This is a genomic window from Streptomyces sp. HUAS 15-9, from assembly GCF_025642155.1.
Classification (GTDB): domain Bacteria; phylum Actinomycetota; class Actinomycetes; order Streptomycetales; family Streptomycetaceae; genus Streptomyces.
The window spans coordinates 167,729-225,399 of record NZ_CP106798.1 but is presented as its reverse complement, the minus strand read 5'-3'; the positions used below and the strand labels follow the sequence as shown (position 1 = coordinate 225,399).

Below are 57,671 nucleotides of genomic sequence, written 5' to 3'. Positions count from 1 at the left end.
CGAGGAGCCGCAGGCGGCACTGCGCGGCGACGCGCTCCTGCTGCCCCGGCTCGCCAGGGCCGCCGCCGACGCCCCGCGCGCCACCCCTGACTTCGGGACGGGCACAGTGCTCCTGACCGGCGCGTCCGGCGCCCTGGGCGGACTCGTCGCCCGGCACCTGGTCGCCGAGCACGGCGTGCGCAGCCTGCTGCTGATGAGCCGGCGCGGTGCGGACGCCGAGGGTGCGGCGGAGCTCGGGGCGGAACTGACCGCCGCGGGTGCCGAAGTGCACTGGGCCGCCTGCAGCGTGGCCGACCGGGACGCCCTCGCCGAGGTGCTGTCCGGCACGCCGGTGACGGCCGTGGTGCACACCGCCGGCGTCCTCGACGACGGCGTGATCGGCTCGCTCACGCCGGACCGCGTGGAGACGGTGCTGCGTCCCAAGGTCGACGCGGTGCTGAACCTGCACCAACTCGCGGGCGACGTGTCGGCGTTCGTTCTCTTCTCCTCGCTCGCGGGCACGCTCGGCACCCCCGGCCAGGCCAACTACGCCGCGGCCAATGCCTTCCTGGACGCCTTCGCCGGGTGGCGCCGGGCCCAGGGGCTGCCCGTGGTGTCGCTGCCGTGGGGCCTGTGGCAGCGCACCGGCACCATGACCGAGGACCTCGGCGGAGCCGACCGGACCCGGCTCGCCCGCGGTGGCGTGCTGCCGCTGTCCGACGAGGACGGCCTGGAACTCCTCGACGCCGCGCTCGCGCTGCGGGACCCCGTGGTGGTGGCGGCACGGCTGGACCTCGCCGCCCTGCGGAACGCGACCGCCCCGGTGCCGCCGCTGCTCAGGGCGCTCGTCGGCGGCCGGCCGCGGCGCACGGACCGGGCGGCTTCCGTACCGCTGGCGCAGCGGATCGCGGGCCTGCCCGAGGGCGAGCGCGAAGAGGCCGTGCTGGACCTCGTCCGGTCCGAGGTCGCCGCCGTCCTCGGACACAGCTCGGCCAAGGCCGTCCAGCCCGACCAGGCCTTCGGCGACCTGGGCTTCGACTCGCTGACCGCGGTGGAGCTCCGCAACCGGATGAACCAGGCCACCGGCCTGCGGCTGCCCGCCACGCTCGTCTTCGACCACCCGACGCCCGCGGTGCTCGCGCAGCGGGTGCTGAAGGACCTCCCCGGCGGCACGGCCCAGGCGGCGCCGGTCTTCGACGAGCTCGACCGCCTCGCCGCCGCCCTCGACGGCGCCGGAGCGGACGACGTCGACAACGTCACCCGAACCAGGATCAACATGCGTCTCCAGGCGCTGCTCGCCCGCTGGAGCGGGAACGAGCCGGCCGATCCGGGAGGCGCCGGCGGAGCCGAGGACGAAGACGACCTCAGCTCGGCGAGCGACGAAGAGCTGTACGAGCTCCTCGACGACGAACTCGGCATCTCCTGAACTGCGCAGGCCGACAGCAGGCCAAAAGGGGTGGGCAACACCGATGATGAACGAAGACAAGCTCCGGGACTACCTCAAGCGGGCCACCACCGACCTGCGCCAGGCCCGGCGGCGCGTGCGCGAGCTGGAGGCCCGCGACCAGGAACCGATCGCCATCGTGGGCATGAGCTGCCGGTTCCCCGGCGGCGTCGGTTCCCCCGAGGAGCTGTGGCGGCTGCTGGCCGAGGGCAAGGACGCCATCTCGCAGTTCCCCGAGGACCGCGGCTGGGACGTCGACGCGCTCTACGACCCCGACCCCGAGCAGCCCGGCAAGGTCTACACCCGGCAGGGCGGCTTCCTGCGCGACGCGGCGGACTTCGACGCGGACTTCTTCGGGATCTCGCCGCGCGAGGCGCTGGCCATGGACCCGCAGCAGCGGCTGCTGCTGGAGACCGCCTGGGAGGCCTTCGAGCACGCGGGCATCGACCCCGCCGGCCTCAAGGGCAGCCGTACCGGTGTCTTCGCCGGCCTGATGTACCACGACTACGGCTTCACGCCCGGCGTCCTCCCCGAAGGGGTCGAGGGGCTGATGAGCACCGGCAACTCCGGCAGCGTCGCCTCCGGGCGCATCGCCTACACCTTCGGCTTCGAGGGCCCCGCGGTCACCGTCGACACCGCCTGCTCGTCCTCGCTGGTCGCCCTGCACCTCGCCGTGCGGGCTTTGCGGGGAGGCGAGTGCTCCATGGCGCTCGCCGGCGGCGTGACGGTCATGGCGGGCCCCAGCGCCTTCGTCGAGTTCAGCCGCCAGCGCGGACTCGCCCCCGACGGCCGCTGCAAGTCCTTCGCCGCGGCGGCGGACGGTGCGTCCTGGTCCGAAGGCGCCGGCCTGCTGCTCGTGGAGCGGCTGCGGGACGCCCGCCGCCTCGGCCACAAGGTGCTCGCGGTCGTCCGGAGCAGCGCCGTCAACCAGGACGGCGCGTCCAACGGCCTGACCTCGCCCAACGGCCCCTCGCAGCAGCGCGTGATCCTCGAAGCGCTGGCCGGCGCCGGGCTGTCCGCCGAGGAGGTCGACGCCGTCGAGGCACACGGCACGGGCACCGGCCTCGGCGACCCGATCGAGGCACAGGCGCTGCTGGAGACCTATGGACAAGAGCGCGAACAGCCCCTCCTGCTCGGCTCGCTGAAGTCCAACATCGGCCACACGCAGGCCGCGGCGGGCGTCGCCGGCGTGATGAAGATGGTGCTGGCGATGCGGCACGGCGTGCTGCCGAAGACGCTTCACGTGGACCGGCCGACCCCGCAGGTCGACTGGTCGGCCGGCTCGGTCGAGCTACTGACCGAGGCGATCGCGTGGCCGAAGACGGACCACCCTCGCCGGGCCGGGATCTCGTCGTTCGGGATCAGCGGCACCAATGCGCACATCATCCTCGAGCAGGCGCCCGAACCGGAGGCGGAGGACCCGGCCGACGACACGACTGAAGGCAAGGGTGTGGCCGAGGAGCCGATGCCGCCCCGGACCACGGTGGTGCCGTGGGTACTCTCCGCGAAGACCGGGGAGGCGCTGCGGGAGCAGGCGCAACGACTGCTGTCGTCCGTGGACCTCGCCGCCGCGTCACCGGCCGACGTGGGGTTCTCGCTGGCGGCCACCCGCTCGGCGCTGGAGCACCGGGCGGCGGTTGTCGGCACCGACCGGGAAGAACTGCGCGCGGGTCTGACCGCCCTCGCGGCGGGCGAGCCCGCGGCACAGATGGTGACGGGGCGCGCCGAGGCCGACCGGGGCAAGGTCGGGTTCTTGTTCTCGGGTCAGGGGTCGCAGCGGCTGGGGATGGGGCGTGAGTTGTACGCGTCCTGTCCGGTGTTTGCTGCGGTGTACGACGAGGTGTGTGCGCTTCTGGATGGGCCGGTCGATGTCGACTCGGAGACGTTGAACCAGACGGGTTCGACGCAGCCCTCGCTCTTTGCTGTTGAGGTCGCCCTGTTCCGCCTTCTCGAATCGTGGGGCATCCGGCCGGACTACGTGGCCGGTCACTCGGTGGGTGAGATCGCGGCCGCGCATGTGGCGGGTGTGTTGTCGCTCGAGGATGCGGCGAAGCTGGTGTCGGCGCGCGCCGCGTTGATGCAGGCCCTGCCGACCGGCGGCGCCATGGTCGCGGTCCAGGCGGCCGAGGGTGAGGTGCTGCCGTACCTGACCGACGGCGTGGGCATCGCGGCGGTCAACGGCCCTCAGTCCGTCGTGATCTCCGGAGCCGAGGATGCCGTACTGGGGATCGCCGAGGTCTTCACCCAACAGGGCCGTAGGACTTCCCGGTTGAAGGTCAGTCACGCGTTCCATTCGCCGCTGATGGACCCCATGCTGGAGGCGTTCGCCGAGGTCGTCCGCGGTCTGACGTTCAGTGAGCCGCGGATCCCGGTGGTCTCGAACCTCACCGGCCGCCTGGCCGAGCCGTACACCCCCGAGTACTGGGTCCAACATGTCCGTGAGGCGGTGCGCTTCGCCGACGGTGTGCGGACCCTGCACGAGCTGGGTGTGACCACGTTCGTGGAGATCGGTCCCGGCGGTGTGCTGAGCGCCCTCGCCCATGGCTGCCTCGACGACGCGGACATCGTCACCGTTCCCGCTCTGCGTACCGACCACCCCGAACCCCAGGCGCTCGCTCTCGCCCTCGGGCAGTTGTACGTGCACGGTGTCTGCCCGGACTGGCAGGTGCTGTTCCCCGGCGCCCAGCGTGTCGATCTGCCCACGTACGCCTTCCAGCGTGAGCGCTACTGGCTCGAAGGTACGGCCGCGCCCGACGTCTCCTCGGCGGGCCTGGACTCCTCCGGCCACGCGCTGCTCGGCGCGGTGGTGGAGACCGCCGGGGCGCAGGACGTGCTTTTCACCGGTCGGCTGTCCCCGGCCGACATGCCCTGGATCGCGGAACACACGGTCGGTGGCGTGCCGGTGCTCCCGGTCGCCGCGTTCGTGGAGCTCGCCCTGTCCGCGGGACGGCAGGCCGGGTTCCCGCACCTGGAACAGCTGGACGTCGACGCCCCGCTGGTTCTGGTCGAACAGGGTGCCGTCCGCATCCAGGTGCAGGTCGGTGCAGGCGACGACCCTGACCGGCGCTCGGTGCGCGTCTTCAGTCGGACCGCTGCGGGCGGCTCCGGCAAGCCGTGGGTCCGCCACGTCACCGGAGAGCTCACCCGGAACGCTCCGACGGCGGAGTTCGACACGACGGTATGGCCGCCGACGGGTGCCGAACCCATGGACGTCGAGGGCCGTCCGGGCCTGCGTGCCGCCTGGCGCGTCGGGGATGAGCTGTACGGCGAGGCCGCACTGCCTGTCATGGAGCGAGGCCGGGCGGACCGCTACGGCCTGCACCCCGTACTGCTGGACGCTGCCCTCGGCATGCTGGCGTCGGACCGCGCCGAAGACCCCGGCGAGGTGCTCCTGCCCCACGCGTGGAGCGGCATGTCCGTGCACACTCCGGGGCCCGGGGCCGTACGCATACGTGTCCGGCCCGTCGACGGCGACGGGGTGGCGATCGAACTGTCCGACGCCGACGGCTCTCCCGTCGCCTCGGTCGAGTCCGTCCGGACGCGGACGATGTCCTCGCAGCAGGTGCTGGCCTCGCACGTGGCGCACCAGGACTGGATGTTCGAGGTCGACTGGGTCGAGCGCACCGGGGTTTCTGCTCCCGAAGCCGAGTGGGCGGTCCTCGGCGACGAAGGTTCCCACTCCGACATCGACGAACTCCGCAAGGCGGTCGACGGCGGTGCGGCCACGCCTGCCCACGTCCTCCTGCCGTGCGCCCCGAGCGAGGGCGATGCCGCCGCGGCGACGCGCGGGCTGCTGGCCGGTGTGCTGTCGGCCGTCCAGCAGTGGGTCGCCGACGAGCGGTTCTCCGACGCGCGGCTCGTGGTGATGACGCGCGGAGCCGTCGAGTTGGACGGTACGGCTCTGGACCTCGCGCACGTCGCGGTCTCCGGTCTCGTGAAATCGGCCCAGAGCGAGCACCCGGACCGGTTCCTGCTCGTCGACGCGGACGACTCGGTCACGAACGGCGGCATGGCCACGAACGGCGGCCTCGCCGCGGCGCTCGCCGCTCTGGACGAGCCGCAGGCCGCGGTGCGCGACGGAAAGCTGTACGTGCCGCGCCTCGCCCGGATCGCCCCGCCCGAGGAGCCCACCGCTCACGAGTGGGGACCCGAGGGGACCGTGCTGCTCACCGGCGCGACCGGTGGCCTCGGACGGTCGCTCGCGCGGCACCTCGTCGCCGAACGCGGCGCACGGAGGCTGCTGTTGACAAGCCGCCGCGGCCCCGCGTCCGAAGGCATCGGTGAACTCGTCGCCACCCTCTCCGAGCTGGGCGCGCACGTCGACGTGGCCGCCTGTGACATCGCGGACCGGGACGCCCTCGCGGAACTGCTGGCCTCTGTACCGGCCGAGCACCCGCTCGTGGCCGTGGTGCACGCGGCGGCGGCCCTGGACGACGGCGTGGTCACCGCCCTGACCCCGGAGCGCCTGGACACCGTGTTGCGGCCGAAGGCCGACGGGGCACTGCACCTGCACGAGCTGACCCGGGATCTGAACCTCTCCGCGTTCGTGCTCTTCTCCTCCCTGGCCGGAGTCCTGGGCAGCGCCGGCGCGGCGAGCTACGCCGCCGCGAACGCCTTCCTGGACGGGCTGGCACGGCAGCGCCGGGCCGCGGGCCTGCCCGGCACTTCGCTGGCGTGGGGCCTGTGGACGGACAACGGCGGCATGGGCGACCGGATCACCGACGCCGACCGCAACCGGATGGGGCGCGCCGGAGTCGTATCGTTCACCCCGGCGGAAGGGCTGGCCCTGTTCGACGCCGCCCTCACCGTGGACCGGCCGGTGATCGTGCCGGTCCGGCTGGACGTTCCAGGACTGCGCGGCATGGCCCGCGCCGGCATGCTGCCCGCCGTCCTCCGCGGCCTCGTGGGCGACACCGGCGCAGCCGTCGGCGAGGCCGCGGCCGCCCAGACCCCCGCCCTGGCCCGCCGCCTCGCGGGGATACCGGAGGCCGACCAGGAGAAGGTCCTGCTGGACCTGGTGCGCCATCAGGCGGCAGCCGCCCTCGGCCACGCCACCGCTGCCCGCATCGAGCCCACCACGGCCTTCCGGGACATCGGCTTCGACTCCCTGACCGCCGTGGAACTGCGCAACCGGCTCAACGCCGCGACCGGGCTCCGGCTCAAGCCCACCCTCGTCTTCGACCACCCCAACCCCGTCGCGATCGCCCGGCTCCTGCACAAGGACCTGGTGCACGACCTCACCGCCGAGGCCCCGCCCTTGCTCGGCGAACTGGAACGGCTGGAGGCGCAGTTCGCCGCGCTCGCCCCGGGGGACGCGGTGCGCGACAAGGTCACCGCCCGGCTCAAGGCGCTGCTCTGGAAGTGGACCGACACCCACCAGGACGCCGCGGCGACCGCAGCCGACGCCGACCCCGGAACCGACCGCGACTTCGACCGGATCGACGCCGCCACCGACGACGAGATGTTCGACCTCATCGACCAAGAGCTCGGGTCTCACTGACTCATCCCACGCACTGCTACCGAGGACGTAAAACATGTCGAACGACGACAAGCTCAGGGATTACCTCAAGCGCGTGACGGTGGACCTGCGCCAGACCCGCAGGCAACTGGGTGAGCTGGAGGCGAAGGACACCGAGCCCATCGCCATCGTCGGGATGGCCTGCCGCTACCCGGGCGGGGTCGGCTCGCCCGAGGACCTGTGGCACCTGGTCGCCTCGGGCGCCGACGGCGTGTCCGGGTTCCCCGCCGACCGTGGCTGGGACCTGGACACGGTCTACGACCCCGAGCCCGGGCGGACGGGCCGCACGTATGTGCGCGAGGGCGGCTTCCTCTACGACGCCGGCGAGTTCGACCCCGCGTTCTTCGGGATCTCCCCCCGCGAGGCCCTGGTCATGGACCCGCAGCAGCGGCTGCTCCTGCAGACCTCCTGGGAGGCCATCGAACGCGCGGGCATCGACCCCGTCACCGCACGCGGCACCCGGGCCGGCGTGTTCATCGGCACCAACGGCCAGGACCACGCCTACCTCCAGCGGCAGGGCGACAGCGACATCGATGCCCACCTCGTCACCGCGAACACCGCCGCCGTGGTGTCCGGCCGTATCTCCTACGCCTTCGGTCTCGAAGGCCCGGCGGTCACCGTCGACACGGCCTGCTCGTCCTCGCTGGTGGCGCTCCACCTGGCCGCCCAGGCGCTGCGCCGCGGCGAGTGCTCGCTCGCCCTGGCCGGCGGCGTGACCGTGATGGCCACGCCGAACACCTTCATCGCGTTCAGCGCGCAGCGCGGCCTGTCGCCCGACGGCCGCTGCCGCGCGTTCTCCTCGACCGCCGACGGCACCGGCATGTCCGAAGGCGTCGGTGTGCTCCTGCTGGAGCGGCTGTCCGACGCCCGCCGGCTCGGCCATGACGTGCTCGCCGTCATCCGCGGCAGCGCCGTCAACCAGGACGGCGCCTCCAACGGCCTCACGGCCCCGAACGGCCCGTCGCAGGAACGCGTGATCAGGCAGGCCCTGGACAACGCACGCCTGACCGCCTCCCAGATCGACGCCGTCGAGGCGCACGGCACGGCCACCACCCTCGGCGACCCGATCGAGGCGGAGGCACTGCTCGCCACGTACGGCCAGGAGCACTCGGGTGACCGGCCGCTGTGGCTGGGTTCCATCAAGTCCAACATCGGTCACACGCAGGCGGCTTCCGGGGTCGCCGGTGTGATCAAGATGGTGATGGCCATCCGCAACGGAGTCCTTCCGCAGACGCTGCACGTGGACGAGCCGACCACTCAGGTCGACTGGTCGGCGGGCGGCGTCAAGCTCCTGACCGAGGCCGTCCAGTGGCCCGAGTCGGACCACCCCCGCCGCGCCGCCGTCTCGTCCTTCGGTGTCAGCGGCACCAACGCGCACACGATCATCGAGCAGGCCCCGGCCCTCGACGGTGGGCCCGCAGCCGAACCGGCCGGGGACCCGGCCGCCGGCGCGCTGCCGTGGGTGCTCTCGGCGAAGAGCGACGCGGCGCTGCGCGCCCAGGCAGAGCGCCTGCTCTCCTTCCTGGAGGACGGCCGGAACTGCGCGAACGGCCCCGGCCGCACGCCGGCCGACATCGGCTTTTCCCTCGCCACGACGCGCACCGCCTGGGACCGCCGGGCGGCGATCGTCGGTGAGAGCTTGGAGGAACTCACCCAAGGCGTACGGGCACTGGCGTCCGGCACCCCGTCCGCGGCCGTCGTCCAGAACGCGGCCCGCCTCGGGGACAAGACCGGGTTCCTGTTCTCCGGCCAGGGCTCGCAGCGGGCCGGCATGGGGCGCGAACTCTACGACGCCTTCCCGGCGTTCGCCGCCGCCTATGACGAGATCCGCGCCCACCTCGACGTCACGCTCGACGCGGACACGGAGCAGCTCGACCGGACCGGTTGCACCCAGCCGGCGTTGTTCGCCGTCGAGGTGGCGCTGTTCCGCCTGCTGGAGTCGTGGGGCATCCGGCCGGACTACGTGGCCGGTCACTCGGTGGGTGAGATCGCGGCCGCGCATGTGGCGGGTGTGTTGTCGCTCGAGGATGCGGCGAAGCTGGTGTCTGCGCGTGCCGCGTCGATGCAGGCCCTGCCGACCGGCGGTGCCATGGTGGCGGTCCAGGCGGCCGAGGGCGAGGTGCTGCCGTACCTGACCGACGGCGTGGGCATCGCGGCGGTCAACGGCCCTCAGGCCGTCGTGATCTCCGGAGCCGAGGATGCCGTACTGGGGATCGCCGAGGTCTTCACCCAACAGGGCCGTAGGACTTTTCGGTTGAAGGTCAGTCACGCGTTCCATTCGCCGCTGATGGACCCCATGCTGAAGGAGTTCGGGGACGTCGTGCGCGGTCTGACGTTCAGTGAGCCGCGGATCCCGGTGGTCTCCAACCTCACCGGCCGCCTGGCCGAGCCGTACACGCCCGAGTACTGGGTTCAACATGTCCGTGAGGCGGTGCGCTTCGCCGACGGCATCGAGACCCTGCACGGCCTGGGTGTGACCACGTTCGTGGAGATCGGCCCCGGTGGCGTCCTCAGCGGCATGGCACAGGGCTGTGCGGACGACATCGTCACCATCCCCGTACTCCGGACCGACCACCCCGAGCGGCAGGCCGTCGTCACCGCGCTCGCCGAACTGCACGTGCACGGCGTCTCCCCTGACTGGCAGGCACTCTTCCCGGGCGCCCGGCGCGTCGACCTGCCCACCTACGCCTTCCAGCAGCAGCGCTACTGGCTGGCGGCCCCCGAGGCCGAGCCTGCCGCCGTGGACGCGGTCGACGCCGAGTTCTGGGCGAGCGTCGAGCGCGAGGACGCCCAGTCACTCGCCGCCACGCTGGGGCTGAGCCCCGTGGAACTGGACGTCGTGGTCCCGAAGTTGTCCGCCTGGCGGCGCCGGAGGCGCGAGCAGTCGGTCGTGGACGGCTGGCGCTACCAGCTGGTCTGGCAGCCGCTGAACGGCCTGTCCGTCGGCGACCTCTCCGGCAGTACATGGCTGTTCGCCGCGCCCGAGGGCGACGAGTGGGCCGGGACGATCCGCGCGGCCCTCGCCGGACGCGGCGCGCACCTGATACCGCTGACCGTTGGCGCCGACGCCGACCGCGCCTCCCTGGCCGGTGAGTTGACCCGGGCCGCGGCCGAAGCCGGATCGCTCGACGGTGTCCTGTCACTGCTCGCGACCGACGAGTCCGCCTCGCCCGAACACCCCGCGCTCTCCCAGGGCCTCGCGCAGACCGTGGCCCTGGCCCAGGCGCTGGGCGACGCGGGCGTCGACGCGCCGCTGTGGTGCGCCACCCGCGGCGCGGCCGCCACCGGCCGCTCCGACGACGCACCGCTCAGCGCGGTGCAGAACCAGGTGTGGGGCCTCGGCCGCGCCCTGGCCCTGGAGCACGCCCGGCGCTGGGGCGGCCTGATCGACCTGCCCGCGGCCGTCGACGAGCGTGCCGCCGGCCGTATCGCCGCCGTACTGAGCCAGGGACGTGATGCCGCGGATGGTCAGGAGGACCAGGTCGCCGTCCGCGCCTCCGGCGTGTTCACCGCCCGGCTCACCCACGCCCGCAGCGGTGCCGGCCGGCCGTGGTCGCCGCGCGGCACCGTACTGATCACCGGTGGTACGGGCGCGCTGGGCGGGCACGTCGCCCGCTGGCTCGCCGGTGCCGGTGCCGAACAGCTGGTGCTCGCGGGCCGCCGAGGCGCCGACGCGCCCGGCGCGACCACGCTCAAGGCCGAACTGGAGGAGCTGGGAGCGCGCGTCACCCTCGCCGTGTGCGATGTCGCCGACCGTGACGCGGTGGCGGCGCTGCTCGCCGAGCACAGCTTCACCTCCGTCTTCCATGCCGCGGGCGTGGAGCAGTTCGCCCCCTTCGACGAGCTGACGCCGACCGACTTCGCCCGCACGATGGCGGCGAAGGCCCACGGCGCCGCGCACCTGGACGAACTGCTCGGCGACCGCGAGCTGGACGCCTTCGTCCTGTTCTCCTCGATCGCCGGCGTGTGGGGCAGCGGACTGCAGACCGCCTACGCGGCCGGCAACGCCTTCCTCGACGGGCTCGCCGCCCGGCGGAGGGCCCGGGGCCTGACCGCCACCGCGATCGCCTGGGGTCCCTGGGCCGACGGCGGCATGGTCACCGACGCCGACGAGGAGCACCTGCGCCGCCGCGGCGTCCTCACCCTGCCCGCCGCACTCGCCGTGACCGCGGTCCAGCGCGCCCTGGACTGCGACGACACGGCGGTCGTCGTGGCCGACATCGACTGGGGACGGTTCATCGGACCGTTCACCCTCGCCCGCCCGAGCGCCCTGCTGTCCGAGCTGCCCGACGTGCGCCGCGCCGGCACCGCCGCACCGGCCGACGCCACCACCGGCGCCGCGCCCTGGCGGCCCGACTCGCCGGACTGCCGGAGGCCCAGCGCACTCAGACCCTGATCGACCTGGTCCGCGCGCATGTCGCGGCCGTCCTGGGCCACTCCTCGGCGGCGGAGGTCGAGCCCGACCGCGCCTTCAAGGACCTCGGCTTCGACTCCCTGACCGCAGTCGAACTCCGCAACAAGGTCAACACGGCGACCGGCCTCGCGCTGCCGCCCACGCTGGTCTTCGACTACCCCAACGCCACGGCGCTCGCCCGCTTCCTGCACAGCGAGCTGCTCGGATCGCAGGCCACCGCGCCACAGGACCAGCACGCGACCGCCGCCGACGACGAACCCATCGCCATCGTGGCGATGAGCTGCCACCTGCCCGGCGGCGTCGACTCGCCCGAGACCCTGTGGGACCTGGTGACGTCCGGCGGCGACGCCATCTCCGAGTTCCCGTCGAACCGCGGCTGGGACGTCGGGGCCCTCTACGACCCCGACCCCGATCGCCCCGGCAAGACGTACGCGCGCGACGGCGGATTCCTCTACGGCGCCACCGACTTCGACGCCGGCTTCTTCGGTATCTCGCCGCGCGAGGCCCTGGCGATGGACCCGCAGCAGCGCCTCCTGCTGGAGACCTCGTGGGAGGCCTTCGAGCGGGCCGGGATCACCCCCGCCCAGCTGCGCGGCAGCAGGACCGGCGTCTTCGTCGGCATGGCCTACCAGGGCTACGGAGCCGATGTGCGCCGCACGCCGGAAGGCGTCGAAGGACACCGGCTCGTCGGCGGCGCGTCCAGCGTCGTCTCCGGCCGGGTCGCCTACACCTTCGGCCTCGAAGGCCCCGCCCTCACGATCGACACGGCCTGCTCGTCGTCCCTGGTCGCCCTCCACCTGGCCATGCAGTCGCTGCGCAACGGCGAGTGCACGATGGCCCTGGCCGGCGGTGTCACCGTCATGGCCGGCCCGAACGTCTTCGTCGAGTTCAGCCGCCAGCGCGGACTGTCGCCCGACGGCCGCTGCAGGGCGTTCGGCGCCGGCGCGGACGGCACCGGCTGGTCCGAGGGCGTGGGTGTGGTGCTCGTGGAGCGGCTGTCGGACGCCGTGCGCAACGGCCACGAGGTCCTGGCGGTGGTACGGGGGAGCGCCGTCAACCAGGACGGCGCGTCCAACGGCCTGACCGCACCGAACGGTCCGGCGCAGCAGCGGGTCATCCGCCAGGCGCTGGCCTCGGCCGGACTCGCTCCGGGCGACGTGGACGCCGTCGAGGCGCACGGTACGGGGACGACGCTGGGTGACCCGATCGAGGCGCAGGCACTGCTCGCCACGTACGGGCAGGAGCGGCCGGAGGACCGGCCGTTGTGGCTGGGCTCGCTGAAGTCCAACATCGGCCACACACAGGCAGCCGCAGGCGTGGCAGGCGTGATCAAGATGGTCATGGCCATGCGCCACGGAGTGCTCCCGAAGACCCTGCACGTGGACGAGCCGACGCCGCACGTGGACTGGTCGGCCGGTGACGTCCGGCTCCTGACCGAGGCCGTCGCATGGCCCGAGTCGGACCACCCGCGTCGTGCCGCGGTCTCGTCCTTCGGTGTCAGCGGCACCAACGCCCACACCATCATCGAGCAGGCCCCCGCCACGGCGGAGCTGCCCCCCACGCCCGACTCCGGCGCGCTCGTGCCGTGGGTGCTGTCGGGAAAGGGCGAGCCGGCGCTGCGCGCCCAGGCGGCCCGGCTGGCCGGTCACCTCGACGCGAACGACGACTGGACGGCCTTCGACATCGGCCTCTCCCTGGCCTCCCGCGAGACGTTCGAGCACCGCGCGGTGCTCCTGGCACAGGGCTCGGACGAGCTCCGGCAAGCCCTCACCACTCTTGCCACCGGCGAACCGGCGGCGAACGTGACGCTGGGACGTGCCCGCACCGAGGGCAAGGTCGGCTTCCTGTTCTCGGGTCAGGGTTCGCAGCGGATCGGTATGGGGCGTGAGTTGTACGAGGTGTTCCCGGTCTTCGCCGATGTGTACGACGAGGTGTGTGCGCGTCTGGACGTGCCGGTGGACGTCGATGCCGAGACCCTGCACGAGACCGGGTGTGCCCAGCCCGCGCTGTTCGCGGTCGAGGTGGCGCTGTTCCGGCTCCTCGGATCGTGGGGTGTGCGGCCGGATTACGTGGCGGGTCACTCGGTGGGTGAGATCGCGGCCGCGCATGTGGCCGGGGTGCTGTCGCTGGACGATGCGGTGAAGCTGGTGTCGGCGCGTGCCGCGCTGATGCAGGCCCTGCCCACTGGTGGCGCGATGGTTGCTGTGCAGGCGGCCGAGGACGAGGTGCTGCCGCACCTGACGGACGAGGTCGGTATAGCGGCGGTCAACGGTCCTCGGTCCGTGGTGCTATCCGGAGCCGAGGACGCCGTGCTGGGGATCGCCGAGGTCTTCACTCAACAGGGCCGTAAGACCTCCCGGTTGAAGGTCAGTCATGCGTTCCACTCGCCGTTGATGGAGCCGATGCTGGAGGAGTTCGCCGAGGTCGTCCGTGGTCTGGTCTTCAACGAGCCGCGGATTCCCGTCGTTTCGAACCTCACCGGCCGCCTGGCCGAGCCGTACACCCCCGAGTACTGGGTCCAGCACGTGCGCGAAGCGGTGCGCTTCGCCGACAGTATCGAGACCCTCGGCGACCTGGGTGTGACCACCTTCGTCGAGATCGGTCCCGGCGGTGTCCTCAGCGCTCTGGCACAGGCCTGCGCGGACGACGTGGTTGCCGTGCCTGTGCTGCGCGCTGACCGGCCCGAGCGGCACGCCCTCGTCAGCGCGCTCGCCGAACTGCACGTGCACGGCGTCTCCCCGGACTGGCAGGCGCTCTTCGCCGGCGCGCACCGCGTCACCCTGCCCACCTACGCCTTCCAGCGCGAGCGGTTCTGGCTGGAGGGGGATGAGGACCTGGCCGCCACCGGCACCCCGGCCGACGCGGCGGACTCCGGCTTCTGGGACAGCGTGGAGCGCGAGGACGCGGAGTCCCTCGCCGCGACCCTGGGCGTCAGCACGGACGCCTCGCTGAGCGCGATCCTGCCCCGGCTGTCCGCGTGGCGCCGACAGCGCCGCGAGCAGTCCGTGGTCGACGGCTGGCGCTACCGCGTCACGTGGAAGCCGCTCGGCACGCTCCCGCAGCCCGGCGCGTCCGGGACCTGGCTGCTCGTCGTGGCCGGGGAGAGCGAGTGGACCGAATCGGTCCGCACCGCGCTGGGCGAGCACGGCCTGGAACTGGTGACGCTCGTCGCCGGACCCGCCACCGACCGCGGGACGCTGGCCCGCGAGCTGGCCGGCGTCGGCCCGGTGGCCGGCGTGCTGTCCCTGCTCGCCGAGGACGAGAGCGCCTCGGCCGGCCACCCCGGTCTGTCGCACGGCCTCGCCGCGACCCTCTGCCTGGTGCAGGCGCTCGGCGACGCCAGCGTCGACGCCCCACTGTGGTGCGCCACACGCGGCGCGGTGGCCACCGGCCGCTCCGACCGAGTGGACCACCCGCTGCAGTCGCAGGTGTGGGGCTTCGGCCGCGCGGCGGCGCTGGAACACCCGTGGCGCTGGGGCGGACTGCTCGACCTTCCCGATCTGCTGGATGCCCGTACGGCGGCCCGTGTGGCCGCCGTTCTCGGCCAGACGGCCGAGGACCAGGTGGCGGTCCGTGCCTCGGGAGTCTTCGGGCGCCGGTTCGTCCGGGCCACCCGTGCCACCGGCCCCGCCCAGGGGTGGTCGCCGCGCGGCACGGTGCTGATCACCGGTGGTACGGGTGCGCTGGGTGGGCACGTCGCCCGCTGGCTCGCCGGTGCGGGTGCCGAGCACCTGGTGCTCACCAGCCGCCGCGGCCTCGACGCGCCTGGAGCCGCGGAACTCGTCGCGGAGTTGGCAAAGCTCGGCGCGGCCGCGACCGTCGTGGCCTGTGACGTGGCCGACCGCGACGCCCTGCGGGTGCTGCTGGCCGAGCACCCCGTCAACGCCGTCGTCCACGCCGCGGGCGTCGGTGACCACGTCATGATCGAGGACTCCGACCCGGCCGGGTTCGCCGGCACGGTGGCGGCCAAGGCCGCGGGTGCCACCCACCTGGACGAACTGCTGGCCGGTCAGGAGCTCGACGCGTTCGTCATGTTCTCCTCGGGCGCCGGCATCTGGGGCGGCGCGAGCCAGGGCGCCTACTCGGCGGCCAACGCCTATCTGGATGCCCTCGCCGAGTACCGGCGGGCACGCGGGCGCACCGCGCTCGCCGTCTCCTGGGGCGGCTGGGCCGAGGGCGGCATGGCCGGCGTCGGCGACGGAGAGGAGATGCTGCGCCGCCGCGGCCTACCACCCATGCGGCCCGCCCTCGCGATCTCCGCGCTCCAGCAGGCGCTGGCCGACGGCGAGACCACCCTCACCGTCGCGGAATTCGACTGGGAGCGGTTCATCGGCCCGTTCACCGTCACCCGCCCCAGCGCCCTGTTCTCCGACGTGCCCGACGTACGCCGCGCCCTGGAGGCCCCGGCCTCCGGCGGCGCCGAAGCCGGCAACGCGCTCGCCGCGAAGCTGACCGGGCTGCCGGCCGGCGAGCAGGACCGCACGCTGGTGGACCTCGTCCGCACGCACGCGGCCGCCGTGCTCGGCCACGACGGCGCCGCGGCGGTGGAACCCGGCCGGGCGTTCAACGACCTCGGCTTCGACTCGCTCACCGCCGTCGAACTGCGCAACAAGCTCACGGCCGACACCGGCCTGAAGCTGCCCACCACGCTGGTCTTCGACTACCCGAACGCCACGGCCCTGGCCCGTTTCCTGCGCGCCGAACTGCTCGGTTCGCAGGGCGCCGCGCAGCAGGAGCAGCGCACTGCCGCCGCCGACGACGAACCCGTCGCGATCGTGGCCATGAGCTGCCGCCTCCCCGGCGGCGTCGGCTCGCCCGAGGACCTGTGGCAGCTCGTGACGTCCGGCGTCGACGTGATCTCCGGCTTCCCCGAGGACCGCGGCTGGGACGTCGAGGACCTCTACGACCCCGACCCGGGCACCCCGGGCAAGACGTACGCGCGCGACGGCGGCTTCCTGTATGACGCGGGCGACTTCGACGCCGCGCTGTTCGGGATCTCGCCGCGCGAGGCGCTCGCGATGGACCCCCAGCAGCGCCTGCTGCTGGAGGCCTCGTGGGAGGCGTTCGAGCGGGCCGGCATCGACCCGGCCTCCCTGAAGGGCAGCCGCACCGGCGTGTTCGTCGGCATGTCCTACCAGGGCTACGGCGCGGGCCTCCCGCAGATCCCCGAGGGCGTCGAGGGCCACTTGCTCACCGGCAGCGCCGCGAGCGTCGTCTCCGGGCGCGTGGCCTACTCGTTCGGCCTGGAGGGCCCGGCCGTCACCGTCGACACGGCGTGCTCGTCGTCGCTGGTCGCCCTGCACCTGGCCATCCAGTCGCTGCGGGGCGGCGAGAGCACGATGGCCGTCGCGGGCGGTGTGAACGTCATGGCCGTACCGGCCGCGTTCGTGGAGTTCAGCCGCCAGCGAGGGCTGGCCGCCGACGGCCGCTGCAAGGCGTTCGGCGCCGGTGCGGACGGCACCGGCTGGGCGGAGGGCGTGGGCGTGGTGCTCGTGGAGCGCCTCAGCGACGCCGTGCGCAACGGTCACGAGGTCCTCGCGGTCGTGCGGGGCAGTGCGGTGAACCAGGACGGCGCGTCCAACGGCCTGACCGCGCCCAACGGCCCCGCGCAGCAGCGGGTGATCCGCCAGGCCCTGGCCTCCGCCGGGCTCACCGAGGCCGACATCGACGCGGTGGAGGCCCACGGTACGGGTACGACGCTGGGTGACCCGATCGAGGCGCAGGCGCTGCTCGCCACGTACGGCCAGGAGCGCCCGGAGGACCGGCCGCTGTGGCTGGGTTCGCTGAAGTCCAACATCGGTCACGCCCAGGCGGCCTCCGGCGTGGCCGGTGTGATCAAGATGGTGATGGCGATGCGCCACGGCGTCCTTCCGCGGACGCTGCACGCCGATGAGCCGACGCCGCACGTGGACTGGTCGGCGGGCGCGGTGCGGCTGTTGACCGAGGCCGTGGAGTGGCCGGAGACGGACCGCCCGCGCCGGGCCGCCGTGTCGTCCTTCGGCGTCAGCGGCACCAACGCCCACACGATCATCGAGCAGGCCCCGGTGGCCGAACCGGTCCCCGTCGCACCGGTCGAGGTCGCCTCGGCGACCGTGCCGTGGGTACTGTCCGGCAAGTCCGAGGCCGCACTGCGCGCCCAGGCCGAGCGCCTGCTGTCCCTCACCGCTGACCGCGCCGAACCGTCCCTCACCGACGTCGCCTTCTCGCTGGCCACCACCCGGGCCGCCCTGGAGCACCGCGCCGCCGTGGTCGGTACCGACCGCGGCCGGATCGCCGAGGGCCTTCGGGCCCTGGCCGCGGGGGCGCCCGCTCCCGGCGTCGTACTCGGCCGCGCCGACGCCGGCCAGGTCGGCTTCCTGTTCTCCGGGCAGGGCTCCCAGCACATCGGCATGGGGCGGCAACTGTACGAGGCCTTCCCGGTGTTCGCGGAGGCCTACGACGAGGTCTGCGCCCACCTCGACCGGCACCTCGAGCGGCCACTGCGGGACGTGGCCTTCGGCGACAACGGCCACGAGGACGGCGAGGAACTGAACCGCACCGCCTTCACGCAGCCAGCGCTGTTCGCCCACGAGGTCGCCGTCCACCGGCTGCTGGAGTCGTGGGGCGTGCGGCCGGACTACCTGGCCGGGCACTCCGTGGGCGAGATCGCGGCCGCGCACGTGGCCGGGGCCCTGTCGCTGGAGGACGCGGCCGCACTGGTCACGGCTCGTGCCGCGCTGATGCAGGCCCTGCCCGCCGGCGGGGCGATGATCGCCGTCCAGGCCACCGAGGACGAGGTGCTGCCGCACCTCACGGACGACGCCGACATCGCGGCGGTCAACGGCCCCCGGTCCGTCGTGGTCTCCGGAACCGAGGACGCCGTAACGGCCGTCGCGGACTTCTTCGCCCGGGAGGGCCGCAAGACCTCCCGGCTCACCGTGAGCCACGCGTTCCACTCGCCGCTGATGGACCCCGTGCTCGAGGACTTCGCCCGCGTCGTCGGCGGTCTGCGCTTCGAGCCGCCCCGCATACCGGTCGTCTCGAACCTCACCGGTGAGCTCGTCGACGCGTACACGGCGGACTACTGGGTCCGGCACGTCCGCGAGGCCGTGCGCTTCGCCGACGGCATCCGGACCCTGGGCGAGCTGGGCGTGACCACGTTCGTGGAGACCGGCCCCGGGGCGGTGCTGAGCGCCATGGCCCAGGGCTGCCTGGACGGTGCGGTCACCATTCCCTCCGCACGGTCCGGCGACCCCGAGCCCGAGGCGATCACCGGCGCCGTCGCGCAACTCCATGTGCACGGCGTCCCCGTCGACTGGCAGGCGTATTTCGCCGGCCGCGGCGCCCGGCGCGCCGACCTGCCCACCTACGCCTTCCAGCACCAGCGGTACTGGCTGGAGACCACCGCGCCCACGGCCGCCGCCGTCGCGGGGGCCGACGCCGTGGAGGCCGGGTTCTGGGAGACGGTGGAGCGCGAGGACGCCCAATCCCTCGCCGCCACCCTCGACCTGCCTGCCGAGCAGTTGGATGCGGTGCTGCCCCGGCTGTCCGCGTGGCGCCGGCAGCAGCGCCGGGACTCCGCCGTGGAAGGCCGGTCCTACCGCACGGGCTGGAAGCCGCTCAGCGGCCTCCGGGCGCACGAACTGCCGGGCGACTGGCTGTTCCTGGTCACCGAGGACACTGAGGACACCGGGGACACCCCGGCCGTCGAGTGGACCGCTGCCGTCGCCGACGGGCTCATTGCCCGCGGGGCCCGGCTGGTCCGGGTGACGGTCGACCCGGCCGCCGACCGCGGCACACTGCTGCGGCAGCTCGGCGACGCCGTGCGGGGGACCCCGGTCGACGGTGTGATCTCCCTGCTCGGCACCGACGAGCGGCCCCACGCCGGACACCCGGCCCTCTCCGTCGGCACCGCGCTGTCCCTCGCGCTCGTCCAGGCGCTGGGCGACGCGGGCATCGACGCCCCGCTGTGGGTGCTGACCAGGTCCGCCATGTCCACCGGCCGGGCGGACGCGGTGCCGAGCGTCGCCCAGAACGCCGTCTGGGGTCTCGGCCGGGTCGCCGCGCTGGAGCACGCGCCGCGCTGGGGCGGTCTGATCGACCTCCCGGACACGGTCGACGACCGGGTCGCAGGACGCCTCGCCGCCGTGCTCGGCCAGTCGACCGAGGACCAGGTCGCGATCCGCGCCCGCGGCGTGTTCGGCCGCAGGCTGTCCCACACCGGCGCCCGCCGGAACACCCGGGCCGGACAACGGTGGTCGCCGCGCGGCACGGTGCTGATCACCGGTGGTACGGGTGCGCTGGGCGGGCATGTCGCCCGCTGGCTCGCCGGTGGGGGCGCCGAGCACCTGGTGCTCACCAGCCGCCGCGGTGCCGACGCGCCGGGCGCGGCGGGTCTCGCCGCGGAACTGGAGGCGACGGGTGTCCGTGTCACCGTCGCCGCGTGCGACGTCGCCGACCGTGAGGCGCTCGCCGCGCTGCTCGCCGAGCACCCGGTGAACGCCGTTGTCCATACGGCGGGCGTGGACCACCTGGAGCCGCTGGAAGCCATGACGCCAGGCGCCTTCGCCGATGTGCTGTCCGCCAAGGCAACCGGCGCCCTGCACCTAGACGCGCTCCTCGCCGACGGGGAACTCGACGCCTTCGTCCTCTTCTCGTCCATCGCCGGTGTGTGGGGCAGCGGCTACCAGGCCGCCTACGCGGCGGCCAACGCCCTGCTCGACGGGCTCGCCGAACGCCGCAGGGCCCAAGGCCTGCCGACGACCGCCGTGGCCTGGGGCCCGTGGGCCGACGGCGGCATGGCCGAGGCCGAGGGCGCGGACGAACGACTGCGCCGCCGCGGCCTGATCCCGATGCCCGCCGCGCTCGCCCTGGCCGGGCTCCGGCAGGCGCTGGACTCCGGCGAGGCGACCGCCACGGTGGCCGACGTCGACTGGGAGCGGTTCCTGCCCCCGTTCACCGTGGGCCGCACGAGCGCCCTGCTCGGCGACCTCCCGGAGGCCGAGCGCATCCTCACCGGGGGCAGCACCGCCGGCGGGCCCGGCACGGCCGCCGCCTCACCCCTGGCCGAGCGCCTCACCGGGATGCCCGAGACCGAGCAGCACGCACTGCTGGTCGACCTCGTCCGCACACATGCGGCGGCCGTCCTCGGCCATGACGGCGCCGGTGAGATCGAGGCCGACCGGGCCTTCAAGGATCTGGGTTTCGACTCCCTGACCGCCGTCGAACTGCGCAACAGGCTCAACGCCGAGACCGGGCTCGCACTGCCCGCCACGTTGGTCTTCGACCACCCCAACGCCCAGGCACTCGCCCGGCAGTTGCGCACCGAGCTCATCGGCCTCACCACCGCGGCCGTACCGGAAGTGGCCGCCGCGCCCGGCGAGGACGACGACCCCATCGTGATCGTCGGCATGGCGTGCCGCTACCCGGGCGGGGTGCGCTCGCCCGAGGACCTGTGGCAGCTGGTGGTCTCCGGCGGTGACGCCGTCGGCGACTTCCCGGCGGACCGCGGCTGGGACGTGGACGGCATCTACGACCCGGACCCGGAGGCGTCCGGCAAGACGTACACGCGCCGCGGTGGATTCCTTTACGAGGCGGGGGAGTTCGACCCGGGGTTCTTCGGGATCAGCCCGCGTGAGGCCGTGGCGATGGATCCGCAGCAGCGCCTGCTGCTGGAGACCACGTGGGAGACGTTCGAGCGGGCAGGCATCGACGCGGAGTCGGTGCGCGGCAGTCGTACCGGCGTGTTCGTCGGCTCCGGCTACCAGGACTACGCCGCCCAGGCCTTCCATGCGATCGACGATTCCGAGGGCTTCTTCGGTACGGGCAACTCGGCGAGCATCATGTCGGGCCGTATCGCCTACACCCTCGGCCTGGAAGGACCGGCCGTCACCGTCGACACGGCGTGCTCGTCATCACTCGTGGCCCTGCACTGGGCGGCCCAGGCCCTCCGTAACGGCGAGTGCTCCATGGCGCTGGCCGGCGGCGTGATGGTCATGTCCACCCCGCGGGCCTTCGTGGAGTTCAGCCGCCAGCGCGGCCTGTCGCCCGACGGCCGCTGCAGGGCGTTCGGCGCCGGCGCCGACGGCACGGGCTGGGCCGAGGGCGTAGGCATGCTCCTGGTGGAGCGGCTGTCCGACGCCCGCCGTAACGGCCACGAGGTCCTGGCGGTGGTACGGGGGAGCGCCGTCAACCAGGACGGCGCGTCCAACGGCCTGACCGCACCGAACGGTCCGGCGCAGCAGCGGGTCATCCGCCAGGCACTCACCTCCGCGGGCCTCACCGCAGCCGACATCGACGCCGTGGAGGCCCACGGTACGGGTACGACGCTGGGTGACCCGATCGAGGCGCAGGCGCTGCTCGCCACGTACGGCCGGGAGCGGCCTGGAGACCGGCCGTTGTGGCTGGGCTCGCTGAAGTCCAACATCGGTCACGCCCAGGCGGCCGCGGGTGTCGGCGGCATCATCAAGATGGTCATGGCCATGCGCCACGGCGTGCTCCCGAAGACCCTGCACGTGGACGAGGCGACGCCACACGTGGACTGGTCGTCCGGAGACGTCCGGCTGTTGACCGAGGCTGTGGAGTGGCCGGAGACGGACCACCCGCGCCGCGCCGCGATCTCGTCCTTCGGCGTCAGCGGTACCAACGCCCACACGATCATCGAACAGGCCCCGCCGGCCCCGGCCGAAGAGGCCACCACCGCTCCGGCGCCGGCCCTCCTGCCGTGGGTGCTCTCCGCCAGGAGCAGCGCTGCGCTGCGCGACCAGGCACGACGACTGCTGGCCTTCGTGGAGGACGGCACGTCACTGGCCGATGTCGGCTTCTCGCTGGCCACCACCCGGAGCGCCCTGCGCCACAGGGCGGCCGTCATCGGCGAGAGCACTGACGACTTCCGCCGCGGACTGGGCTACCTGGCCGCCGGAATGCCGTCACCCGGAGTTGTCCAGGGCCGGCCGGGAGGCAAGGTCGGCTTCCTGTTCTCGGGTCAGGGTTCGCAGCGGATCGGTATGGGGCGTGAGTTGTACGAGGTGTTCCCGGTCTTCGCCGATGCGTACGACGAGGTGTGTGCGCGTCTGGACGTGCCGGTGGACGTCGATGCCGAGACCCTGCACGAGACCGGGTGTGCCCAGCCCGCGCTGTTCGCGGTCGAGGTGGCGCTGTTCCGGCTCCTCGGATCGTGGGGTGTGCGGCCGGATTACGTGGCGGGTCACTCGGTGGGTGAGATCGCGGCCGCGCATGTGGCCGGGGTGCTGTCGCTGGACGATGCGGTGAAGCTGGTGTCGGCGCGTGCCGCGTCGATGCAGGCCCTGCCCACTGGTGGCGCGATGGTTGCTGTGCAGGCGGCCGAGGACGAGGTGCTGCCGCACCTGACGGACGAGGTCGGTATAGCGGCGGTCAACGGTCCTCGGTCCGTGGTGCTATCCGGAGCCGAGGACGCCGTGCTGGGGATCGCCGAGGTCTTCACTCAACAGGGCCGTAAGACCTCCCGGTTGAAGGTCAGTCATGCGTTCCACTCGCCGTTGATGGAGCCGATGCTGGAGGAGTTCGCCGAGGTCGTCCGTGGTCTGGTCTTCAACGAGCCGCGGATTCCCGTCGTTTCGAACCTCACCGGCCGCCTGGCCGAGCCGTACACCCCCGAGTACTGGGTCCAGCACGTGCGCGAAGCGGTGCGCTTCGCCGACAGTATCGAGACCCTCGGCGACCTGGGTGTGACCACCTTCGTCGAGATCGGTCCCGGCGGTGTCCTCAGCGCTCTGGCACAGGCCTGCGCGGACGAGGCCGTCACCGTGCCCGTCCTGCGTGCCGACCGCCCCGAGGGGCAGGCACTCGTGACGGCCCTGGCCCATCTGCACACGCACGGCGTGTCCGTGGACTGGAACGTGTTCTTCGCCGGTGCGCGGAAGACCGACCTGCCGACCTACGCCTTCCAGCACGAGCGGTACTGGGTCGACGCCCCGCGAACCGCTGCCGCCGCGCTGGCGGACCCGCTGGACGCGGAGTTCTGGGAGACCGTGGAGCGTGGGGACCTGCAGGCCCTCGCCGAGAGCCTGGGCATCGGGGCAGGGGATGCTTTCAGCGACGTACTGCCGCGGCTGTCGTCGTGGCGGCGGCAGCGCAAGGAGCAGTCAGCCGTGGACGGTTGGTGCTACGACGTCACCTGGAAAGGGATACCCGATCCCGCCCCGCAGAGCCCTGCCCGGATCGGTGTATGGCTGGTTCCGGTCAGCGTTGCGCACCTCGGCGACGACTGGGTCACCGCCTGCCTCCGCGGGCTGACCGAGCGGGGCCTGGCTCCGCTGCCGGTCCCGGTCGAGCCGGCCACCGACCGTGAGGACCTGACCGCGCAGCTCGCCCGGGCGGCCGGTGACGAGCCCGTGGCGGGCGTCCTGTCGCTGCTCGCCGTCGACGGCGAGGCCGCCCCGGCGGCCGCCGCACTGACCGCCGGCGTCGCGCTGTCCGTTCTGCTCGTCCAGGCCCTGGGTGACGCGGGCATCGACGCCCCGCTGTGGTGCGCGACCCGGAACGCGGTGGGCGTGAGCCCCGCCGAGGAGGTGGCGGATCCGTACCAGTCCCAGGTCTGGGGTCTGGGCCGGGTGGCGGCGCTGGAGCACGCGCCGCGCTGGGGCGGTCTGATCGACCTCCCGGACACGGTCGACGCCCGGGTCGTCGGCCGACTCGCCACGGTGCTCGGCCAGTCGGCCGAGGACCAGGTCGCGATCCGCGACCGCGGGCTGTTCGTACGGCGCCTGTCGCGGCTGCCCGCAGCCCGGAGCGACCGCTCGTGGTCGCCGCGCGGCACGGTGCTGATCACGGGTGGTACGGGTGCGCTGGGCGGGCACGTCGCCCGCTGGCTCGCCGGTGCGGGTGCCGAGCACCTGGTGCTCACCAGCCGCCGCGGCCCCGCGGCACCCGGCGCCGCCGGCCTCGAGGCCGAGCTGGAGGAGGCGGGCGTACGCGTGACCGTCGCCGCCTGTGACGTGGCCGACCGCGAGGCACTGGCCGCGCTGCTCGCCGAGCACCCGGTGAACGCCGTCGTCCACACGGCCGGCACCGCCGAGGCGGGCATGCTCGCCGAGACGAGCATCGGCGACTTCGCGGCGACGGTCGCCGCGAAGGCCCTCGGGGCCGTGCACCTCCACGAACTGCTCGGCGATCAGGAGCTGGACGCCTTCGTCCTCTTCTCCTCCGTCTCCGGCGTGTGGGGAGGCGGCGGGCAGGCCGCGTACTCGGCCGCGAACGCCTTCCTCGACGGCCTGGCGCAGCACCGGCGGGCCCGGGGCCTCACCGCGACCGCGATCGCCTGGGGCCCTTGGGGCGAGGGCGGCATGGTCGCCGACGCCGGTGACGAGGAGCGGTTGCGACAGCGTGGCCTGACCGTGCTGCGGCCGGACCGGGCGATCTCCGCGCTGCACGGTGCGCTGAGCGGCGGGGACGGCACCCTCACCGTGGCCGACGTGGACTGGCGGCGGTTCGTCGTGCCGTTCACCGTCAGCAGGCCGAGCGCGCTGCTGAGCGACCTGCCCGAGGTCAGGGACGCCCTCGCGGAGGAGCCCGCCGAGCGGGCCGCGGAGCCGTCCGCGCTCAAGGAGAAGCTGTCGACGCTGTCCGAGGGCGAACAGCAACGCCTGCTCGTGGACACGGTGTGCGCGCACGCGGCGGCCGTACTCGGCCACAACGGCTCCGTGGCTGTGGAACCGGACCTGGCGTTCCGGGACCTCGGCTTCGACTCCCTCACCGCGGTGGAGCTGCGCAACCTGCTCATCGCCGACACCGGCCTGACCCTGCCCGCGACGCTCGTCTTCGACCACCCGACGCCCGAGGCGATCGCCCGCTACCTGCAGAGCGAACTCGTCGGCGAGACGGGCCCGGACGAGGTGTCGGTCTTCGGCGAGCTCGACCGGCTGGAGTCGGTGATCTCGACGGCCGCCTCCACCGAGGAGACGGTCCGGTCGGGGATGCGAAGGCGGCTGCAGGAGCTGCTGTCCCTGGTGAACTCCGCCGGAGAGCAAGGTGCGGAATCGGCCGATGCGCAGCGGCAGCTCCAGGACGCGACGGTCGACGACATCTTCGATCTGATCGATCAAGATCTAGAAAATTCCTAGTTCTTGGCGCCCTACCTTTAACGACAGCCGAGGACGGATGAGGCGGATGAGCAGCAACGAAGACAGGCTTCTCGAGTATCTCAAGCGCGTCACCGGAGACCTTCGTCAGGTCCGGGAGCGCCTTCGCGAGGTCCAGGAGAAGGACCAGGAACCCATCGCGATCGTCGGCATGGCGTGCCGGTATCCGGGCGGGGTGCGTTCGCCGGAGGACCTGTGGCAGCTGGTGGTCTCCGGTGGTGACGCGGTCGGCGAGTTCCCGGCGGACCGGGGCTGGGACGTGGACGGCATCTACGACCCGGACCCGGAGGCGACGGGGAAGACGTACGCACGGCACGGTGGATTCCTTTACGAGGCGGGGGAGTTCGACCCGGGGTTCTTCGGGATCAGCCCGCGTGAGGCCGTGGCGATGGATCCGCAGCAGCGCCTGCTGCTGGAGACCACGTGGGAGACGTTCGAGCGGGCAGGCATCGACGCGGAGTCGGTGCGTGGCAGCCGCACCGGAGTCTTCGTCGGCTCCGGCTACCAGGACTACGTCAACCTCCTGGTCGGGGTGGGCGGCGAGTCCGACGGCCATCTCGGGACCGGCAACTCCGCCAGTGTGATGTCCGGCCGTATCGCCTACACGTTCGGACTGGAGGGCCCGGCGGTCACCGTCGACACGGCGTGTTCGTCGTCGCTGGTGGCGCTGCACTGGGCGATCCAGGCGCTGCGCGGCGGCGAGTGCTCCATGGCGCTGGCAGGCGGCGTGCAGGTGATGACCACGCCTACCGCGTTCGTGGAGTTCAGCCGCCAGCGCGGGCTCGCCCCTGACGGACGGTGCAAGGCGTTCGGCGCCGGCGCCGACGGCACCGGCTGGGCCGAGGGCGTGGGCATGCTCCTGGTGGAGCGGCTGTCCGACGCCCGCCGCAACGGGCACCGGGTCCTGGCCGTGGTGCGGGGCAGCGCCGTGAACCAGGACGGCGCGTCCAACGGCCTGACCGCGCCGAACGGTCCGGCGCAGCAGCGGGTCATCCGCCAGGCCCTGGCATCGGCCGGGCTGTCTCCCGCCCAGATCGACGTCGTCGAGGCGCACGGTACGGGTACGACGCTGGGTGACCCGATCGAGGCGCAGGCGCTGCTCGCCACGTACGGCCGGGAGCGGCCTGGAGACCGGCCATTGTGGCTGGGCTCGCTGAAGTCCAACATCGGTCACTCGCAGGCGGCCGCGGGTGTCGGCGGCATCATCAAGATGGTCATGGCCATGCGCCACGGCGTGCTCCCGCGGACCCTGCACGTGGACGAGCCGACGCCGCACGTGGACTGGTCGGCGGGTGCGGTGCGGCTGCTGGCACAGGCCGTGGAGTGGCCGGAGACCGATCATCCGCGCCGAGCCGCCGTGTCGTCCTTCGGCGTCAGCGGCACCAACGCCCACACCATCATCGAGCAGGCGCCGGCCCAGGACGAGGAGCCCGCAGAGGCTCTGGCCGACGGCCCGCTGGCGTGGGTGCTCTCCGCCAGGAGCGACGCGGCGCTCAAGGCCCAGGCGGCCCGGCTGCTGCCCTTGGCACGGGGCGAGGTCCGGCCGCAGGACGTCGGGCTGTCGCTGGCCACGACCCGCACGGCCATGCGTCACCGGGCCGCCGTCGTCGGGGAGAGCCGTGAGGAACTCCTCCTCGGGCTGGAGGAGTTGGCCAGCGGGACCCCTTCGTCCCGTGTACTGCTGGGGCGCCCGGCCGGCGGCAAGACCGGCTTCCTCTTCTCGGGGCAGGGCTCGCAGCGCATCGGCATGGGGCGCGAACTGTATGCGGCGTTCCCCGTCTTCGCCACGGCCTACGACGAGGTGTGCGCGCACCTGGACGCCCCGGTCGACGTCGATACCGAAACACTGCACCGGACCGGGTGCACCCAGCCCGCGCTCTTCGCGGTCGAGGTGGCCCTGTTCCGGCTCCTCGAATCATTGGGCGTCCGGCCCGACTTCGTCGTGGGCCACTCCGTGGGCGAGATCGCGGCCGCGCACGTGGCCGGTGCGCTGTCCCTCGACGACGCGGCGAAGCTGGTGTCCGCGCGCGCCGCGCTGATGCAGGCGCTGCCCGCGGGCGGCGCGATGGTCGCCGTACAGGCCACCGAGGAGGAAGTCCTGCCCCACCTCACCGACGGGGTGAGCATCGCCGCGGTCAACGGCCCCTCGTCGGTGGTGGTTTCCGGTGACGAGACGGCGGCCCTGGCGATTGCCGCGGGCTTCGCCGAGCAGGGCCGCAAGACGTCCCGGCTGAAGGTCAGTCACGCCTTCCACTCGCCGTTGATGGACCCGATGCTGGAGGAGTTCGCCGGGGTCGTGCGCGGCCTGGCCTTCGAGAAGCCCCGACTCCCCGTCGTCTCCGACCTCACGGGTCGGCTCGTCGAGGCCTACACGCCCGAGTACTGGGTCCGGCACGTCCGCGAGGCCGTCCGCTTCGCCGACGGCGTGCGGACCCTGCACGAGCTGGGCGTGAAGACCTTCGTCGAGATCGGCCCGGGCGGTGTCCTCAGCGCCATGGCGCAGGGCTGTGTGGACGAGGCGGTCACCGTGCCCGTCCTGCGCGGTGACCGCCCCGAGCGGCAGGCACTCGTGACGGCCCTGGCCCATCTGCACACGCACGGCGTCGCGGTGGACTGGAGCGTCCTCTTCGCCGGTGCGCGGAAGACCGACCTGCCGACGTACGCGTTTCAGCACGAGCGGTACTGGGTGCAGACGCGGGAGCCCGCCGCTGCCGCCGCGGCGGTGGACCCGGTGGACGTGGAGTTCTGGGAGACCGTCGAGCGCGAGGACCTGCAGGCCCTCGCCGCGACCCTGGACATCGGCGCGGGGGACGCGTTCAGCGATGTGCTGCCGAGGCTGTCGTCATGGCGGCGGCAGCGCAAGGAGCAGTCGGCCGTCGACGACCGGCGCTACCGCGAGTCGTGGAAGCGGCTGGGCGAGCTCGCTCCGGCCGGTATCGGCGGCACCTGGCTGTTGGCCGTGCCGGAGGAGGAGACCGAGCAGACCGCCGTGGTCCGCACCGCGCTCACCGCTCGCGGCGCCACTGTGAAGACGCTGGTCGTCGGCGCGGCGAGCGACCGCGCCGGTCTGGCCGGGGAGCTGGCCGGGATCGGGCCGGTCGACGGCGTGCTGTCCCTGCTCGTCACCGGCGACCCCGTGCTGCCCACCCTGCTGCTCGTCCAGGCGCTGGGCGACGCGGACGTCGACGCCCCGCTGTGGTGCGCCACCTCGGGCGCGGTGGCCGTGAGCGGTTCCGACGTCTTACGCGACGCCCGGCACGCCCAGGTCTGGGGCCTGGGCCGCACCGTCGCCCTGGAGCTGCCCCGGCGCTGGGGCGGGCTGATCGACCTGCCGGAGACCGTCGACGAGCAAGCCGCCGCACGCCTGGCCGACGTGCTGGGACAGGCGCTGACGGGCCCCTGGAAGGAGGACCAGCTCGCCGTCCGCGCCTCCGGCGTCTTCGCCCGGCGGCTCGCCCATGCACCGGCACGCGCGGCCACCCACCGCTGGCAACCCCGCGGCACCGTCCTCGTCACCGGTGGTACGGGCGCGCTGGGCGGCCACGTCGCCCGCTGGCTGGCGCGCGGCGGCGCCGAACACCTCGTCCTCACCAGCCGCCGGGGCGCGGACGCCCCGGCGCCGCCACCCTGCGTGATGAGTTGGAGGACCTCGGCGCCCGCGTCACGCTCGCCGCCTGCGACATGGCCGACCGCGACGCCGTGGCGGCACTGCTCGCCGAGCACGCCTTCACCGCCGTCGTGCACGCCGCCGGAGTCGCCGACGCCGGCATGGTGGACGCCACCACCCCGGCCGCCTTCGCCGCCGCGCTCGCCGCCAAGGCCGGCGGCGCGGCGCACCTGGACGAACTGCTGGGCGACCAGGAACTCGACGCCTTCATCCTCTTCTCCTCCATCTCCGGCGTCTGGGGCAGCGGCGGCCAGGCCGCCTACGCCGCCGGCAACGCCTTCCTCGACGCTCTCGCCCGGCACCGCCGCGACCGCGGCCTCACCGCGACCGCCCTCTCCTGGGGCCCCTGGGCCGACGGCGGCATGGTCGAGGACGGCGACGACGAGGAGCGGCTGCGCCGCCGCGGCCTTCGCGCGATGACCCCCGCGTCGGCGATCACCTCCCTGCAGCGCGCGCTCGACCACGACGAGACCCTGCTGACCGTGGCCGACGTGGACTGGTCGCGCTTCATCGTGCCGTTCACCCTCGGCCGTCCCAGCCCGCTGCTCGGCGACCTCCCCGAGGTGCGCGCGACGCTCGCGCAGGACGCCCCCGAGGCGGGCCACGGCTCCGGGGCGCTCGCCGAGAGCCTGGCCGGGCTGTCGCCCGAAGACGGCGCTCGCGCCCTCGTGGACCTCGTGCGCACGCACGCCGCCGCCGTCCTCGGCCACCGCGAAGTGGGCGCCGTCGAGGCCGACCGGCCCTTCAGGGACCTCGGCTTCGACTCCCTGACCGCGGTGGAACTGCGCAACCGCATCAACGAGGCCACCGGCCTCGCCCTGCCCACGACGCTGGTCTTCGACCACCCCACGGCCGCGGACCTCGCCGCCCACCTGCTCGCCGAACTCACCGGCGGCCAGAACGCGAACGCCCCGGCCACGGCGGCCGCCGCGGTGCTGGACGAGCCGATCGCCATCATCGCGATGGCCTGCCGCTACCCCGGCGGCGTGCGCTCGCCCGAGGACCTGTGGGAGCTGGTCGCCTCCGGCCGCGACGCGGTCTCCCGCTTCCCCGGCAACCGCGGCTGGGACGTCGAGGCGCTCTACCACCCGGACCCCGACCACCCCGGCACCACGTACACCACCCAGGGCGGATTCCTGCACGACGCGGACGAGTTCGACCCCGCGGTCTTCGGCATCAGCCCGCGCGAGGCCGTCGCCATGGACCCGCAGCAGCGCCTGCTGCTGGAGACCGCCTGGGAGGCCTTCGAACGCGCCCGGATCGCCCCCGACGCGATGCGCTCCACCGCCACAGGCGTCTTCGTCGGCTCCGGCTACCAGGACTACACCGGCCGCCCGCTCAAGGTGCCCGACGGCGTCGAGGGCTACCTCCCCAGTGGCAACGCGGCCAGCGTGATCTCCGGTCGGCTCTCCTACGCCTTCGGACTGCAAGGCCCGTCGGTCACCGTCGACACCGCGTGCTCGTCCTCGCTGACCGCCCTCCACCTCGCCGTGCAGGCGCTGCGGGGCGGCGAGTGCTCCATGGCCCTGGCCGGCGGCGTGATGGTGATGGCCGGACCGTCCGCGTTCACGATGTCGAGCCGGCAGCGCGCGCTGTCCGCCGACGGCCGCTGCAAGGCGTTCTCCTCGTCCGCCGACGGCACCGGCTTCGCCGAGGGCGTGGGCCTGGTCCTGGTGGAGCGGCTGTCCGACGCCCGCCGCAACGGGCACGAGGTCCTGGCCGTCGTGCGGGGCAGCGCGGTCAACCAGGACGGCGCCTCCAACGGCCTGACCGCGCCCAGCGGCAAGGCCCAGCAGCAGGTCATCCGGCAGGCGCTGGCCAACGCCCGGCTCACCCCGGACGAGGTGGACGCCGTGGAGGCCCACGGCACCGGAACCCGGCTCGGCGACCCGATCGAGGCGCAGGCGCTGCTGGCCACGTACGGCAAGGAGCGCTCCGAGGACCGGCCGCTGTGGCTCGGCTCGCTGAAGTCCAACATCGGCCACGCGCAGGCGGCCGCGGGCGTCGGCGGCGTCATCAAGATGGTGATGGCCATTCGCAACGGCATCCTGCCGCGGACGTTGCACGTCGACGAGCCGACCCCGGACGTCGACTGGGCCGGCGGGAACGTGCGCCTGCTCACCGAGCAGACCACCTGGCCCGACCTGGACAGGCCACGGCGTGCGGCCGTGTCCTCGTTCGGGCTGAGCGGCACCAACGTGCACACCGTCATCGAGCAGGCTCCGCGGACCGCGCCCGCCGCCGAGGGCGAGCAGTCCCCCGTAGTGCGGGACGCGACCGCCGCCCGGCCCCTGGACGTGGTCCCGTGGGCGCTGTCCGCGAAGACCGCCCGGTCCCTGCGCGAGCAGGCCCGCCGGCTGCTGAACCACCTCGACCGCACCGAAGGGCTGTCCCTGCCCGACGTCGGCCGCGCCCTCGTCACCACGCGGACGCGGCTGGAGCAGCGGGCCGTGGTCGTCGGCCACGACCGGCACGAGCTGCGGTCCGGGCTCGCGGCGCTCGCCGACGGCGCACCCGCGGACACCGTGGTCCAGGGCACCGCCGCGGCCGTTGGCAGGGTCGCCTTCGTCTTCCCCGGTCACGGCTCGCAGTGGACCGAGATGGCCCGCGAACTGCTGGACACCTCCCCGGTCTTCGCCGAGCAGGCGAGGGCCTGCGCCGGGGCGTTCGCCCCCTACCTCGACTGGCCGCTGCTCGACGTCCTGCGCGCCGAACCCGATGCGCCGGACGTGGCCGAGGTGGAGGTCGCCCAGCCCGCGCTGTTCACGGTGATGGTGTCCCTGGCCGCCCTGTGGCGCTCCTACGGTGTGACGCCTGGCGCCGTCGTCGGCCATTCGCAGGGCGAGGTCGCCGCCGCGTACGTCGCGGGCGCGCTGACGCTGGACGACGCGGCCCGGATCGTGGCCCTGCGCAGCCGGACGCTGACCAAGCTCATCGGCAAGGGCGCCATGCTCGCGGTCGCCATGCCCGCCGACCAGGTTCGTGCGCGGCTGGAGAAGTACGGGGACCGGCTGTCGGTCGCCGCCGTGAACGGGCCCGCCGCCCTGACCGTCTCCGGACAGCCCGATGCGGTCGACGAACTCCTGGCGGAACTTCAGGGCGAGGGCGTGCGTGTGCGCAAGGTCCGCGGCGCCACCGGTGCCGGGCACTCCGCCCAGGTCGAGAGCCTGCGCCCCGAACTCCTGGAGCAGTTGGCCCCGGTCGCGCCGGGCGCGGCGGACATCCCCTTCTACTCCACGGTGACCGGCACGGTGCTGAACACCACCGCCCTGGACGCCGGGTACTGGTACCGCAACGCGCGGCACACGGTGGAGTTCGAGCGGTCCGTACGGACGCTGCTGGCGGACGGGCACACGGTGTTCGTCGAGTGCAGCCCGCATCCGCTGCTGGCCGGCGCGGTGCAGGAGATCGCGGAGGAGGCCGGTGCCGACGCCGTGACCGGCGCCTCGCTGCGCAGAGGCGAGGGCGGCATGGACCGCTTCCTGCGCTCCGTGTCCGAACTGCACGTGAGCGGCGTACCCGTGGACCTGACGGTCCCCTTCGCCGGGCATCCGGTACGGTGCGTGGACCTGCCGACGTACGCGTTCCAGCGACAGCGGTACTGGCTGGAGAGCGCCGACCCGGCGCCCGCGGGCGCCGATCCGGTCGAGGCAGGGTTCTGGGAGCTGGTGGAGAACACGGACCTGTCCGGGCTCGCCGAGGAACTCGGGGCGGACGACGCCGCCCTCGTCGGCCCGGCGCTGCCGGTGCTGTCCGCGTGGCGTCGGCGCGGCCGGGAGAAGTCCACGGTGGACGGCTGGCGCTACCGCGTCTCCTTCCGGCGGCTGACCGACCACCCGGCCCCCGGCCTGCACGGCCTGTGGCTCGCCGTCCTGCCCGCCGGGCTGGCGGACGAGCAGTGGGCACCCTGCGTCGTCGGCGTGCTCGGCGCCCACGGCGCCAAGGTGCGGGTCGTCGAACTCCCCGTCGACTGCGACCGCGCGCAGGCCACGCAGCGGCTCGCCGAGGAGCTCGGCGGCGAACAGCCCACCGGTGTCCTGTCGATGCTCGGCCTCGCCCCCGGCACCCACCCGCTCCACCCGACGTTGTCGGCGAGCCTCGCCACGACCGTCACCCTGGTGCAGGCGCTCGGCGACGTGGACGTCCAGGCACCGCTGTGGTGCGCGACCAGCGGAGCCGTGTCCACCGGAGCCGGCGACCCGCTGCGCGACGCGGGCCAGGCACAGCTCTGGGGCCTGGGCGTCGTCGCCGCACTGGAACTGCCCCGGCGCTGGGGCGGTCTCGTCGACCTGCCCGAGAAGCTGGACGAGCACGCGCTGCGCCGACTGGCCGGAGTGCTGGCCCAGCACGACGAGGATCAGCTCGCCGTACGTGCCGACGGCGTGTTCGGCCGGCGCATGCTCCGGGCGCGGCCCGCCGACGCGGAGCCCGTGACCCCGTGGCAGCCCCGTGGCACCGTCCTGGTCACCGGCGGAACCGGCGGCGTGGGCCGGCACCTGGCCAGCTGGCTGGCGGGCGCGGGCGCGCAGCACCTGGTGCTCACCAGCAGGAGCGGGCCCGACGCCCCCGGTGCGCCGGAACTGCGCGCGGAGCTGACCGCCCTGGGCGCCGAAGTGACCATCGCCGCCTGCGACATCGCCGACCGCGACGCCCTCGCGCGGCTGCTCGCCGGCATCGAGTCCCGGCACCCGCTCACCGCGGTGCTGCACGCCGCCGGCACGGCACGGTCGTCCATGCTGGCCGACGCCGGTCTCGACGAGTTCGCCGAAGCCGCGGCCGCCAAGGTCACCGGCGCCGTCCACCTCGACGAGTTGCTCGACGGCCGTGAGCTGGACGCGTTCGTCCTCTTCGCCTCCGGTGCCGGCGTCTGGGGCAGCGGTGGCCAGGCCTCCTACGCCTGTGCCAACGCCTTCCTCGACGCCCTGGCGCTGCGGCGGCGGGCCCGCGGCCTGACCGCGACCTCGGTCGCCTGGGGCGGCTGGGCGGGCGGCGGCATGGTCGACGACGCGATCCAGGAGCGTGGCGAGCGGCGGGGCCTGGGCGTCATGGCCCCCGAACTCGCGATCTCCGCCCTGCGCCAGGCCGTCGAGCACGACGAGGCGGCCCTCACCGTCGCCCCGATCGACTGGGAGAAGTTCCTGCCCGTCTTCACCGTGGCACGGCCCAGCCCGCTACTGGCCGATCTGCCCGACGTACAGCGGCTCCTGGAGGCAGAGCGGGCCGCCGACGAGGAGACCGGCGACGGAGCGACGCTGGCGACCGAACTCGCCGCACTCGCCCCGGCCGAGCGGGAGGAGCGGCTGCTGGAGCACATCCGCGCCCAGAGCGCCGTGGTCCTCGGTCACGCGTCGGCCGAGGACGTGCTGCCCACCGCGCACTTCCTGGAGCTCGGCTTCGACTCGCTCACCGCGATCGACCTGCGCCGGCGCCTGTCGGCGGCGACCGGTCTCCACCTGCCCGCCGGACTGGCCTTCGACCATCCCACGCCCGCCAGGCTCGCCAAGCACCTGCTGACGCGGCTCCAGGGCGCCGGCCGCGGTGCGGCGCAGGAGCGGCCCGCCGACATGCTGGTGCAGCTCTACCGGCACGCGAGCGAGAACGGGACGGCCGCCGAGGCCATGGGGATGCTGATGGAGGCGGCCCGCTTTCGGCCTTCGTTCGAGCGGCCCGAGGAACTGGCCCAGCGGCCCGCCCCGGTACGGCTGTCGCAGGGCGACCGTCCCCTGGCGCTGATGTGCTTCTCGCCGTACGTCGTACCGGCCGGAGCGCACCAGTACGCGCGGCTCGCCGCACCCTTCCGCGACCGACTGGACGTGTGGGCGCTGCTCAACCCCGGCTACGAGAAGGGCGAGCCGCTTCCGTCCGACCCGGACGCTGTGCTCCGGCTGCACGCCCAGACCGTACGGGAGTGCGCCGGCGGAAAGCCGGTCGTCCTGCTCGGCTACTCCTCCGGCGGCTGGATCGCCCACGGCGTGGCGGCACATCTGGAGGCCATGGGCGAGCAGCCGGCGGCCGTGGTGATGGTCGACAGCTTCAGCCGCGAGATCCCCTTCGACCACCAGGTGCTCAACGCCATGGCCCAGGCACAGTCGCAGCGCCTGGACTTCATGAGGTCCGGCGGCGAACAGCTCACCGCGATGGGCCGCTATATGCGCCTGTTCGACGACTGGGCCGCGCCGCGGATCGCCGCGCCGACCCTGCTCGTACGGGCGAGCGAGCCCGTGCCGGCCGGTGCCGCGGACGGCGACGGGCGCGCGGCACCGCCCGAGCACGTGGACACGATCGTCGAAGTGACCGGAAACCACTACTCGATGGTGGAGGACCACGCCGGCACCACCGCGGCGGCGGTGGATTCCTGGCTGGCGGACACCGTCACCGATGCATCCGGCGCCGCAGCACCTCCGGACGCCACGACCGCATGACCGGCCCGCGACCACCGCGGGCCCGCCAGACCGGACAGAGCAGATGTGGGAGAGAAATCATGACGAAGGCTCTCTACGAGATAGCCGAGACCCCGCCCCTCGGTGAGGTCCCGCGGCAGATGTACGCGTCGGTGATCCGCCAGAACCGCTTCGGAGAACCGAAGCAGGCGTTCCGCACCGAGGTCGTCGACACCCCCGAGGTGGGCCGCGGCCAGGTGCTGGTCTACGTGATGGCCGCCGGCATCAACTACAACAACGTGTGGTCCTCGCTGGGCGAGCCGGTCGACGTCATCGGGATGCGGCAGCGCCAGGGCCAGTCCGAGGACTTCCACATCGGAGGCTCGGAGGCCTCCGGTGTGGTGTGGGCCGTCGGCGAAGGCGTCCGCAACGTCAAGGTGGGTGAGCACGTGCTGCTCACCAGCGGCCAGTGGGACGAGACCGCCGAGGACATCCGGATGGGCACGGACCCTCTGGTCTCGGAGAGCATCAAGGCCTGGGGGTACGAGACCAACTACGGCTCCTTCGCCCAGTTCTGCCGCGTCGACGAGTACCAGTGCCACCCCAAGCCCGCCCATCTGTCGTGGGAGGAGTCGGCGGCCTTCCTGCTCACCGGGCCCACCGCCTACCGGCAGCTGTTCGGCTGGCAGGGCAACACGGTCCGCCCCGGCGACCCCGTCCTGATCTGGGGCGGTGCGGGCGGCCTCGGCTCGATGGCCATCCAGCTCGTCAGGCTGGCCGGCGGCATCCCGATCGCCGTGGTCTCCAGCGAGGACCGTGCCGAGTACTGCCGCCGCCTCGGGGCGCAGGGCACCATCAACCGCCGTGACTTCGACCATTGGGGCCGGCTGCCCGATGTCGGGGACGCCGAGGCGTCGACGCGGTTCCTGCGCGGCGCTCGCGGGGTCGGAAAGAAGATCTGGGAGATCCTCGGTGAGCGCAGGTCCCCGCGGATCGTGCTGGAGCACAGCGGCCAGGACACCCTTCCGACCTCGATGTACCTGTGCGACAACGCCGGCATGGTGGTGATCTGCGGTGGCACCTCCGGCTACAACGGAGACGTCGACCTGCGCCACCTGTGGATGCGCTCCAAGCGCCTCCAGGGCTCGCACTACGCCGACACACGCCAGTGCCGCGAGGTCATCACCCTCGTCGGCGCCGGCATGCTCGACCCCTGTCTGTCCGTCTGCGACGGCTTCCAGGACATCGGGCGCATGCACCAGATGATGTACGACAACGTGCACCCCTCCGGGAACATGGCCGTCCTCGTGAACGCGGCCCGGCGCGGCGAGACCGCGCTCGAACTCGCCGCCGCCTGACCGTCCCCGGCGCACGAACCCCGCCACCTCCCACAAGCGCAAGGAGAACCATGTCCGAGCCCACCGCCGACGCGCCCGCCGTCCCCAAGGCCCGCAGCTGCCCGTTCCTCCCGCCGGACGGCCTCGCCGACATCCGGGCGGCCGCCCCGGTGACCCGCGCCACCTTCACCAGCGGCCACGAGGCATGGCTGGCGACCGGCTACGAGGAGGTGCGCGCCCTGCTGCGCGACCCCTCGTTCAGCGTCCAGGTGCCCTATGCCCTGCACACCCAGGACGGCGTCGTCACCCAGAAGCCCGGCCGCGGCAGCCTGCTGTGGCAGGACGAGCCGGAGCACACCTCGGACCGCAAGCTGCTCGCCAAGGAGTTCACCGTCCGGCGCATGCAGGCGCTCAGGCCGAACATCCAGCGCATCGTCGACGAGCACCTCGATGCCATCGAGGCGCGGGGCGGCCCGGTCGACCTGGTGAAGACCTTCGCCAACCCGGTGCCGTCCATGGTCATTTCCGACCTGTTCGGCGTCCCGGTCGAGCGCCGCGCGGAGTTCCAGGACATTGCCGAGGCGATGATGCGGGTCGACCAGGACGCCGCCGCCACCGAGGCCGCCGGCATGCGCCTGGGCGGGCTGCTCTACCAGCTCGTCCAGGAGCGCCGGGCCGATCCCGGCGACGACCTGATCTCGGCGCTGATCACCACCGAGGACCCCGATGGCGTGGTCGACGACATGTTCCTCATGAACGCGGCCGGCACCCTGCTGATCGCGGCCCACGACACCACCGCCTGCATGATCGGCCTCGGCGCGGTGCTGCTCCTCGACCGCCCCGACCAGCTGGCCCTGCTTCGCGAGGACCCGTCGTTGATCGGCAATGCGGTCGAGGAGCTGCTGCGCTACCTGACCATCGGCCAGTTCGGCGGCGAGCGCGTCGCCACCCGGGACGTGGAGCTCGGTGGCGTGCGCATCACCGAGGGCGAGCAGGTCGTCGCGCATGTCCTCGCCGCCGACTTCGACCCCGCCTTCGTGGAGGAGCCCGAGCGCTTCGACATCACGCGCCGCCCCGCCCCGCATCTGGCCTTCGGTTTCGGCGCACACCAGTGCATCGGCCAGCAACTCGCCCGGATCGAGCTGCAGATCGTCTTCGAGACCCTGTTCCGTCGCTTTCCGACCCTGCGCCTGGCCAAGCCCGTCGAGGAGCTCCGCTTCCGCACCGACATGGTCTTCTACGGCGTGCACGAGCTGCCCGTCACCTGGTGACCTCCGCACCACGGCCCACTGGCACAGGTGATCAGCGCCCGCGGACCGCGTGCGCTGATCACCCCTTCCGGCCGGTGACCGAGGGTCCGGGGCCGGACGACCGGGTGCTGTGACCGGACTGCCCCAGGCGCCCTGCTGACGGACTGAAACCTGATTCCCGTAGCCCTTCACATTTCGATGGACGACCGCACTTGCCGGTTGTTCGAAAGGCACGACATGACCGAGACCGAAATCCGCTTCACCGGGGCGTCGGCTCCGTCCTTCCCCCAGGACCGGACCTGCCCGTACCAGCCGCCGAAGGAGTACGCCCAGTGGCGGGGCGAGAGCCCGCTGACGCGGGTCACGCTGTTCGACGGCCGACCGGCATGGCTGATCACCGGGCATGCCGAGGGACGGGCGCTGCTCGTCGATCCCCGGCTGTCCTCCGACTGGGGCCACCCGGACTTCCCCGTCGTCGTCCAGCGCACCGAGGACCGCGGCGGGCTCGCCTTCCCGCTGATCGGCGTCGACGACCCCCTGCACGCCCGGCAGCGGCGCATGCTGATCCCCAGCTTCGGCGTCAAGCGCATGAACGCCATCCGTCCCAGGCTGCAGAGCCTCGTCGACCGGCTCCTGGACGACATGCTGGCGAAGGGGCCGGGCGCGGACCTGGTGTCGGCCTACGCCCTGCCGGTGCCCTCGATGGCGATCTGTGAGCTCCTCGGTGTCCCGTACGGCGACCACGACTTCTTCGAGGAGTGCTCGCGCGACTTCGTGGGCGCCGCGACGTCGGCGGACGCCGACGCGGCCTTCGGGAAGCTGTACACGTATCTGCACGGCCTGGTGCAGAAGAAGCAGGCCGAGCCCGAGGACGGCCTGCTGGACGAGCTGATCGCACGCCAGTTGGAGGAGGGCGAGCTGGACCACAACGAGGTGGTCATGATCGCGTTCGTCCTGCTGGTGGCCGGCCACGAGACCACCGTCAACGCGATCGCCCTCGGCGCCCTCACGCTCATGCAGCACCCCGAGCAGATCGACGTGCTGCTGCGCGACCCCGGTGCGCTCTTGGGAGTGGTCGAGGAACTGCTGCGGTTCACCTCCGTCTCCGACTACATGGTCCGGATGGCCAAGGAGGACATCGAGGTCGGCGGCGAGACCATCAAGGCCGGGGACGCGGTGCTGGTCTCCATCACGCTGATGAACCGCGACGCCAAGGCGTACGAGAACCCCGACGTTTTCGACGCCCGGCGCAACGCACGTCACCACGTCGGCTTCGGCCACGGCATCCATCAGTGCCTGGGGCAGAATCTCGCCCGCGCCGAGCTCGAGATCGCCCTTGGCACGCTCTTCGCCCGCATCCCGGGCCTGCGGCTGGCCGTACCCCTGGACGAGGTGCCCATCAAGGCCGGTCACGACGCCCAGGGCCCGATCGAACTCCCCGTCACCTGGTGACCGCCCGGACGGAGGGACGGGAAGGAACGGAGGAGGGCCACGCCGTGCGCATCACCATCGACCGTGACCGGTGCATCGGCTCCGGCCAGTGCGTCATGACCGCACCCGGCGTCTTCACGCAGGACGACGACGCGGTGGTCGCCCTGGTCCCGGGACATGAGGACGGGGCGGGGGACCCCCGTGTGCACGACGTCCCCATGGCCTGTCCGGTACAGGCGATCGCGATCCACGAGGACTGAGCGGCATCGGCCGTGAGGCTTCGGTCGGCGACCGCGGTGGCTCCCCGGGAGCCGGACGGCAGGGCCACCGCGTGCCGGAATCCCGCAGCGGTGCATCCCGGCAGCGGGAACCGGATGAGGCGAGCGACGAGGCGGAGCAGGGGGCACCGAGCTCATCGGCCTCAGTCGGGCCCGTCCCTTCCCGGCCCCCGGCCCGTGAGTTCGTCGTCGGTACCGTGGCCCAGCAGTTCGTGGAGCAGCGGGGTCGCGGGGAGTGCCGGGTGGAGGTACACGCGCTCGCGGCGTTGTTCGACGGCGGCCAGCAGCATCCGGAAGGTCGTCCTCGCCTCCTCGATCCGCCCGGTGTGATGCTGCGCCTGGCCCAACAGGCCCAGGTGGAGCGGGTGGCGCAAGTACGTTCTGGACTGGCCCAGTTCGGCCAGCGAGCCGTACATGAGGGCGAGGCCGGCGTCGTGCTCTCCCGCGTGCGCCAGGCCCCACCCTTTGACGACGCCCAGCATGGCCTTCCAGTAGAGAAGTCCGTGTTCGCCCGCGACCCGGACGCCCTCGTCGCTCGAGGCCAGTGCGGTACGGGCGTCACCCTCCCACGCCGCCACGACCCCGTCCACGTACAGCGCGAACGAGCGGTCGGACGGCCTGCTCTCGTACCCGGTGAGGCTCAACAGCTCACGCCGGCGCGCGTCGGCGGCCTGCTGGTGTCCAAGGAGCCAGTGGGTGAAGGTGTCGTAGGAGCGGCAGGAGACGCGTGGGTCGTGCTGGAAGGTACGCGCCAGCGCGTGACCCTCGTCGGCGAAACGGTCCGCCATGCCGACGCCGCGCTCCAGCTCGGCGAGCGCCTGCGGGAGCATTCCGCGCACATGCAGCACGATGCCTTCGCCGTACGCCGCACCGAGCGCCGCCACGGGCTCCCGGGTCTGCCGCGAGATCTCCCGCAGCAGGCCGGAGAACTGCCGCGAGGCGTCGTAGCGGCCGGTGACCAGGTGTGCCGTGCACAGCGCCCAGAGCACCGACGGGTCCTCGGGGGCATGAGTGGCCGTGCTGAGGGCCCGACCGCGCGTCAGTGCCGTCTCGGCCTCGGGGTGGCCGTAGCCGCGCGTGGTGGCGAGCACCTGGCCGAGTTGGATGTGCAGCTTCTGTTCCAGACTCACCGTGGCGGAATCGTCCGGAGGCAGGAAGCCGACCAGGTGCACCGCGCGGCGCAGCCAGATCTCCACCTGCTCGTACGCCATGCACTCCTCGGCGTGTTCCGCGGCGAGCAGCAGCCGAGGCAGCACCTCGGCGGGGGACAGCGCACTCTTGGCGTGCCAGCTGTGATGTGCCACCCGCTCGATCTCCTCGTTCCCCACCTGCCCGCGCCTGCGCGCGCACAGCGCGTCGGCGACTCTGGCGTGCAGGCGGTGGCGGTCCTCACGGGGGAGCTCGGCGACGAGCGTCTCCTGGACCAGGGCGTGGGCGAAGTGCAGCCGTCCCGGATGGTGGGGGTCCTCCTCGAGCAGGCCGGCATGGATGGCCGACTCAAGACCCGCGACGACCGGTTCGTCGCGCGTGGCCGTCCGCTGCAACAGGTCGGTGTCCACCTCGGCGCCGATGACGGCGCACAGCCGAAGCACCCGCAGGACCGGCTCGGACAGCGCGGCGAACCGCTGGTGCAGCGCCTCGCGTACGCCGGTGGGAATGTGAGCCAGGAGCGCGTCGACCGCATCCGGGCGATGGAGCTTACGCGCATCGCCCACGAGGGAGAGGAGCTGCATCACGAAGTACGGGTTGCCCTCGCTGCGCCGGTGCAGCACCTCGACGACCTTCGGGTCCACTCCGGGCCCCGCATGTGCCTCGACGAGAGCGCCGACGGCCTGCGGGGAGAGCCCGCGGAGCCGCAGTGTCTCGGTCCTGGGGCCGCGCAGCACGTCGGAGACCATCCGGCGCAGCGTTGCGTCCGACTCGGCCTCGAACTCCCGGGCCGTGAGCACGATGCCGAGCGGATGACCCTGGCAGCGGGTGCTCAGTAGCCTGAGCAGGTCGAGGGAGGCGGTGTCCGCCCATTGCAGATCTTCGAGGAGCAGTACGAGCGCCTGTTTCCCGGCGAGGGCGAGTAGCACCTCACAGACGGCGTCGTGGGCGAGGAAGCGGGCCTGGCTCCAGTCGGAGGCCCATTTGGGACCTCCGGTCCGGGCCGCCGACCGCTCGGGCATCAGTGGGGCGAGCAGGGCGCCGTACGGTTCGGTCGCCTCACGGAAGGCCTCCGGCCGGGTGGCGGACAGCCGCCGCAGGATCTGGGTCCACAGCCAGTAGGCGGGGACGCCTTCGCCGGGGAAGCAGTGGCTCCAGACCACCTCCAACCCGAAGCCCTTCTCGTGCGCGTCCATGCTCTCCAGACGTGCCGCGAGTTCCAGCAGCAGACGGGTCTTTCCGACTCCTGGGGGGCCGAGGACGCCGGCCACATGGCCGTGGCCCACGACCGCGCTCGCGGCGGCGGTCGTCAGACGGTCGAGCTCCTGGCTGCGGCCGGTGAACGGTGAAGGGGCAGCCGTCCACCCCGACTCGGACTCCGGGGATGCGCCGGCTTCCGAGGCGGCTGCCGGCTCGTGCTCCGGCCCGGGTACGGGCCGCCACTGGGCAGTCGCGGCTTGCGTGCCGGCGGCAGCCGCCCGCGCACCCGGCGGCACATCGGTTCGCGCCTGCGGTCGCGCGCCGGTCCCCGTGGTCCCCTCGCGTTCGACGGCCGGGCCGGAGTCGTCCGTCCCGTCGGCGTCGTCGGTCGCCACGGCCCGGCCCTGTCCCCGGGGCGTGACGGCCGCCCTACCGTCCCAGGAGCCCTCGAAGCCCTCGGAGTTCTGTACTCCGTCGTCACCGATCTCGTTCCCCTCGAGCGGGACATGTGACGTTCCGGTGGACTCGTGCGGTGCGGGAGACAGCTCCTTCGAGGGGGCGCTCGCGCCCGGCTCCTGGCGCAGGATCGCGTTTCTGACCCGGCGTAGTTCGGCTGCGGTCTCCACGCCGAACTCCTCGATCAGATGACTACGTGTCCGCTCGTACAGCTCGAGCGCCTCGGCCTGCCGTCCGAGCCGGGACAGTGCCGTCATGAGGTGGCCGACCAGCCGCTCGCGCGTGGGATGACGGCGGGCCTCCCCGTCCAGATCGGCGGCGACCTCTTCGGCCGCGCCGAGAGTCAGCCGCGCCTCCGCGTAGGCCTCCACGGCGGTGAGCCGGATCTGTTCGAGTCTGGTGCGCTCGTCGCTGAGCGGCGGATGGCTGTCGAACTCCGTGTACGGCGATCCGCGCCACAGTCCCAGGGCCTCGGTGAGCCGGGACTGCGCGGTGCTCGGATCGCGCTGTTCCAGCAGCCGCCGCCCGCCGGTGACCAGATGCTCGAAGCGGCAGGCATCGACCTGTTCGGGGTCGAGATCGAGGACGTAACCGGGCGTCCGATGGCGCAGGACCGAAAGTTGGCCGGTTCCTGTCTTTGTCTGCAGGGCCCGGCGCAGATGAGAGACATGGCTCTGGAGCGTGGCGACGGCGTGACGGGGCGCTGCGTCACCCCACAGTTCCTCGATGAGCAGTTCGGTGGGCACCACGCGGCCGAGGCGGATGAGCAGCAAAGCGAGCAGTGTTCGCCGCCGGGGCGGGCCGAGTGGCAGGTCGTGCCCGTTGTGCCGCGCCGACATTGGCCCAAGGACGTTCAGTATCAGGTCAGCCTGGCCGGTAGTTGTGGGTGACACGTTTGTGGTCGGCGGTAAGGGCATGACGGTCCCCATCGTGCTCGCGGATGTGGCTGGCTGACGGACGGTTTCGCGCTGGCTGGTCTCACACCGTCTTCTGTGGATCTTGACATAGAGAAAGCGCCTTCTAAGTCGGAGGTTCTTCGATTGGCAAGAAAGCGGCAGGTGTTCGGCAAGGATTTCGACAGGTGGTCCGGAAAACGATGGCGGCGATGGCAAGGGGTCGTCAGCGGTTCGACCAAGACCCCGCAAGGGCGGTGACATACGGTGTTCAACGTCTGGAGATACTGCTGGTCACAGGGCCGATGACGTCTCTGCTGACGGCCCTCGGGGTCGCTCACCAGCCTCCGAATTGATTTCGCCCTCAAGTTTCCTGACAGGGAGCCCTCTCTTGCTGAGTCCAGCACCTGCAGCTCCGGGCCTGTGCATGGCGAGCCTCGATAAAACTCTGACCATCCAGCAGGCGAACCAGGAGTTCTTCCGGCAGTTCAACGGCTCGTCCGAAGACATATGTGGCCGCAATTTCCGTGACGTGGTGCACCCGAGCGTGCAGCAGCCGTTGGTGCGTCAATTCTCCAATTTACTTGAAGGGAAGCACCAGCGATTCGTCACGCCCGTCATTGCCGTGGGGCCCGGTGAGGAGTCCGCCTTCACCGTTCCCCTCACGGCGGTCGCGGTGCGCGGTGGCCTGCCCGACACGACCGCGATCCTGGTCATGATGCCCACGGCCGGTGACGCCGAGCAGACACGTGTGGTGACCAAGCGCAGGAAGATTCTCTCCGCGATGGACGCGCGCATCCTCGAAGGCATCGCCGCCGGCGTCTCCACCGTCCCCTTGGCAGCGAGCCTCTACCTCAGCAGGCAGGGCGTCGAGTACCACGTGACCTGCCTGCTGCGGAAGCTGAAGGTGCCCAACCGCGCCGCGCTGGTCTCCCGCGCCTACTCGATGGGCGTGCTCAAGGTCGGCACCTGGCCGCCCGAGGTCGTGGACGACTTCGTGAAGTGAGTGTGCGCAGGGCCCGCGCCGGTGGCCGTGGCGGCGTTCACCCGGGCCGGACGCGGGCTCGCCGGACTCGCCGCTCACGGAGCGCCCGGCAAACACATGGCGGAGCGGCTCGAGTGAGTTCGCGCGCCGTGGAGAAGCGCGTCACCAGCGCCTACCACAAGCTCCGGGCAGCCGGACGGTCCGAACCGGCCGCGTCCTGCCCTCCGCTGCCCGGCCCGACGGACGCCTGAAGGCACGCCTGAGTGCTGCCCGCGCCCGGGAGCGGGCAGCAGGGTGACGCCCTCTTCCGTACCCCGATACCCCGGGCTTCCGTACGCCGGACACCTCGGGTGACCGAACCTCCGGGCCCGGCCACCGCAAAGCCGGCCCGCCTGATCCGGATGTCGCCGACGGCCTTCGCGCGGTCTCCGCACGGTCCGTTCCGCCCCCGGCCGCGCCGCTGCGGCCGGCCTTCCGATTCATCTTTCCTTTCCTCAAGTTCAGGAGCCACAGCGTGATTGCACACCAGCCTCTGTCGCGCCGCCGCATGCTCGGCGTGGCGGCCTTGGGTGCCGCCGCACTCGCGGGGCAGACCACGATCACCGCCGCCCCCCGGGCGGCCGCTGCCACCGCGACCAGCGGTTCCGGCGGCACGTTCGTCCCCGCCGTCGTGGTCGGCACCGGTTACGGCGCGGCCGTCTCCGCCCTGCGTCTCGGCGAGGCAGGGGTCCCCACCCTGATGCTGGAGATGGGGCAACTGTGGAACCAGCCCGGTCCGGACGGCAACGTGTTCTGCGGGATGCTCAAGCCCGACAAGCGCTCCAGCTGGTTCAAGTCCCGCACCGAGGCCCCGCTCGGCTCCTTCCTGTGGCTCGACCTCACCAACCGGGACATCGAGCCCTACGCGGGTGTACTGGACCGGGTCAACTTCGACCAGATGTCCGTGTACGTGGGACGCGGTGTCGGCGGCGGTTCGCTCGTCAACGGCGGCATGGCGGTCACGCCCCGGCGCTCGTACTTCGAGGAGGTGCTGCCCCAGGTCGACGCCGACGAGATGTACGCCAAGTACTTCCCGCGCGCCAACTCCACCCTCCGGGTCAACAACATCGACAAGAGCTGGTTCGAACAGAGCGAGTGGTACACGTTCGCGCGTGTCTCGCGCCAGCAGGCCTCGAATGCGGGGCTGAGCACCACCTTCGTACCCAACGTGTACGACTGGGACCACATGCGCCGTGAGGCGGACGGCGCGGTGCCCAAGTCCGCGCTGGCCGGCGAGGTCATCTACGGCAACAACCACGGCAAGGTCTCACTCGACAAGAGCTACCTGGCGGCCGCCCTGGGCACCGGCAAGGTCACCGTCGAGACCCTGCACCAGGTCAAGACGATCCGTCAGCAGAACGACGGCACGTACCTGCTGACCGTCGAGCAGCGGGACACCGACGGCAAACTGCTCGCGACCAAGGAGGTCTCCTGCCGCCACCTCTTCCTCGGCGCCGGCAGCCTCGGTTCGACCGAACTGCTGCTGCGTGCCCGGGAGACCGGAACTCTCCCGAACCTCAGCTCCGAGCTCGGCGGAGGCTGGGGACCCAACGGCAACATCATGACTGCCCGCGCCAACCACATGTGGAACCCCACGGGCACCAAGCAGTCGTCGATCCCCGCCCTCGGCATCGACGACTGGGACAACCCGGACGCCCCCGTCTTCGCCGAGATCGCCCCCCTGCCGGCGGGTGTCGAGACGTGGGTCAGCCTCTACCTGGCCATCACCAAGAATCCGGAGCGGGGCACCTTCGTCTACGACTCCGCCAAGGACCGGGCGGACCTGCGCTGGACCCGCGACCAGAACGCGCCCGCGGTCGCAGCCGCCAAGTCGCTGTTCGACCGCATCAACAAGGTCAACGCCACCATCTACCGATACGACCTCTTCGGCAAGCAGATCAAGGCCTTCGCCGACGACTTCTGCTACCACCCGCTCGGCGGCTGCGTCCTCGGCAAGGCCACCGACAACTACGGCCGCGTCGCCGGATACAAGAACCTCTACGTGACCGACGGCTCACTCATCCCCGGCAGCATCGGCGTCAACCCGTTCGTCACCATCACGGCGCTGGCGGAGCGGAACGTCGAGCGCATCATCAAGGAGGACGTCGCCGATTCCTGACGAGCGGTGGGCGGGGCCCGCCCGCGCTCCGCCCCCTCTCCACCCGGCGAACGCCCCGCCACGGTGGGTGGTCCGACCCGAACCGAAAAGGAACGATTCCGTGAACTCCCCGCTCACCGAGGACAACGGCGCCTGGATCCGCAGGTTCCACCCGCGCCCCGACAGCCGCGTCCGGCTGGTCTGCCTGCCCCACGCGGGCGGCTCCGCCAGCTTCTACTTCCCCGTGTCCCGGTCCATGCCCGACAGCGTCGATGTGCTGTGCGTGCAGTACCCCGGCCGCCAGGACCGCCGTACCGAACCGCTCCTGGACTCCGTACCGGCACTTGCAGACAAGGTCTACGAGGCCCTCCAGCCCTGGACCGACAGGCCCATCGCCCTGTTCGGGCACAGCATGGGCGCCTCCCTCGCCTACGAGGTCGCCCGACGGCTGGAGCAGGAGCGGGGCATCATGCCCGCCACGCTCATCGCCTCCGGCCGCCGCGCCCCGTCCACGCACCGCGCCGAGACCGTCCACCTGCGCGACGACGACGGCCTCGTCGCCGAGATGCGCGGCCTCAGCGGCACCAACCCCCAACTCCTGGGCGACGAGGAAGTCCTGCGCATGATCCTCCCGGCCGTCCGGGCGGACTACCGCGCGGCCGAAACCTACACCTGGCAACCCGGCCCACCCCTGCGCTGCCCCGTGACCTGCCTCGTCGGCGACGACGACCCGAAGGTGAGCGTGGAGGAGGCTGCCGCCTGGTCCGAGCACACCGACGGTCCGTTCACGTTGAAGGTCTTTCCCGGCGGCCACTTCTTCCTGGCCCAGCACCAGAAGGAAATCGTCCGCCTCATGGCCACCCAACTGGATGCGCCAGACAGCCCATGAGGTCCGGCGTGCCCGATGCCCCGGGTCCGCGCCTGCGAGGCACGTACCTCGCAGGCGAGCTCTACCGGCTGTTGAGTGCCACCGTCTCGTCCGCCACCGACGGCGACTGCGCGTCCGGCCCGGGACCGGCGAACCGCATGGCGATGAACGCGCCCAGGTACAGCAGGGCGACGACCAGCAGCAGCGCCTGATAGCCCGTCACCAGGGCCAGATACTCGAGTGCGCCCCCGGTCAGCGCGCCCAGCAGATTCGCGCCGAACGCGGATGTCGGGTCCGAGGCGAGCGCGAGGCGGTCCGAGAAGATGAGGTTGGCACAGAAGATGGGGGCGAAGGCCAGGGCGATGGCGGCGGCGAGCCGTCCGGCGAAGGGCAGCGCGAGCACGGCGTGTGCCGGGACGAGCCAGGCGACCGCGAGTGTGCCGAAGAGCACGATCTGCAGCGGCAGTCGGCTGACTCGCCGCAGCCGGCGCCGGACCTCGACCGCGGCGAGGACGGCGAGCAGGACACCGATGAAGACCAGGGCGTTGACCAGCCAGGTCGTACCGAAGTAGAGCGCGAAACCGATCACGTTCTTCGTTTCGAGCAACATGAAGGCCGCGCCCATCAGGAACATGTCCGTGTAGCGGACCGTGCTTCGGATGCGAACCCCGACCAGACGCACCGCCAGGAGCGTCACCAGCAGGATCGCGCCCAGTGCGCCCAGGTAGAGAGTGGGAATGTCCCGGTGGAGCAGATACGGGAAAGGGTGGTCGTCGGTCGCGGCCTCCGGGACCGGCCCGCTGGGCTGCCAGATCTGCTGACACGACTGGTCGGCGGTCGTCATCCCGGCCACCAGCACGGCCGCGTTCTTGCTGAACGTCGTCATGCAGGGGGCATGGCCGTAGATGTCGTCGAGGGAGCCGGCGAAACGGTCGACCAGCCAGCTCTTCCGGTAGTAGTTGTACATGGCGAACGCGCCGTGCGGCGTCAGGTGATCGCGCGCGGCCTGGAACGCCTGCTGGGTGAACAGGTAGCTCTCCAGCCGCAGATTGCTCGCGCCGGCCACCAGCGTCAACGAGTCCGGCAGCGCCAGGACCACGAGGTCGTACTTGGCGTTCGTCCGCTCCAGGAAGGCCCGACCATCGTTGATGTAGACGTGCACCCTGGGGTCGTCGTACGGCTTCGCGGGATGCAGCTGTGCGCCGATCTGCTGCAGCCGGGGGTCGATCTCGACCGCGTCCACGCGCCGCGCTCCATGCTCCAGCGCGACCGCGACGTCATTGCCGTTACCGGCCCCGATGACCAGCACGTGCCGGTACGGGTTGCCGGGCGTCCGGTCGTACGGCTGCCGATAGGGCGAGTTCTTCTGCATCAGCGCCGGGAGCGGCGCGATGCTCTGGTGCGGGACGCCGTTGGCGGAGATGTGGTACGCCCGGGTGGTGGACGCAGAGGGCGTGAGCTGGATCTTGTAGTAGGGCGACCAGGAGATGCCGGCCGTCGTCGTCTCCACGAACAGCACGGCGACCATCGCCGTCAGGGGGATGCCGTACCGCAGTGTGTTGCGCCGTCCCCCGAGGACCAGCAGGGCTGCGGCGGCGATCACGCCCCATACGACCGACGGAGCGTGGAGCCAGGACACCAGGGCGAAGGACACCGAGCCGGTGATGCTGCCGAGCAGGTCGTAGCGGTAGGCATCGAGCGAGGGAAGCCGGCGGAAGAGATCAGCGGTGATCTTGCCGATCGCGGTCATGATCACCGCGGTGAGCAGGAAGATGGCCGGCAGCGTCACCCACTCGGGGAGGCCGGTGGTCTTCACTGCGGTGAAGTAGATGACCTGGTCGCTGCTCTGACGCACCTGCACCGGGAACTCGCGTACCAGGATGACGAGAACCGCGAGTGGGACCGGTGCCCAGCGTTTGAGCCACTGCCCGCGCTCGGCGGGGATCAGGAACCCGATCCCGATGCCCAGGAACGACCCCAGCAGGATGAAGTTCGAGAAGTAGCTGAGGTGGACGACGTTGGCCCCTGCCCATCTGATCAGCGCCAGCTCGACGAAGAGCATGGTGGCGCTGGCCAGCAATAGCCTCCAGCACACCGAGCGGTCGATTTGTCCGGTTCTGATCAGTTTCACGCGGATTTACGGTGCCATCTGTGGCGCGGTGAGTCGAGGCGACGTGCCGATTCTGTGACGATATTCCCTGATCCACCGCTCTTACGGCCCGCTACCACCACCAGCACCTGGCCGACCTGGGACACCACCCCACGACCGCCGCTCTTGCTCAGGACTACCCCGACGTCGTGGCCGCCACGGAGCTGGACGACGCCGCACTCGCCGAGCTGGTCGTGGGCAGCGGGATGTGTTCACCGCCGCCTTCGGCGACCAGTTGCCCAAGGCGCACGGTGCGAAAGACAAGCCGTTCCCCGGGTCGGCTGCCGAACTCGCGGTGCGTCTCAAGGAGATTGCCCGCCAGTCGTCCGACACGCTGCTGTTGTACTACGTCGGGCACGGTGAACTCACCGCCACCGTGCAACGCACGTCCACGGGCTGGCGCCTGCTGCCCGCCGTAGCCGACCTGCTGTGTCGGCGGGCACGCGAACTCCTCGACGTTCACCGCATCGACGACCCGGTGCAGTGGAGCCCCAACTGCACGTGGAATACACCCGGGCCCTGATCCTGCCGGTTGCCTGGTCGTGTCCGGCTGCCCTCAGCCAGGTTGGAAGAATGCGAGCATTTTCTGGCCGGCGTCCGGTGACATCAGGATTTCCTGAACGTGCGCGGACTGCCGGCCGGCGGCGCTGGTGCGTTCGAACATCTCGCGTTCGTATTCTTCGACGGCGGCGGGAAAGTCGTCCGGGTGCGCGGCCAGCGCGAGGCCGAGCAGTGCGCCGTCGAGCAGCGCCATGTTGGCGCCCTGCCCCACCGGCGGCATCAGGTGCGCGGCATCACCGAGCAGCGTGACGTCTGGCGTCGACGGCCAGGTCAGGCCGACCGGGAGAGTGGTGATCGGCCGTGGCACGATCGTGTCGTCGCAGGCGGCGATCAGCGCGGTGAACCGTGAGTCCCAGCCGGTGAACAGGTCGATCAGCCGTATCCGGGCGGCAGTTGGGTCCTCGAACGGGATCCCGCTGGTGGCGAGCCAGTCCTCTGCGGTGTGGAAGCTGAGGTAAATGCGTACGCGGCCGTCGCCGTTGTGCTGCGCCGACAGGGATTGTCCGTTGCCGAGCACCCAGTAGTTGCCTCGTCCCACCATCGTCGCGAGGTCGGGGTGGGTGCGGTCGATGTCGGGAATGCCGAGCTCGACGACGTTTTGGCCGGTGTGCGCCGGGCGGGCATCGGTGAGAAGCGGGCGGACCTGGGAGTTCGCGCCGTCGGCGCCGACCAGCAGGTCGTACGTCGCACTGCTGCCGTCGGTGAAGTGCAGCAGGCCGTGGTCGGCGTACTCGAACGCGTGCCCCCAGTGCACCGCGTGTTCGGGGAGAGAGTCCAGCAGCAGGTTGCGCAGATCGGCGCGGTCGACCTCGGGTCGCTCGAGTGGGGCGTCGTCGGGAGTGTCCTCCTGGAGCAGCAGGGTGCCGTCCGGCTCGAGAAGTCGCAGGTCCTGGCCTTCGCGACGGGCAATCGCGTGGAACTGGTCGATCAGGCCTGCCTCGCGCAGCGCCCGCTGCCCGGTCCCGGAGTGCAGGTCGAGCATGCCGCCCTGACCGCGCGCACCGCGTGACGGTTCGCGTTCGTACACGACGGCGTCGATGCCGTTCACGTGCAGTACACGGGCGAGAGCCAGGCCGCCGAGGCCGGCTCCGACGATGGCGATGGTCATGGTTGCCTCTCCTTCGATACGCCGTACTGAGCGATACACTGTATCGCCCGATGCGGTGTATTGATATTGTTGGCGGCATGTTGGTATGGGAGAGGCCGGAGCCACCGAATCGACCCGTGCCGGCCCCGCTGAACCGAGAGCGGATCGTGCGAGCGGCGATCCAATTGGCCGACGCGGACGGCCTGGAGGCGGTGTCGCTGCGCAAGGTCGCCACCGCGCTTGGCGTCGGGCCGATGCGGCTGTACAGCTACATCGCCAGCAAGGAGGAGTTGCTCGACCTGATGGTCGACGCGGTCCACGCCGAGATCCGGCCGGTCGGAGACGACTGGCGGGAGGTGCTGCGGTCTCTTGCCGAAACCACCCGGCAGGCCGCTCACGAGCACGAGTGGCTCGCCGATCTGCTCGGTGGGCGACCGCACCTCGGGCCGAACGCGCTGGCCAGGGGGGAGGCCGTGGTGGCCGCGCTGGGCGGCGTCGATGTGGACGCCATCATGCCGGTGGTGACCGCGGTCGACGCGTACGTGATCGGTGCGGTGCGTCGGGAGATCGCCGAGCGGCGTGCCGAGCGGGCCACCGGGATGGACCAGAGGCGTTGGCAGGCCTCACTCGGGCCCTATCTGGAGCGGACCTTCGCCACCGGTCGATTCCCCGCGCTGGCCACGGTGGTGCGCGATGCCGCCCACCTGGACGCCGACCAGACCTTCCGGATCGGCCTCGACTTCCTGCTCGACGGCATCGAAGCCCACATCTCGAGGTGACGCGCGGGCGAAGGACCGGACCGGTACCGCCTGACGGTCTCCCGCCTGATCGACGTCCCCGCTCGATAGCATGCAACGCATGGCCATCAGACTCGAGAACGTCGGCATCGCCGTTCGCGACCTCGAAGCAACGATCTCTTTTTTCACCGACCTCGGCCTCACGGTTGTCGGCCGTGACACGGTCAGTGGTGAGTGGACCGACACCGCCGTCGGCCTTGATGGCAATCACGCCAACATCGCGATGCTCCAGACGCCAGACGGTCACGGTCGCCTTGAGCTCTTCGAGTACATCCACCCCGAAGCGATCGAGTCGGAGCCCACCCGTCCCAACGAGATCGGCATGCATCGCGTCGCCTTCTCCGTCGACGACATCGACAAAGCCCTTGAGACAGCCGCAAAGCACGGATGTTATCCGCTTCGCGGTGTGGCGACCTATGAGGACGTCTACAAGCTCACGTACATCCGCGGTCCCAGCGGCATCCTTGTGATGCTCGCCGAGGAGCTGAGGAAGAACTGACGGCTGATCGGGTCAATTAGCCTCGCGCTTTCACAAGGCAGGCTTTCCGACTGGTGGCCAAGAAAGCAGAAAGTGTCTCTGACCAGCGAGAATAAGGACTGCTGAGATCCTTGTTCCCGCCACCGTCAGAGGAACTTGGTCCCCTCCTGGGACTGCCACGCCATCGACGTGATCTGTTCCCTGTGGCGTCGCGCCGCCGACCTCGATAGGGGTCCTTCAGCCCGCCGCCTGGCCGTCGACGGGGATTCCCAGTCGGTCGGCCACGGTGGTGAGGGCTGTTCCCAGGGGGAGCGCGACCCGGGTGAGGGCGTGTCGGTCGCCCCGGGTCGGGTCCCGGTTGACGATCAGTACGGGCTTTGCGGCCTGGGCTGCCTGGCGGACGAACCGGAGCCCGGACATCACTGTCAGTGAGGAGCCCAGGACCAGCAGCGAGGCCGCTTCCCGGATCAGCTCGCGGCAGTGCTCGACCCGCTGCGGTGGAACGGCTTCGCCGAAGAACACCACATCCGGTTTGAGGATGCCGCCGCATACGGTGCAGGGCACGACGCGGAAGTCCCCGACCTGGTCGTCGGTGAGGTCGGCGTCACCGTCCGGGTTGATGCCGGCGGCCACCGGCTCGAATCCTGGATTGGCCGCCTCCAGCCGCCGGGCGAGTTCTCGGCGCGGGCTGAAGGCGTCGCAGGCAAGGCAGACGACCCGGTCCAGGCTTCCGTGGAGTTCCACGACGCTCTCACTGCCGGCGGCCTGGTGCAGACCGTCGACGTTCTGGGTGATCACACCCGAGAGCAGGGCGTGCCGCCCGAACGCGGCCACGGCCCGGTGCCCGGCGTTGGGGCGGGCGCGGCCGAAGGTGCGCCGGCCGAGGTGACTGCGAGCCCAGTACCGGCGCCGGGCCGGGGCGCTGGAGGTGAACTCCTGGTAGGTCATTGGTGTGTGCCGGCTAAGGCTCCCGCCTTCGCCCCGGTAGTCGGGGATTCCCGATTCCGTGGAGATCCCCGCCCCGCTGAGCACCAGCACACCGCCGGTGCTCAGCGCGTCGGCGACCGGCTCGAGATCCGTGGTGCCCGGCGGCAGGTCCTCGGTAGGGGTCCAGCTCAAAGTGGGGCGCATGCGCATGCCGCCAGGGTACGGAACAGGCTGCCACCACCCCCTTCCGCCGTCGATGGCGCTGTTGGCCCGGACGTGCGGTCCGCCGACTACGCCGTCTGTGTGGTGCGCAGCGCCGGGGAGGCCAATCGGGGCTGCCCGGGCCGGCTGAACCGGCCTCGTGAGGGCGGCCTCACGTAGACGGGCCTCGCGTGCGCGCAACAGGATCGCATGCGGGCGGCAGAGCGTTCCTGGCCTTCGGACGCGTGGCGCTCTGCCGCCTGCGTGCGCGTGCTAGCTGGTGGGGACGGTGTCCTCGAACGTGGTGCCTGCCGTGCGGTAGGCATTCACTTTGGCGGATATCTGAGCCGGGGTCAGGACCTGGTCCTTGACGTGGAGGACGTAGTCGACCTGTTCGTCGTAGGCGCGGTCGGTGGTGGCGGTCTGGCCCGTGAGGTCGATCAGCCACTGGTTGAAGTTGATCGACATGGGGCGTTCGGGCAGGTAGGCGGCGTCGTGGGTGCCGAAGAGCTGTCCGTCGATGTAGTACTTGATGCTGCCGTTGTCGATGGTCAGCTGCAGATTGTGCCAGCCGTCGTAGCTCAGCCTGGACTCGGTGTGCTGGTTGACGGCCTGCCACGGGTCGGGGTTGTAGGTCTCCCAGGACGTCGTGTAGAGGATTGCGGAGGACTCGCCCCAGCCGCCGTTGGGCAGGTACTCGAAGTCGTATTCCGAGTAGTCGTCCGCCATGGGCGCGGTGAGGTCGTTGATGGTGAAGAAGGTTACGAACATCTCCGCGAGCGTCACGGAGTCCAGGTCAGCGACGCCACACAGACGATCGAACCCACCGTCGTCAGCCAGGCCGAGGCCAGACTCCTCGGGGTCCCGCACCTGTCACCCGCCCTGCTCTTCGAACGCCTCACCAGCGACACCGGCCAACGGCCCGTCGAATACGTCCACTCCGTCTACCGCGGTGACCGCTACCGCATCGTCTCCCGCCTGGCCCTGGGGCCGACCGCCCCCCACGAGCCCACACTACGCACCGACCCCATCGCGGGAATGCCACCGGGAGTTCTGGCCGAGCACACATCCATCGCCCTCACCACCCAAGGCACCTCCTCGCCGAACTGCTGACCGCGTCCGTGCCCGACCATCGCACGTCGTACGGAGCTGTTCCGTCCTCGTGGTGGAGTCCGACGGTCTTGCCGTCGCGCGTGGCGCCGCCAGTCGTCGGACCTTCGATGACGCCTTGGTCGCCGAGGTGAGCTCGCATGATCGCGGCCCTCTCCTCAGAATGGTGCTGTATCCACCCTGCCCCGTGGGTCACACGGCCGTAGGGGGACGAGAGGGCCGTGTCCGCGAGGCGGGCGGCCCATATCCGGGAGGCGACATGCAGCACCGAACGGTCGAGGAGCTCATGACCCGGGACGTCGTCCGGGCACGGCGTGACACGCCGTTCAAGGAGCTCGTCAGGCTGCTGGCGGAGAACGACATCACCGCCGTGCCCGTGGTGGACGATCTGGAGCGCCCCATGGGTGTGGTGTCCGAGGCCGACCTGCTGCGCAAGAGCGCCGACCAGGCCGACCCGTCGGGCAGGGTTCCGGTCCCGAACCTGGAGGCCTGGGAGCGGGCCAAGGCCGGAGGTTCCCGCGCCGAGGAACTGATGTCGGCTCCCGCGGTGTGCGCACGTCCGGAGTGGAACGTGGTGGAGGCCGCGCGCCTCATGGAGGCCCAGCACGTCAAGCGGCTGCCCGTGGTGGACGAGGCGGACCGGCTCCTGGGCATCGTCAGCCGCGGTGATCTGCTGAGGATCTTCCTGCGCCGTGACGACGCCATCCGCGACGAGATCACCGCGGACGTGCTGCGGCGCACGATGGGGCTCGATCCCTCGGAAGTAACGGTCGAGGTGCGCGAGGGGCGGGTCGACCTGGGCGGCTCCGTGGAGTTCCGGAGCCTGATCCCCGTCATCGAGCACCTGTGCCGTGGTGTCGACGGCGTGGTGTCGGTCGCCGGACATATCGACTACAGGACGGACGACACCGGCCGTTCCCCCGCTACTTCTTGAGTCCACCGGGTCTCACACGGGCCATCCAGCGGCCTCACGGGCGCTCGGCCGCGACGCACCCATGGCCTGGATGTCGTGTCCCGCGACGTTGAGCAGCTGGTGGGCGAGGTCGTGCATGGCCCGGCCTGCCGCCAGTTCGTCACCGATCTCCGGCACGTCCGTGTCCGCCGGATGACAGTGCGCGGTTCCGTGACCGGTGAGCGCCGTGGTGCCGGTGTCGAGCACCACGTGCGCCTTGGTCGTTCCGTCGTCGTCTTCGAAGAGGTGGAGACGAACCTTCCATTCAGCCGTGTGCGACATTGCCTTCCTCGTCACTCCGGCCCATCGGTCACCGGCGGAAGCGCTGGGACCACAGCGGCTCCACCAGGTCCCATTCGGTAGTCCACTGCGCGTACCTCCTCCGGTCCAGCGCCAGGCGTGTGGCTGCCCGTGCGGCCTGGACCCCGGCGATCACACCGAGTGCCGCCATGACACCCACGAACCAGCCGTGGGCCTTCGCGGCGACCGTGTTCATCGGTGCATCGGTGATGGCTCCGTCCCGGTTCACCCACACCCGCACCGTGGCACCCTTGCGTGTTCCCGGTTCGACGAAAGTGGTTCCCGTCCGCGTGACGCCGTTCTGCTCGATCCAGCGGATCCGCGCCGGTTGCTTCGACACAGGGTCATCACCCGGCACGTCCGACGTCACTCGGGCGACGACCTCGTGTCGTTGCGCAACCTGGGCGTGCACGGTGCGCATGGATGACTCGTACGCCGTCAGCCCCGCACTGAGCGCGGCCGCCGGCACTCCGAGGACGAGGACGAGCATCAGCACCCGGCCGAACCAGGATTCGAACCTGTCGGACGCACGCCTCAGCGGGTTCGTCCCATGGGGTGCGTTCCCCTGGTGGGGCCGGGGTGGACCGGATGCGGACGGCGAACCGTGTGCGCTCATGATGCGGCCTCCAGCACGTTGCTGGTCCGTTCCCCCTCATCCACAGTCGAACAGCAGTGGGCTCCGGTCACCGGGCCGAAGGTCCCTGCGGACCGGCCGTCCGGCCCCGGAGGCGGCCGTCGTCACGGTCCGCCTCCGACACCGCGCCCGGCGTGCCGCCGGGTCCACATGCGCCGCGGAGGGGATCGGGGTGATCCTCGAATGAGAGAACGCACCGCGCTCGGAAAAGAGGCGATGTCCGGACCAGCCACTCGAACGGAGTCGTCCACCGTCATTTCCAGCTTCTTACGAGACGGAGGCCGCCGCCATGCAACCAGCCGTCACCGTGGGCCTCGACGGCTCGCCCGAGAGCCTCGCCGCCGCCCGCTGGGCCGCGGACGAGGCCGAGAAGCGCAAGCTCACCCTGCGCCTGCTGCACGCGTGGCCGCTGCTGGCGCCGGAACCGGCCCGCGTCCCCGCGGAAGTCGATCAGAACTACTGGGCGAAGCGTCTGGTCCACACCGCGCGAGCCGAGCTCCAGGCGCGCCACCCGGGCCTGTCCATCGTCGGGAACCTGGTGGCCGACGACGCTCAGAACGCCCTGCTCCAGGCGGCCTCGGAGTCGGAGATGACGGTGCTGGGTTCGCGTGGTCTGGAGCCCGTCGAGAGTTACTTCCTGGGTGATGTCAGCATGCCCGTCGTGGCACGGGCGGAGCGGCCGGTGGTGCTGGTCCGCGCCGAACCCCAAGATCAGGGGGCGTCCCCGGCACCCGCCGGCCGTGTCGTCGTAGCACTGAAACTGCACGGATCCTGCGACGCCCTGCTCGACTTCGCCGTCCACACCGCTGCGGCCAGGGGCCTTCCTCTCCTGGCCGTCCACGGCCGAAGCGTGCCGCTCCACGCACGGGTGCCCTGGGGAGTGGACCACGACGTCACCGAAGAGATGACGCGGGATGCGTACAAGCAGCTGGACGAGGCGCTCCACCTGTGGCGGGAGAAGTATCCGCGGCTGGACGTGGCCGACAGCGT

General features: G+C 71.9%; 22 protein-coding genes and 4 pseudogenes (2 of these 26 running past the window's edge). 18 read left to right on the top strand and 8 right to left on the bottom strand.

Annotation, left to right across the window (positions count from 1 at the left end; genetic code table 11):
• From N8I87_RS00975 to N8I87_RS00915, 9 genes and pseudogenes are all read left to right on the top strand, one after another.
• On the top strand, positions 1–1,405 hold the final stretch of the coding sequence (locus N8I87_RS00975; protein WP_263204767.1) for a type I polyketide synthase. Its footprint begins 9,308 nt before the window's first position; 1,405 of the gene's 10,713 nt are visible here — the last part of the coding sequence; its start codon lies off the left edge, out of view; the stop codon is at positions 1,403–1,405.
• A 43-nt stretch (positions 1,406–1,448) separates the two neighbouring features.
• A complete protein-coding gene (locus N8I87_RS00970; protein WP_263204766.1) occupies positions 1,449–6,923 on the top strand; it encodes a type I polyketide synthase in 5,475 nt (1,824 codons plus the stop codon).
• 34 nt (positions 6,924–6,957) lie between these two features.
• Positions 6,958–11,337 (top strand): type I polyketide synthase, encoded by a 4,380-nt coding sequence (locus N8I87_RS00965; RefSeq protein WP_263204765.1) that lies wholly within the window; start codon positions 6,958–6,960, stop codon positions 11,335–11,337.
• Between the two features lie 65 nt (positions 11,338–11,402).
• Positions 11,403–25,436: pseudogene (locus tag N8I87_RS00955) on the top strand (type I polyketide synthase); the annotation flags it as partial.
• Positions 25,429–35,543 (top strand): annotated as a pseudogene (locus N8I87_RS43950) (type I polyketide synthase). The pseudogenes N8I87_RS00955 and N8I87_RS43950, both read left to right, overlap by 8 nt.
• A gap of 59 nt (positions 35,544–35,602) precedes the next feature.
• Complete coding sequence (gene ccrA, locus N8I87_RS00930) at positions 35,603–36,859, top strand: crotonyl-CoA carboxylase/reductase (protein ID WP_263204763.1); 1,257 nt, start codon at positions 35,603–35,605, stop codon at positions 36,857–36,859.
• 50 nt (positions 36,860–36,909) lie between these two features.
• Positions 36,910–38,109, top strand: a complete 1,200-nt coding sequence (locus tag N8I87_RS00925; RefSeq protein WP_263204762.1) for a cytochrome P450 — start codon at positions 36,910–36,912, stop codon at positions 38,107–38,109.
• A 216-nt stretch (positions 38,110–38,325) separates the two neighbouring features.
• The gene (locus N8I87_RS00920) at positions 38,326–39,540 is read left to right on the top strand and encodes a cytochrome P450 (RefSeq protein WP_263204761.1); all 1,215 of its coding nucleotides are present in this window, start codon (positions 38,326–38,328) and stop codon (positions 39,538–39,540) included.
• 44 nt (positions 39,541–39,584) lie between these two features.
• A complete protein-coding gene (locus N8I87_RS00915) occupies positions 39,585–39,779 on the top strand; it encodes a ferredoxin (RefSeq protein ID WP_263204760.1) in 195 nt (64 codons plus the stop codon).
• Between the two features lie 161 nt (positions 39,780–39,940).
• On the opposite strand, the gene N8I87_RS00910 is transcribed toward N8I87_RS00915, so the two are convergent.
• Positions 39,941–43,441, bottom strand: a complete 3,501-nt coding sequence (locus tag N8I87_RS00910; RefSeq protein ID WP_263204759.1) for an ATP-binding protein — start codon at positions 43,439–43,441, stop codon at positions 39,941–39,943.
• Positions 43,442–43,922: 481 nt separating this feature from the next.
• On the opposite strand from N8I87_RS00910, the gene N8I87_RS00905 reads away from it, so the two are divergent.
• The 3 genes from N8I87_RS00905 (at position 43,923) to N8I87_RS00895 (ending at position 47,506) form a co-directional block, all read left to right on the top strand.
• Positions 43,923–44,501, top strand: coding sequence for a LuxR C-terminal-related transcriptional regulator (locus tag N8I87_RS00905; protein ID WP_263204758.1), 579 nt, complete (start codon positions 43,923–43,925; stop codon positions 44,499–44,501).
• A gap of 526 nt (positions 44,502–45,027) precedes the next feature.
• Positions 45,028–46,638, top strand: coding sequence for a GMC oxidoreductase (locus N8I87_RS00900; RefSeq protein WP_263216247.1), 1,611 nt, complete (start codon positions 45,028–45,030; stop codon positions 46,636–46,638).
• Positions 46,639–46,738: 100 nt separating this feature from the next.
• Positions 46,739–47,506 (top strand): thioesterase II family protein, encoded by a 768-nt coding sequence (locus tag N8I87_RS00895; RefSeq protein ID WP_263204757.1) that lies wholly within the window; start codon positions 46,739–46,741, stop codon positions 47,504–47,506.
• A gap of 61 nt (positions 47,507–47,567) precedes the next feature.
• On the opposite strand, the gene N8I87_RS00890 is transcribed toward N8I87_RS00895, so the two are convergent.
• Complete coding sequence (locus N8I87_RS00890) at positions 47,568–49,616, bottom strand: spermine/spermidine synthase domain-containing protein (RefSeq protein WP_263204756.1); 2,049 nt, start codon at positions 49,614–49,616, stop codon at positions 47,568–47,570.
• A gap of 226 nt (positions 49,617–49,842) precedes the next feature.
• On the opposite strand from N8I87_RS00890, the gene N8I87_RS00885 reads away from it, so the two are divergent.
• Positions 49,843–50,157: a hypothetical protein gene (locus N8I87_RS00885; protein ID WP_263204755.1), complete on the top strand. Its 315-nt coding sequence runs from the start codon at positions 49,843–49,845 to the stop codon at positions 50,155–50,157.
• Positions 50,158–50,190: 33 nt separating this feature from the next.
• Here the strand turns inward: N8I87_RS00885 and N8I87_RS00880 are convergent, their stop codons facing one another.
• Complete coding sequence (locus N8I87_RS00880; protein ID WP_263204754.1) at positions 50,191–51,303, bottom strand: FAD-dependent oxidoreductase; 1,113 nt, start codon at positions 51,301–51,303, stop codon at positions 50,191–50,193.
• A gap of 77 nt (positions 51,304–51,380) precedes the next feature.
• Here N8I87_RS00880 and N8I87_RS00875 point away from each other — a divergent pair, with 77 nt between their 5' ends.
• Both N8I87_RS00875 and N8I87_RS00870 read left to right on the top strand, forming a co-directional pair.
• Positions 51,381–52,061: a TetR/AcrR family transcriptional regulator gene (locus N8I87_RS00875; RefSeq protein ID WP_263204753.1), complete on the top strand. Its 681-nt coding sequence runs from the start codon at positions 51,381–51,383 to the stop codon at positions 52,059–52,061.
• 79 nt (positions 52,062–52,140) lie between these two features.
• Positions 52,141–52,578, top strand: coding sequence for a VOC family protein (locus N8I87_RS00870; protein WP_263204752.1), 438 nt, complete (start codon positions 52,141–52,143; stop codon positions 52,576–52,578).
• Positions 52,579–52,794: 216 nt separating this feature from the next.
• Here the strand turns inward: N8I87_RS00870 and N8I87_RS00865 are convergent, their stop codons facing one another.
• Entirely contained in the window at positions 52,795–53,694 is a 900-nt protein-coding gene (locus N8I87_RS00865) for an NAD-dependent protein deacetylase (protein WP_263204751.1), read from the bottom strand.
• A 264-nt stretch (positions 53,695–53,958) separates the two neighbouring features.
• Positions 53,959–54,447, bottom strand: a pseudogene (locus N8I87_RS00860) (glycoside hydrolase family 16 protein); the annotation flags it as partial.
• Here N8I87_RS00860 and N8I87_RS00855 point away from each other — a divergent pair.
• A pseudogene (locus tag N8I87_RS00855) lies at positions 54,412–54,798 on the top strand (UTRA domain-containing protein); the annotation flags it as partial. The pseudogenes N8I87_RS00860 and N8I87_RS00855 sit on opposite strands and share 36 nt — an antisense overlap.
• On the opposite strand, the gene N8I87_RS00850 reads toward N8I87_RS00855, so the two are convergent.
• Complete coding sequence (locus N8I87_RS00850; RefSeq protein WP_411577175.1) at positions 54,764–54,937, bottom strand: DUF1918 domain-containing protein; 174 nt, start codon at positions 54,935–54,937, stop codon at positions 54,764–54,766. The pseudogene N8I87_RS00855 and the gene N8I87_RS00850 sit on opposite strands and share 35 nt — an antisense overlap.
• A 117-nt stretch (positions 54,938–55,054) precedes the next feature.
• Here N8I87_RS00850 and N8I87_RS00845 point away from each other — a divergent pair, with 117 nt between their 5' ends.
• Positions 55,055–55,729 (top strand): CBS domain-containing protein, encoded by a 675-nt coding sequence (locus N8I87_RS00845; RefSeq protein WP_263204750.1) that lies wholly within the window; start codon positions 55,055–55,057, stop codon positions 55,727–55,729.
• A 12-nt stretch (positions 55,730–55,741) separates the two neighbouring features.
• On the opposite strand, the gene N8I87_RS00840 is transcribed toward N8I87_RS00845, so the two are convergent.
• Together N8I87_RS00840 and N8I87_RS00835 are read right to left on the bottom strand one after the other, a co-directional pair.
• Positions 55,742–56,029 carry a DUF1876 domain-containing protein gene (locus N8I87_RS00840; RefSeq protein ID WP_263204749.1) on the bottom strand — a complete coding sequence of 96 codons (288 nt, stop codon included), beginning with the start codon at positions 56,027–56,029 and terminating at the stop codon, positions 55,742–55,744.
• A 28-nt stretch (positions 56,030–56,057) separates the two neighbouring features.
• A complete protein-coding gene (locus N8I87_RS00835; protein ID WP_263204748.1) occupies positions 56,058–56,663 on the bottom strand; it encodes an Rv1733c family protein in 606 nt (201 codons plus the stop codon).
• 307 nt (positions 56,664–56,970) lie between these two features.
• On the opposite strand from N8I87_RS00835, the gene N8I87_RS00830 reads away from it, so the two are divergent.
• Positions 56,971–57,671: the 5' portion of a universal stress protein gene (locus N8I87_RS00830; protein ID WP_263204746.1), read on the top strand. Its footprint extends 169 nt past the window's final position; 701 of the gene's 870 nt are visible here — the first part of the coding sequence; it begins with the start codon at positions 56,971–56,973; its stop codon lies beyond the right edge, outside the window.

Bases quoted from the DNA above. Each gene is read 5' to 3' on its own strand.
- N8I87_RS00970 (WP_263204766.1), top strand. From the start codon at position 1,449: ATGATGAACGAAGACAAGCTCCGGGACTACCTCAAGCGGGCCACCACC.
- N8I87_RS00965 (WP_263204765.1), top strand. From the start codon at position 6,958: ATGTCGAACGACGACAAGCTCAGGGATTACCTCAAGCGCGTGACGGTG.
- ccrA (WP_263204763.1), top strand. From the start codon at position 35,603: ATGACGAAGGCTCTCTACGAGATAGCCGAGACCCCGCCCCTCGGTGAG.
- N8I87_RS00925 (WP_263204762.1), top strand. From the start codon at position 36,910: ATGTCCGAGCCCACCGCCGACGCGCCCGCCGTCCCCAAGGCCCGCAGC.
- N8I87_RS00920 (WP_263204761.1), top strand. From the start codon at position 38,326: ATGACCGAGACCGAAATCCGCTTCACCGGGGCGTCGGCTCCGTCCTTC.
- N8I87_RS00910 (WP_263204759.1), bottom strand. From the start codon at position 43,441: ATGTCGGCGCGGCACAACGGGCACGACCTGCCACTCGGCCCGCCCCGG.
- N8I87_RS00905 (WP_263204758.1), top strand. From the start codon at position 43,923: ATGGCGAGCCTCGATAAAACTCTGACCATCCAGCAGGCGAACCAGGAG.
- N8I87_RS00900 (WP_263216247.1), top strand. From the start codon at position 45,028: ATGCTCGGCGTGGCGGCCTTGGGTGCCGCCGCACTCGCGGGGCAGACC.
- N8I87_RS00880 (WP_263204754.1), bottom strand. From the start codon at position 51,303: ATGACCATCGCCATCGTCGGAGCCGGCCTCGGCGGCCTGGCTCTCGCC.
- N8I87_RS00875 (WP_263204753.1), top strand. From the start codon at position 51,381: ATGTTGGTATGGGAGAGGCCGGAGCCACCGAATCGACCCGTGCCGGCC.
- N8I87_RS00870 (WP_263204752.1), top strand. From the start codon at position 52,141: ATGGCCATCAGACTCGAGAACGTCGGCATCGCCGTTCGCGACCTCGAA.
- N8I87_RS00865 (WP_263204751.1), bottom strand. From the start codon at position 53,694: ATGCGCATGCGCCCCACTTTGAGCTGGACCCCTACCGAGGACCTGCCG.
- N8I87_RS00850 (WP_411577175.1), bottom strand. From the start codon at position 54,937: ATGCGAGCTCACCTCGGCGACCAAGGCGTCATCGAAGGTCCGACGACT.
- N8I87_RS00845 (WP_263204750.1), top strand. From the start codon at position 55,055: ATGCAGCACCGAACGGTCGAGGAGCTCATGACCCGGGACGTCGTCCGG.
- N8I87_RS00840 (WP_263204749.1), bottom strand. From the start codon at position 56,029: ATGTCGCACACGGCTGAATGGAAGGTTCGTCTCCACCTCTTCGAAGAC.
- N8I87_RS00835 (WP_263204748.1), bottom strand. From the start codon at position 56,663: ATGAGCGCACACGGTTCGCCGTCCGCATCCGGTCCACCCCGGCCCCAC.